The following is a 55,594-nucleotide window of genomic DNA, read 5'->3' as shown; positions in this document are numbered from 1 at the left end:
AGAGTCTCTATTACGTGCCAACTCTCCCGCAGTAATCGAATCGACGTCGCTCGCAGCGAAGGGGGAGTCGCCTCAAGGCTAGACACCTACGACGATGCCAGTAGTTCAAACGGCAGCGTTCCGAAGGCTTGGCCGTTGATTTGGAGCGTTACGTGATGTGTCCCAGGATACAGGGTGTACGTCGTCGCGTTGGCCCGCAACACGTGCCGCTTTCGAATCGTTTTTGATTCGCCCTTGGCCAATTCAATCTGCTTCAGCTTGTGCACTTTTGCGGCCAGCGTACCGTTGGCTTTCACGAAGTCGATCACGTAATCGATCATCAACGATTCGTCTCGATGGGCCGAAACGGTGAACGACAACTCGATCGCCTGGCCGGGGCGGATTTCCGAGCGAGCAAGTTCGTATCCGCCGACTTCGATTTTCGGGTCGGGGCGATACCCCAAGAACCGCAGTGCATCGGTGCTGCCTTGTTTGATCAGCGTCCGCAACGCGTGCTTGCTCATCCATCGCAGCTCCGGTTCGTCTTGCTTGCCGGCCTTTTTCCAACGAGCGAGTGTCTCCAGGACCAGCTCGGGATGTGACTTGGTCAGGTCATTGAGATGGTTTGCCACCGAACGAGTCACGTAGCGGGTCGGATCGGCATGCAGCCGGTCCAGTAACGGTAGCGGCACGGTCGCATCGATGGACAGCCGCTTGGACCAGGGCAACTTGGGGCGAGTCCCCTCACTGACCAACCGGCGAACATGGTAGTGCTTGTGCCCGGCCCACTTTTCGAGTTCCGCCAGTGTCTTTTCGGGGTGGGTGTCGATCAACGCCCGGATCGCATCCTCCATCGAAAACCGCTGCGTCAACGCCTTGAGTGTGCGGAGTGATCGATTGAGGTGCTTTTTCTCCAGCCCGTTGCGGACGACGAACTCCCCGAGCGGGGCGAAGATGAAGTCACCGAAATCATCGTCCGTTTTCTTGGGATCCAATGGTGGCGGCAACGCGTCGGTGATCTGTCGTGCGGCGACGGCGAAGTCCGGTGATAGATGTTTCTCCAGTTGCGCCGCGAGGTGAACGATGCGTTCTTTCAGCTCCAGCCGTGACAGGCCCTTCATCGAGTCACGGACAAAACGCTCGTGCTGGAAACCGGAGTCCGCTTCGGCGAACAGTCCCGCCAGATACTCGATGCGATCGCGGTTGAACAACTGGTCTTTGAGACTGAATCCGGCTGCGCGATTGTCTGTCACCATTTCAATTAGTCATCCAAAATTGCGCCCGTGGCGACAAACTGTTTGCGTTGGTCGGGGTCAAACTTGGCGCCCCGCAGATCGACAAGGTAGAAATCGAGCCCCGCGATGTCAGCCCCCCTCAAGTCCGACCCACACAGGTTGGCCTTGCGGATCGTTTCGGGGCTCTTGAAATACTGTTCGTCCAAGTCATCGGTATAGAAACCTGTTCGCGTACCGTGCGACGGATAAGGGCTGCCGACCATTCCGCAACGCGTGGACCCGAGGTGAAAACTGCAGCCCCGCAAGTCGGCATCTCGGAGATCACAGTCCTCCCAGTTGATTTCCGCCAATTTTGCGTTGACGAGAATCGCGTCGTGGAAATTGCAACCGGTCAACGTCGACGCGGTCATCGAGGCGTCTGACAAATCGCATTGCTGGAAACTGACGTTGGCCGCCGCTGCGGTGTCCAAATTCAGCGACACAAATCTCGCGCAGTAAAAGATGGCGTCGTCGATTTGCGTGTCGTGGAAATCCGCATTGAGGAACTGTGACTTGGAAAAGTCGCCTCTGCTGAGATTCGCGCCGTCGAACAGCGTCTGGTCGACCAAAACGCCGTTGGCTCGCACATCGGTCAGGTTGGCGTCGATGAAATCGCAACGTTGAAAACATCGGCCGGAAAGGATGGCGTGCGAGAGATCCGCGTTTCGAAAGCTGGTTGTCAAGATATGCAGCACGACAGGTCGTTCTTTGGTGGCTTCTCGCCACGTACGCCGCTCGTCGCTGCCATCGCCGAGACGTTGTCGCGCACCGCCATCCGCTCCACGGAACGGTTGGCTGAAATCAGCAGACTGCAAATCCGAATTTGAAAAGTCGACCGATCTGATGCACGCTGCGTTAAACCTGGCACGCCTCAGAGTCGCACCGCAAAAGGTGGCTTGGTACAGGTTTGTTGAACGCAGGTCGACCTCCGGCCAGATCGCATGGTCGAACCGTCCGCCGTGCAGACACATCTGTGTGCCAGAGGGTTTCCATGTGGGATCGCAAAGACACAGCAGCGTGGCGCACGTCGCGGCGGACGCGGATTGTCCGTCGCCAAAGACCTTCTTCAACCGAAGCGGAATTTGGTCACTGCCGTCGATCAGCGTTGCCACTGCTTTGAGTCGCTTCAACGGCCAACGGTAAGACAACAATGCTTGCACGTCCGCGACATCGGGAGACAGCAACCGCTCGACAAAACGCTCATTGGTGAAGGCGAACGCAACCTCCGGCCGGGAAAGGACGTCGGCAATCGATGCGGGGAGTACACATTCGATTGGCAGCGTTCCCAATGCTTCGGTCGAGTGCAACATCAGGATGTCCGCGAGTGCCTTGGAACGCTGCCCTTTGCCGATCCTGCGGTGCACTTCTTCAAGCACGATGGACCGGACGTCACGAGCGTTCGGGTCGGCAGCCATCACGTCAAGGACCAACCGCCAAACGGCAGGTGATCCCGAAGCGTAGCGAAGGTTCTCCCCCTCAAGCCGGCTCATCACGCTTCGGCATTGGTCCGGGTGTCTGGCGAGCAGATACTCGATGAAATCATCACGCGACCATCCACACAGACTCAGGACCAGGTCACAAGGAATCAGCTTGCTCGTGAACACCGCGACCGTTTCATGGCCCTCGTCAAACGGTTGCGATTCATCATCCAGCCGCAATCGGCCGGATGCGATTTCTTGTGGCATCGACACCGCGAGATGGTTCAACGCTTCTGCGTTCCCTTCGCCTTCCACGCGCACACGCACGTGCTTCCCACGGCCCAGAAGACCTTCGATTTGATCCACCAGGGGCGTGACGTCTCCGCAGATCGGCGAGACCACGCGTGGGGCAACGGGCGAGCGAACGGGTTGGATCATGACACCTCCAAAGAGCAGGTCATTGTCCGACTTTGATTCGCCCGCGGCAAGGATTTCTGCCGGTGAAATGCGGATTTCTCGGCATGCCCCTTCCATTCCCCTCCATGATTCGTCGCCCACGGGCACACCGCTTTGCTGAATGGTCTAAAGTAACGTCCCTAGCAGGGACAAACGTCTCCCTCCTCCCTTTCTTGTCTCACTTGTTTGGATTTTCCCGTGAACCATGACGACTCCATCGCCTCCAACGAATCATGCGACGTCCGCGATCAGTGTCAAAGCGATCGATCATGTGACGATCGTCGTGCATGATCTCTTGCGCAGCCGAGACTTTTACCGTGACCTGCTAGGGATGACCGAAGTCGAACGGCCGGACTTCGGATTTCCGGGCCACTGGCTCCAAGCCGGCGCGACGCAAGTCCACCTGATCGAGACGATGGAGGGAACCTCCGAGCCGGGCGGAGGATTAGATCCGGATCGAGTCGCATCGGGATTGACGCATCACTTTGCCTTCGAAGTCGATGACGCGATTCGCGCACATCGCATTCTTGAATCGGCCGGTGTGCGGATCCAAGGCGGTCCACGAAAACGCCCCGATGGCTGCATGCAACTTTGGTTCTACGATCCCGACGGGCATTGTGTCGAAGTCTTCGACCGAACCGGATCCGCCGCGTCTCACTAAGGCAACGAAGATGAACGACGAAACGCTTCCCCGATCGACGTCCCGCGAATTAACTTTCGATAACGGTCGGGCGATCGGCATCAGCAACCGCTGGGAAAACGGCCAGTATTGCTCAATCCTCACGCGGCGAGGCATCGTCGGCTGCGGGATCTATAACATGGCGACACCCACCGAATTCAATCAGGCGATCGCCATCGCCAAAGGCACCCCGAGCGATCCGCTGGTCGAACCGGAGGACCTGTTTGAGGCACCCATCGTGGACGCAACACCGCAAGCCAAAGCGCTGGGGATCGAAATCGGGATGACGGGTCGGCAGGCGGTCGAAATGATGCTTGCCGCAGGAAACGTATCGAACACCGAGAAGCCGCGCTAGCGATCGATCGCAGCTTTGGTTTCGACTGGGCTGGGCCGTCGCCGCCCTCTCCGAGGTCGGTGCGGGGCAAGGCTTCGCTTTTTCGCACGTGCCGAGTTCGGAGAACACGGCGACCATGCGGTCAACGATCGCGCAAGACCTGGTCGAACAGGCGATACGTCTGCTGTCTGATTTCGACCGGAAAGTCGTGATCACAATCAGGGTGCTCGGCATGTATCGCGTTTGACACCAGCCCTAGGCCCAACGGACCTTCGTCGCGACGTCCTCCCGGTCACTTTCCGGCCACTCGCCGGCGACGTGTCCCACGTAGAATAACCCCAACGCGCGGTCCGGGGGAGCGAGCCCGATGAAGTCGCGCATCTGATCGCTCATCGCGGCGACGTTGGTTGACCAAAAACCTCCCAATCCGTGTGCGGTGGCGGTCAGGTGCATGTTCTGCACCGCGCACGCGACTGCCATGATCTCGTCGAGTTCGGTGATCTTCTGGATCTCCTGACGCTTCATGCCGACCGCGATCACGGCTCCGGCGAGCGTCGGGTTGACGCGGAATTTATCGTACTTGGTCTGCTTGAACGATTCCGGCGTCGTGATCGCTTTGTAGGTTGCGGCAAGAAAGTCCGCCAATGCTTGCCGCGATGGCCCCTCAAAGACAGTGAATCGCCAGGGCTGAGTCATCCCGTGGGTGGGAGCCCAATTGGCGTTGGCCAAAATCTCTTCGATGATTCCACGGTCGATGCCGGAATCAGACATCTGCCCCGGTTTGACCGTGCGACGATTTCGAATCACTTGGGTGATGGCGGAGGGATCCATGGGAGCGCAAGCAAGGGGCGAGAGATGACAGGAATACGATCCATCGCATGTCTTACCATCCTCGCCCCTCGGTGTCAGCCGTGCTTGTCCCGGTCATGGACTGCCGTCGTTACCAGCGAATCGTAAACCGTGAACTTCCGCTGCCGATCGAGATGCCACGGCCGAATCCGTAGCCGCCCGAGCGGTGGGAGTAATCATCCGGACACCTGGACGGCGGCGGGGTGAAGATCGGCGGACGCGCAACCGTCGTGCGATGACCATGGTGGTACGGCCGTCGCAGCGAACGAAGGTCGTCTTGCAAGTGATGAATGTCGACCTCGATGTGATGCAGCAACCGACGAACGTGCCGCGTGTCCCCATGAATGTGGCCGTGCCCGTGGGCCGCATGACGTTCGACGCGTTCGAAGACGGATTGAAAATGGTGGAAGTCGTGATCGAGTTCGCGCAGGTCCGATTCCATGTGCGACAGGCTGCCGTGGTCGTGGGCCACATCGTGAAGGTGATCGGCCAACTTGCGAATCGCTCGCGCGTCCTCGACCAAGTGACGATACTCCGGCGTGTGTCGGTAGTGTCGCATCTCCTTCTCCAGCAAGCGCGCCTTGTCTTCGATGTCGTTGGCCAGGTCGTCAATGTGCCGATACGTGTCGGCCAGGGCGGGGGAAGCGATGAAGGCGGTGAGCATGCCAAGGGTGGCGAAGGTTTTGGTCAGAAGAGGCATTCGTGGTCTCCGTGAATCGTGATCAGAGTCGGCGGACCGCTTGTCCGCCCGAACACCTTGGGAGGCAGTCGCTGTGCCAAACCCCGCCGCACGGCCAAGCTCATCGCCCACCAAAACGTGATCGGCAGCGTGTTTCACGGAGTTTTACAGAGATGCTGGCAATTTCAGCTCGCCGTCGGCGGGGATGCAAAGCGCACTCATTTTGATTACAGCCCGTCGCTCGCGAGGTGTGTTCGATTCGATGGCGCGTTGCGGGGCTGATTGGTGCTGAAGCTGGAGCGACCGGGTGAGGAATTGGCAAGACGATGGGGGCAAAACGATTTAGGGGAGATGGGGGGCAGAATGATGGGGGGCAGAATGTTGATGGGGGAAAGTTGATGGGGGGGCGGTGGTTCAGGGGAATGGATTGGAAGCTGACTGAGCGAGCATTCAACGTCTGACGGCATCATCATTCTGCCCCGAATCATTCTGCCTCCCTCTTGCCTCCTCCATTTTCATTGTTTTGCCCCCATCGTTTTGCCCCTTCTACCAGCCTCTAAACCTGCTTCAAGAAATTCAGCCCGAACCGGCCGTAATCCTGGCCGTCAACATCCCCGTCCCCATCGGAATCCATCGACGGGTCGAAGTTGGGATCGGTCGAGGTGCGCAAGAAGCTCAAGGCGAACCGTCCATAGTCCTGCCCATCCACGTCACGGTCTCCGTCGGTGTCACCGTAGAACCGAAAGAAGCTGTCGACGGGACTTTGCCCGAACGAGTACGCCGCAGTCATCTCGTCGCCGCTCGCAGGCGGATGCACGAATTCGGGACGAACGACGAGTTGATAATTCCCGTCGGCCAGTGAATTCCCATAGACCCCCGAACCGCCGCGTGGGACGGTCGAAGCACCGGCGAAGGTGAGCGTGGCAACCGTCACGCCTTGATCGGTGTCGTCGACCGCAGACACCTCGATCGTCCCGACACTTTGGTTGTGATCCAGATTCAACAATTCGAACGCATCGTCGAGCGCTGTATGGTCCAGCAGGGTGTTGAACCGGATCGTCAACGACGTGATCTGTGATCGATGGTTCGCCCCATCGTTGACAACGATCTCCCGTACACCGGGCATCACCTTGATCGATCCGTCGACCGGATCGTCGGCGTCGTTGGTCGGTGCCGGAGCGAGCGTCAATTCTTCGACGCTCGCGTTGGTCGCGTTCGTCGACGTCCGGCTGATCGCGTCGACAAAGTTGGCTCGCAAGTTGATCGGCGAAGCTCCGTAGGGGGCATCGCTGTTGACGGTCATGTCGAATTCCAACAGCGATCCGATCGTGCCGAGCGGCAGCACGACCGTGCTGCCGGCGGTCGACATGGTGACGCGAATGATTCCTTCCTGCTGTGTGTTGACCGCGGGATCGCTGAATCCGGCATCCTGCAACAGATCGCCCAAGCGGAAATTTGTGACGTCGAACTTGTCGGGATCGAATTCCACGACCAGGTCGACGCTGCTGAGCGTGATGCCGTCGCTTTCGGTCACTTGCAACATCACCGGGGCGCTGACCGTCGTCGTCGGCGACGCCTGCAGGTCGGTGGGCAGATAGATCAGTGGGTCGGGGCCGCTGGGCGGCGCCGGTGTGACGCCGCTGGGAATCGGCGGAACTTGATCGACGGGGATGCCAATGATGACGCGTTGCAGCAAGGTCACATCGCCACCGGTCAGGTCACCACTGTGGTCGAGGTCGGCGATGACGCGTGGATCGGCCAGTTTGTAATCTGCGAAACCGGTGGCGGGGCCGACGATCACACGCTGAAGATGCGTGACGTCGCCACCGGTGTAAGAATGGCTTGCGTTGCCGTCGCCGGGGTAGGCGGCGACATGCAACCCGTCGTCATCGCGGGTCGGACGCAGGGCCGGCAGCGGGGCAGCGTCACGGACCTGGGCCGCACGGATGTCCAAGAGATGTTTGCCGGTGTAAGGCGCCGAGGCGGGGACGGAGGCGGTGAAACGGCCGAGTTCGAACACACCGTCGACCGCGGAAAATTCTTGGGGGCTGCTGACGGTCACACGTGCCAGGCCTGGAGCGACCAGGTTGAACGCCGCGGCCGCACCGGCGATCTCCGTGTTGAATCCGCTGATCGTCAACAGCGTCGGATCAAAGGCCAGTTCAAAGTCGACGCTGGTGACGTCGTGTCCGGTGCTCAACATCACCGGGATTCCGGCGTCGCCGTTGCCGGGAAGATGAACGTCTTGGCCGGCACCGCGGGCAAAGTCGGCGACGCCGACCGTCACGTCATCGGCCGCCGGCGTGGCGATTTCAAAGGTGCGGGTAAAGTCATCGCCCGCCGTGCCGTCTTCGTTCCCGTCCAGCAGGTCGCCTTGATCGTCGTTGAATCCGTCGGCGGCACTACGCAACGTGATCGTGTACTGATCCGGCACCAGCGGACCGCCGGTGCGGAGGAAGGTCACGCTTCGCCCGGCATCGCCGATCACCAAGGATCCCCGGACGGCACCCGAAGTGGCTCCTTGCAAGACCATATCCGCCACGCCAAGACTCTGGGCGAAACCGTCATAAAGGTTCAAGTCACTGTCATCAACCGAATGGTTGAAGTGTGCGATAAAGCCGTTGTGAGTCGCCATGAATCGGGTGACGACGAAAGTAGGCGTCGGTTGGAAATTGCCGAAATCGATCCCGCCGACGATCTCCTGGTCGCCCACGTGAACCAGATGCGATTGGTCAGCGGCGGTACTGGTAAACGTAAACTGGTCCACCACACCACCGCTGATCACGATTCGCGAAATCGGGGCGTTCGGATCCAGCGTGACGAAGTTGGCGGGGTCGGCGCTGGTGGTCACCAGCTGGCTGGTGACCAGGCCAAGAACGGCACCGTCAATTCCGTACGCCGTCGCCGTCGCCGCGGTGGCTCCGGTATGCACAAAGAAGAACCGTGCCGAATCGATCAGCCGATCAAACGTCACACTCGCTTCTTCCGCGGTGACTTCGTACGCAAAGAGTCCCGACGCGGTGAGTTCCGCTGCTCCCGGATTCAAAACGGTGCCACCGGTGAATTCGGCGCCGGCGAAGTGAAAGTCGGAAACGCCGGGCGGCGTGACGCCGGCTTCGGGGCCGACCCCGTCGAACTCGACGGTTGTCGCAACGGCAGCGGCGACGGGAAAGGTTTGCTGGTACCCGGTCGGGACGACTTCCCGGACGACGTGGCTGCCTTCGATCAGGTCGATGATCCGGTAGCGGCCGGTCTCGTCGACCTCCGTGGTATTCGGGTCATCGGCGGCCGAGATCGAAAACGGCTCGCCGGGGTCATACTGGCCGTCGTTGTCCATGTCGACATACATCCGGACGCCACCGAGCCCGGGCTCACCGGCATCGCGCTGCCCGTTGTTGTTCAGATCGCTAAACTTGGTCCCGGTGATTTCACCGAACCCGGCACGAGGTGCGGGCAACGCCGGCAAGTAGACCGCCAGCGGGCGAGAGACATCGTCGACTTGGTGCAGGATCTTGGCATCAATTTGCTCCGGCGTCGTCGTGCCCCAGTAGTTGTAACGCAAGTCGACTTCGCCGTTCGGATCCCCGACGATCACGATGCCGGTGTTGTTGGAGGCTAGATTGCTGAAGTCATTGATACGAATGTTCGTCCGAGCCGAGCTGTCGATTTGGATCGGAGTGTACAATTCGTTTCGATCAAATGTGATCGATCCCGCCGGATCAACCTCAATCTGATCCCAGGCGATCAGCGACTTTTCGGCGTAGAAACTCCCGCGAACGAAGATCCGCACCCTGTCTGAAACGTTCCCTGTATTCACACGAGTGAAATCGGTGTTGACGACATCCAGTGAACCGGTTGCACCGACCGAAATGCCCGAGGTCTGTACGCCATATCCATCTTCGATCACCAGCGACGCGGCGTTATCGAATCGCAGCGTTCCGTCGACATTGAATTGCTGATTCTCCTTCAGCAGCGTTCGCACCCCTTCGTTGATCGAAAGCAGGGCGTCTTCACGAATCGTGAATCCGCTCGGAAAAATATACCGAAGATCCGCAGGCGTCGTGGTGCCGATTTGATTCAGATTCAGCGATTCTCCCGTCGGCAATGATCCGCCCAGAATCTCGATGTCTTCGAAACGCAGATTGTCCGACAACCGCGACGCGTCTTGTAGGTGTTGGTAGGGCACCGAGATCGGTTGAGTGAATTCGTTGCGAAGCACCCACGGAGTCGCCCCGTCGCCGATGACGCTGCCTTCGGCCAAGTTGATCCCATCCCAATCGAACGTTGAGTCCGTCGCTTTGAACGCACCGCCGGCGGCGACATTGATGCGGATGTCGTCCCGCTGGTCTCCCGTGCTGATGCGTGCGAAATCGGTGTTGATGACCTCCAGCGTGCCTGTGCCGCTGACGGAGATTCCGGCGGCGTTGCTGCCATAGCCGTCTTCGATGACCAGTGTCGTGGCATTATTAAACGTCAGCGTTCCGTCGACAGAAAACTGCTGGTTCTCCCGAATCAGCACGAAAACGTCCTGATTGACCGAGAGCGATGCATTTTGCTCAACCTCGAAACCGGAGGGGAAAACGTAACGCAGATCGACGGACGTCGACGTTCCGATTTGATTCAGATTCAGCGTCTCGCCGCTCGGCAAGGAACCACCCAGAATCTCGATGTCTTCGAAACGCAGATTGTCCGACAACCGCGACGCGTCTTGCAGGTGTTGGTAGGGCACCGAGATCGGTTGAGTGAATTCGTTGCGAAGCACCCACGGAGTCGCCCCGTCGCCGATGACGCTGCCTTCGGCCAAGTTGATCGCATCCCAATCGAACGTCGAGTCCGTCGCTTTGAACGCACCGCCGGCGGCGACATTGATGCGGATGTCGTCCCGCTGGTCTCCTGTGCTGATGCGTGCGAAATCAGTGTTGATGACCTCCAGCGTGCCTGTGCCGCTGACGGAGATTCCGGCGGCGTTGCTGCCATAGCCGTCTTCGGCCACCAGTTCCGCGGCATTGTTAAACGTCAGCGTTCCGTCGACAGAAAACTGCTGGTTCTCCCGAATCAGCACGGAAACGTCCTGATTGATCGAGAGCGATGCATTTTGCTCAACCTCGAATCCGGAGGGGAAAACGTAGCGCAGGTTGACAGCTGTTGCCGTGCCGATCTGGTTCAGGTTCAGCGTCTCGCCGCTCGGCAAGGAACCACCCAGAATCTCGATGTCTTCGAAACGAAGATTGTCCGACAACCGCGACGCGTCTTGCAGGTGTTGATAGGGCACCGAGATCGGTTGAGTGAATTCGTTGCGAAGCACCCACGGAGTCGCCCCGTCGCTGATGACGCTATTTTCGGCCAAGTTGATCGCATCCCAATCGAACGTCGAGTCCGTGGCTTTGAACGCACCGCCGGCGGCGACATTGATGCGGATGTCGTCCCGCTGGTCTCCCGTGCTGACGCGTGCGAAATCGGTGTTGATGACCTCCAGCGTGCCTGTTCCGCTGACGGAAATTCCGGCGGCGTTGCTGCCATAGCCGTCTTCGGCCACCAGTTCCGCGGCATTGTTAAACGTCAGCGTTCCGTCGACAGAAAACTGCTGGTTCTCCCGAATCAGCACGGAAACGTCCTGATTGATCAAGAGCAATGCATTTTGCTCAACCTCGAAACCGGAGGGGAAAACGTAACGCAGGTTGACGGACGTCGCGGTGCCGATTTGATTCAAGTTCAGCGTCTCCCCGCTCGGCAAGGAACCACCCAGAATCTCGATGTCTTCGAAACGCAGATTGTCCGACAACCGCGACGCGTCTTGCAGGTGTTGATAGGGCACCGAGATCGGTTGAGTGAATTCGTTGCGAAGCACCCACGGAGTCGCCCCGTCGCTGATGACGCTATTTTCGGCCAAGTTGATCGCATCCCAATCGAACGTCGAGTCCGTGGCTTTGAACGCACCGCCGGCGGCGACATTGATGCGGATGTCGTCCCGCTGGTCTCCCGTGCTGATGCGTTCGAAATCGGTGTTGATGACCTCCAGCGTGCCTGTGCCGCTGACGGAGATTCCGGCTGCGTTGCTGCCATAGCCGTCTTCGATCACCAGCGGCGATGCATTGTTGAACTCCAGCGTCCCATCGATGGAAAACTGTTGATTCTCCCGAAGCAACACCGACACGTCTTGATTGACCGACAGGGTCGCGTTTGCTTGAACTTCGAATCCCTCCGGGAACACGTAACGCAAATCCACGGTCGTCGCCGTGCCGATCGCGCTCAGGTCTAGCGTCTCGCCACTCGGCAATGAACCGGCAAGGATCTCAATGTCTTCGAAACGCAGGTTGTCCGCTAATCGCGACGCATCTTGAAGGTGTTGGTAGGGGACGCTGATCGTCTGATTAAATTCGTTGCCGTGGACCCAATCCGTCGTGGCATCGGCAATTTGGCTGCCGTCATCGAGCGTGATTGCGTCCCAGTCGAATCGGGAATCCGTGGACTTGAATGTCCCACCGGCAACGACCGCAATCCGTGTTCGATCCGCAGCATTGCTACTTAAGGTTCGCGTGAAGTCGGTGTCGACGATCTCCAGTGTTCCCGATCCGTTGACGACGATCCCCGAGTTTTGCCCCCCGCTTCCGTCGGTGATTTCGACGCCGGCGGAGTGGTTGAAGGTCAGCATCCCGTCGACGTAGATGTTGACGTTTTCAGGAATCATTACCGGAACGTTCGCGCCGATTTCGAATTTCACGCCGGGTGCGATCACGGTGTCCGCAGTGAATTCCACCGGGTCCGCCGGGTCGGTGAGCGTCATGTCCGTCGTGATCAGGCCCGAAAACGCTGCCAAAACGCGACGCTCCTCCAACACCTCAAACCGCGGTCGCTTGGTCATTCGCTCAAGTCGACGGCGAAGCGAAGTACGATGGCGTCGTGTTGCGAATCCGTTGCGGCGTTTCATGGCGTGCTTCTCGAATCGTAAAGAGGGGCAAAAAGGGGGCGGCGAGATCGGTCGGTGGCGTCTCGGGGCAAAGAGTCCATCGCAACGGCCAGCACTTTGTGACAGGGAATTCAGAGAAACTTTCGAAAAAAAGAAAACTTTCATTTTCGCCCTCCAGGCTCACCAGTGAGGCGCCGACCTGCACCTGTTGCGGTACGACGGACCTTCCGGCCATCGACCCCGGGACGGAACGCGACGCTGATGGAAAGGACGTCGTCGAGCACCTTCGCTGACTGCGTCGTGCACTGTCGGCCAGACCACTCGTATTGCGCCGCAGCCCAGTTTTTTGATTGGGCGACTTTCCGCACGCATCGGTTCGCCGCCGACCAAACTGCGGCGAAACACTAGTCTTCGTCGCGGGCGTCAAACGGATGCCAGTAGCGAACCGCATCGAACTGCGAATGCCCCGCCCCGTGATTGCCCACTGCGACCGTACAGGGAGTCAGGTCGTAGTCCAGCGTGATCGGGTCGCTGATCTTTACACCGTTCCAGAACAACTGGACAGAGCGGCGGTCGACGGCCAAGCCGAGACGGTTGACGCAGCGAATCGTGTCCGCCGCAACAGTTGTTAACAACCGATCCTCGACCTGCGGCGTGAATTGAAACAGACTTTTGCCGAATCGAATCTGACCGTCGCTGCGGACCACAACTTGGATACCGCGGCGAAGCGAGACGTTGGTCAAGTTTACCATCCAGCTTGTCTGTTCGGTGACGGCGCGGCCGGTGACGTCCAACAACCCGCGACGCATGCCGATCACGTTCCAGGCTTTCGAGCCACCTTCGGATTTGATGTTCAGCTGCCCGTCGGCATGCCAGCGGACGGGATCGGGTTCTCGCGATCGGAACGCATTGTCATAGTCTTTGATCGCCGTCGGCGTCTCGTTGGAAACGCCATCAAAGGCGGCGTCAAAGGACGCCAGCGGTTCGTCCATCGTGGAGACCGCATCGGCCGGTCGGTCAAACCCCGGTGGCAGTTCTCCAGCAGGGACCACGCGTCCACGGTGGATGCGACCGTCAAACCCATTTCCCGTCGCATCGATTGCGTGCTCAGGCGAGGGATCATCGAAGTGGTACAGCAGAATCGTCTGCGCATCGTTTTCGTGTCGACGGGGCGGCAGAAAATCGTCGCGGTACCGCACCGTTCTCGAGAACCGGACTTCGTCAAACAGGCCGCGTAGATGCCGGGAGACACCGGTCGCGTTCGTCGGGTCCGCGGCGATGATGAAGTCTTTTTCCCCTGCGGCAAACGGCTCGGTCGCAGTCTTTCGATACTGGAGCTTTCCATCGACGAACAAGGCAAGTGTCGGGTGATCATAGGTGAACGCCACGTGCGTCCAACGATCCGTCGCCGCCACCGCGTCGGCGATCACGTCACCGCATCCGGCGGCCCCACATTGAAAGAAGCCACGCTCCATCAACAACAGATTGATCCCGCGTCCATCGTTCTGGGAGATGACGCCCGGCCGGTGATCGGACGGGTTGGTCGTGAACGATGGTAGCCTCAACCAGGTTTCAATCGTGATCGGGTGTGTCCCGTCGTACCGGAACGTTGGAATCCGGACATGCGAGGAGACTCCGTCGCAGAACAGGACATGGTTTTCGCCGCCCTCGGGGCCGGAGGGTGATCGCGGAACTTCGGTGACGAAGCGACTTTGGGATTTCGCGATCTGCCACATCTTCACCAAGCCGCGATCGCCACAGGTCACCAATCGGCCGTCGCGATTGAGCAGCGCGATGGTTCCCAATTGGCCGAGGTGCGTCGTTGTCTCGCCGATTCGCTGACCCGATGCGGCGTTCCATAATTGCACCCGCCCGGTTTGATCTTTGGAGATGACCGTCTGATGATCGCGAAACCATTTCACATCGACCAACGGGTTACGATGCCACCAAACGCTCATCAGACTGCCATCGATCATGTTCCAGCAGCGAATCGATCCATCGGCGGCGGCCGACAGCAATGCATTTCCGTCGTGTGAAAATGCGAGCTTCATGACGATGTTGCAATGTCCTTTCAGGTTGAACCTGGCTTTTCCACGGGCGCGATTCCAGACCTGGACCGTTCGGTCGCCGGCGGCCGCAACCAAGGATCCGTCGTTGGACAATGCGGTGCAGTGGATTCGTCCATCGGGGTATTCCAGCACACGGTCAGTGCGTCCCGTCACCGTGTCCCAAACGTGCACCTTCGCGTTCCATCCGCCGCTGATCAATTGATCGCCTTGCGGAGAAAAATGCACACCGGTCATGGCAATTTTGCCGGCACCGGCTTGGGCACGGTGGCTCGATCGCTGCTGTCCGGATTCGACATCCACGACCAAAACCTCGGCATCCCATCCGCAAACGGCCAGCGACCGGCCATCGGGTGCAAACGCGAGGTCGATGATCCGTTTGGGGGCGACGGAGATTCGGCGTTTCAGGTTGCCGGTTGCCGCATCGACGATCGCGACCGAACCGTCGTAGCTGCCGCTGGCGATGATCGTTTCGTCTGGCGAAACCGCGACGGCTCGGACACGGTCCTCATGTACGGCCGCGGTCCAGCGGTGCGCGAGCGTCCAATCGTCGACGGCGTCGATGCCGGGTTGATGTTTGTCGACCCAACGGGCGTGGTGGATGCGTCCGTCATGAGCGTTGCCCGAACGGTCGAACAAAACGTCTCCGGCTTGTTCATTGAAGTCGTACAGGGCCAGCGTGCTTGAATCGTTTTGCAATGCGAGTGGCGGCTGAAAGTCAGCGTCGTACCGTGCGGCGCTGGACAGCCGCAGCTGGTGGATCAACCCGGAAAAGAAGGCTTCGGGTTCATTGACCGCGTTATTTCCCGCCCCCAGGAACAAGTGCTGAACCGACGGGCGGTGTTCGTATTGGACCCGAACGCGATGCTTGGCATGTCCGTCCACAAACAAACACACCTCGCGACCGTTGTAAACGCCTGCCAGGTGAACCGTGCGCCCAAACTCGCTCCGCGCCGTTTTGGCTCGTCCCCATCCTTGCAGGTCACGGAAATTGAAGCTCCAATTGGCCCGCTGTGAGACGATAGCGAATCCCGACGATTGTGTATTGGAAACCACGTGACCGTCGTCCACATTCCCAATCGGCGTGACGACCGCTTCAACGGTGATCGGAAACGAACCGTCGTAGCGAAACGATGGGATCGACACGTAGCTGTCAACACCGTTGAACTGCAATGCCGTTTCGGCAGTGACATCGGGAGACGCGCTGGCTGAATCAGCGGGGGAGTCCAAACTCGATTTGGCAATGCCTGGTGTCGTCGGATCTGCCGCGGGATTCAGATCGATCAGCGAAACGCGCATCACATGCTCGGTCCCGCGAGCGACGTCGAAGGTGTTGGACGTGACGGAGACGCCATCGATTTGCACGGCGAGTTTTGCACGGCCTTGGAACTCGACCGTTTCGATCGTAAAGGCTCGGTCCAGTGGTACCTGTGTGCCACCGATCTCGATCGCCAGTTGGTGTGGCCCCGGCGCCAGTCGTCGGGGTGTTGCAAGTTCTTGCAGCCTGATTCGATTGCCGTCAACGATGACGCCGAGATCGCGTTGGGCGATTTCAAATCGCACTGACCCGTGGTCGGTCCGGATGATCAACACCACGGTCATCGCGATCAGCAATACGAGCGAAAGGCCGGTGGCGATCAGGCGGGGCCATGAAGGAACGAATCGCTGCGCAAGAGATTGCTGCGCTGAAGTCGCCTGGACGTGCGGCGTCCGTTCCGGTTGAAGCCAATCGGCGAGCGCCTCCGCCACTTCATCCATCGACGCATACCGATCTTCGGCCCGTTTGGCCATCATTTTCAAACAGATGGCTTCCAATTCCAGATCGAGATCTGGAAGCGTGTCACTCGGTGGATCCGGATCATCACGCAGCACGCCACTCATGATCGTGCCCAGCGAGCCTCGAAACGGCAGTCGGCCGGTCAGCAAGTGATAGAGCACCACGCCCAGGCTGTAGATGTCGGTCTCCGCGTGGATTTCGTCGGGGTCCGCTTTGACTTGCTCCGGGGACATGTACGCCGGCGTCCCGATCAGCACCCCGTCGCGCGTCAACCGCGTCTGCTCCGGTTCACTGGACAGCCTGGCCAAGCCGAAATCCATCACGATCGGCTCGCCGAGCGAGCTGATCATGATGTTGGCAAGTTTTAAATCCCGATGGATGATGCCGCGCCGGTGGGCATAGTCGATCGCCTTGGCGATCTTGATGACCAGGCCGGCGGCCCGGCGTGGATCGAGCCGGCCGCGTGATCGCAGGTGGGATTCCAGCGTTTCTCCGTCGACGTACTGCATCGCGATGTAATCGATCCGGTCAACCTGTCCGATCTCGTAGATCGAGCACAGATTGGGGTGCTCGGCAAGCTTTGACGCGGCCCGGGCTTCGGCCAAAAAGCGGGTCCTGCACTCGACATCGCGGGGCGAATCGGCCGCGAAAAGCGGCACTTTCAATGCCACACGGCGATCGTACAGTGAGGTGTCTTCGGCCAAGTAGACCGCTCCCATTCCGCCGTCGGCGATCCGCCGGATGATGCGGTATCGCGCAAACCGATCCGGCAACTTCGGGCACCTCGTCCGCGTCGGCGGCAATTCTCCCGAAAGGGCGGACTGGCTGGTGTCGCCGTTTTCGATCACCCGTGTGTCGTGCGCACCGTACGGGAAAAACGGCTCAAGCTCGGACTGCAGGTTCGGAAATCTGGACTGAAATTCCTTTGAATCCAACGCCGCTCCGGAAGCAGCACGTGCCTCGATCTCTGCGATGGCAAGATCCAGCGGTACGTCCTTCAGCTTCGAAACATCGGGGTACTGGCGCAGATAATCTTCGACGAGAACCTCCTTGCCATGGCCCCACTGACGTTCAATATCGATCAAGATCATCTCCCGCAGCAGCGATTCGGCCAGCGGGCTGGTGAACGTTTCCAGACGCGTGGAAAACTCGGCGAGTGTGTTCGGGGACCAGTGCTCCTCGAATTCCAACAGGAACGCATCAAAGCGTGACCGCTCCTGATGCGACAGACCGGCAGCGGGATCGGTTTTAAGATTCATTCGACCATCAAATCAAACTGAGCATCCAGAAATCCGGGCGTTCTCGGTTTTCCCCGTCGCGGAACTCGCCAAGAATTTTGCCGCCACAACGCGACTCCGACAGCGAAAGCCTTGGCGGCTTCCGCTACGACCAGTGCCCGAACATTCTTGTCAATGTCCTATCGATGCAATCGCGATGGCGTTCCGTTGGAGACACAAGAAATGACCGATTTCTCAAATCTCATGCTTCGGTCTCGCCGATCTGGGACTCCAGTTTCTCGCGGATTCGAAACAGCACCCGGTCGACGGTTCGTTTGGAGAGTCCCAAGTCTCTGGCGATGTCCGCTTTCGCTTCGCCGCGAAGAATGCGTTCTAAGATCTCACCGTACTTTTCCTGTTCCAGCCATCGGGTCAAATCCTCCACGATCTCCGACAGCACGATCGCCTCGACCGGCCCCGGTTCGCGGGACATCGCGGCGACCAGCCAGGTCGCGCTGGCTTCGCGCGCCGGGGCACGCTGCTCGGCCGAATGGCGTCGCCCCTGTGTTTGTGCTTTGCGAACCGTGATGGTGACCAACAATCGCCAAATGTCTTCCGGATCGCGAATGTCGAACTCCCCCTGTTCGACACGGCGAAAAAACGTGAACAGGGCGCTTTGGACAATGTCCTCGTGGTCGACCCTGCGGCGCACCTGGGCGCTCAGCAGATTTCCAGCGACGGCCATCAGCCGGGACGAATACTGGCGCACCAAAACGCTCACCGCTTCCGAGTCGCCGCGTCGACAGCGGATCAGAAGATCATCAAACGATTCGTTGGAATACAAGATCGCCCCCAAGGAGAAACCGTCCGGTGCAGGTGCGTCCCGAGTCTAATCTTCCGGGGCGTTCGTTTTCCAGCCTTGCGAGGGGATCACCCATCATTTTTTAGCACTTCGCCCCGCGGATTCGCACGCCAGCTCACTCACGCTCCCAGCCGAGGCACTGTAGAACCCGTTGTCCGCAACTGTTCCGCGTGAGCGCAGCGAACACCCCCAGAATCCTCTCAGCCGAAACGGCTGAGGGGAACAATTGGGGACAATGGTTCTACACTTCCCGCGTAGGCACAGCGAACACGTCCAGAAACCCTCCCAGCCGAGGCGGCTGAGACATTGTAGAACCGTTGTCCGCAACTGTTCCGCGTGAGCGCAGCGAACACCCCCAGCATCCTCTCAGCCGGGACGGCTGAGGGGAACAATTGAGACAATGGTTCTACACTTCCCGCGTAAGCACAGCGAACACGTCCAGAAACCCTCCCAGCCGAGGCGGCTGAGACATTGTAGAACCGTTGTCCTCAACTGTTCCGCGTGAGCGCAGCGAACACCCCCGGCATCCTCTCAGCCGGAACGGCTGAGGGGAACAATTGGGGACAATGGTTCTACACTTCCCGCGTAAGCACAGCGAACACGTCCAGAAACCCTCCCAGCCGGAACGGCTGAGACATTGTAGAACCGTTGTCCGCAACTGTTCCGCGTGAGCGCAGCGAACACCCCCAGCATCCTCTCAGCCGGAACGGCTGAGGGGAACAATTGGGGACAATGGTTCTACACTGGCACTGCGTTTGCTATCACTTGAGCCTGACCGCCCCGTACGTCATCCGTCGCGCCTTTGAAAAACCCTTTGATAACCTCATGAACTTGAAATCAATCCGAACGGTCACGACGCTGGCCACCGACTTGGACGGAACACTGATCCCGGTCCGGCAGACGCCCGAGCAGCATGCCGCGGTCAAACATCTGGGCAGCTTGGTCGTCGAACACTCGCTGCAATTGATCTTTGTCACGGGGCGTTCATTTGAGCTGACGTTCGACGCGATGACTCAATTCGACTTGCCGCACCCGGCGTCGATCCTGTGCGATGTCGGGTCGACGATGTGGCATCGCAGCGACGACGGTTCTTACCAACAAGACCTCGATTACCAGCAGGCGTTGTTGGATCGCATGGGGGGCTGGACGAATGCCGGAATCCAGACCGCACTGTGCGAACGCGTCGAGTGGCTGACGCCACAAAGCCCGAAGCAGCAAACGCCTTTAAAGTGCAGTTTCGACTTTCCCCACGACGCGGTGGTGGCGGTTCGCGAGCAGGTCGCCGCATGGATCACTGAATTCGATTGCCCGCTCGCCTACACGATCAGCCGCGATCCGGACACCGGTGAAGGCTTGATGGACATCTTGCCGGTCGATGTGAACAAGGGCAGTGCGATCCAATGGTGGGCGTCGCGTCGTTCCATCGACCCCGCTTCGATCGTGTTTGCCGGAGATTCCGGCAACGACACCGCAGCGATGACCCGCGGTTTTCGAGCCGTCCTGGTGGGCAACGCCGACGAACAATTGCGCGCCGAAACACGCGACGCGATGGCCGGTCAACAAATGCTGTACTTGGCCGACGGCCATGGCCCCGAAGGAGTTCGTGATGGGCTGATGTACCACCTGGAGCGTGAGGAACGGCAATCGTGAACACAACTCATGAGCGAGCAGAACGATCGAGGCGCTGACGTAGCGACGCTCGCCAGAGCGTCAATAACGACGTTCTGGCGAAGGTAGCTACGTTTACCGGACCAGAGGCATCCGTGGTCTTTCGAAGCGGTACTATCCTGCTAGATCCGCTTGAGCCACAACAATTCATACGGCTGCAAGACAACCGGCGCGGCGGTTCCGTATTCGACTTCGTTCAGCAGGTTCTTGAAAAAACGTCCCAGCCCGGCGGTCCGCAATCGATTGGCGTCCAGGGATTGCGGATGCTCGGTGAAGTTGGCGACAACGATCACGTTGGACGCTTCGTTGGAGCGGACGTAACCGAGCAGATGCGGGTTACCGGTCGGGAACAGGGTCATTTCTTGACCGGCAAAGGCGAGGGAGCGTTTTCGGATCGCGATCATCGACTGCAGCGATCGGAAAATGCGACGACGAATCGAATCGCGTCCGGATTCGTCATCCAACTCTTCCAGGTACTCCCACTTCATCCGCGGCCGGTGAATCCAACGTGAATCCCCCGCCTTGGCCGGATCGGTGGTGAAGGAGTAATCATTCAGCATGCCCCACTCTTCGCCCATGTACAGCAAGGGGATGCCGCCGATGCTAAGCGTGATGCCGTGCAGCAGCATCATCCGCCGGATGGCCAATTCCTTGCCCTCTTCGTCTTCCTGTTCGATTGCCCGTTCCAGGCCGGCCAGCGACGCCATCGTCCCGGAGATCCGCATGTCACCGGTTTCGTGGTTGTGTTGGAAGGGCACGCCCCTGGCAAAGGAACCTTCGAATTGGCCGGAATAGAATTCGTTCAGGAAATTCCGATGGTCAAACGCATTGATGCCGATCGACGCCGCGTCACCGTCATCAAACGTCCAACCGATGTCGTCGTGACAGCGCAAGTAGTTGACCCAAGAGGTGCCCTCGGGCAATTTAAAGCGACGCGCCAACGTCCGCACCAACAGATCCGTCCGCCGGGTCGCCAACGATTCCCACAACAGCGCCATCAAGGTCGGATTGTAGGAAACCTGGCACTCGTCCTTGTCGATGTACTTGACGACTTCATCGGGGTGCACGATCGCTTCGGACTTGAACACCAGCGCGGGGGCGGCGATCCGGACCAGACGGTTGAACGCTCGGATCACCGAGTGGGCTTGGGGCAAGTTTTCGCAGCACGTCCCCATCTGTTTCCAGATAAACGCGACCGCGTCTAGACGCAGAAAATCGACGCCCAGATTGGCGATGAACAGCATCTCGTCCAGCATCGCCCGAAACACGGCCGGGTTGCTGTAGTTCAGGTCCCATTGAAAACTGTTGAACGTGGTCCAGACCCAGCGTCCCATGCCGTCGTGCCAGGTGAAATTTCCGCGGCGGACGGTGGGAAAGATCTCGCGCAAGTTGCGTTCATACTGTTCGGGCACCTCGCGATCGGCGAACGTGTAATAGAACTCCTGGTACTCGCGTTGACCGGCTTGGGCCCGTTGTGCCCATTCGTGATCGTCGGAGGTGTGATTGAACACAAAATCCAACACCAAGCTGATTCCCGCTTCGCGGAGGTCGTCGGCCAACAGCTTCAGGTCCTCGACCGTCCCCAGGCTGGGCGCGATCGTGCGGTAGTTGCTGATCGCGTAGCCGCCGTCGTTGTTGCCGGGGCGGACCGCGAACAACGGCATCAGGTGCAAGTACGTCAGCCCCAGGTCCTTGAAGTAACCGACGTGTTCTCGAAGCCGGCTCAGGTTGTCGCTGAACAGGTCGACGTACAGTGCACCGCCGACGATTTTTTGGGATTGGAACCAATTCGGCTCGATCAACCGATGCCGATCAACTTCACACAGTTCATCGCTGCGTTGGGCAAAGGCCAACGCGGCGGTCAACAGCACCTGTTCGAGGTGATAGAAGAAATCGTAACGTCCGCTGTACAGCTCGTGGAGTTGTTTGAACAACGGCCGCCAGTGTTCACGCAACCGCGATTGGAAGATCTTTTGACGTTCCTCGGAAGTCGAAAACCGTTCCCAAACCTCCTCCAAACGCGGATTCAGCCGCTCCAGCGATAAATCCGCCTGGAAGGAAAGTTCATCGAGCTCCGCTTGGCTTTCCCTTCCGTAGTCAATCAATCCAATCATTGGGAATTACGATCTTGTCCAAAAAGTTGTAGTACTCGATGCCTTCAAGAATGCCGCCCGCGTGTGGCGTGTTTGCGAAATAGATCCGCGGACGATCTTTCAACCGGTCTAGCTCTCGGCTGTAATTGCCGACGACGACGCCCAGGGTCCGCCCCAGCAACATGCCGGCGTCGTTGCCCGAGTCACCGGCGACCAGAACGTGGTCCGGCTGGAAGCCCCATTTCCACAGCACATGCCGCATCGACAGGTCGCTGCCGCCGCGGACGGGGATTACATCCAAAAACATCCCCAGGGACAACATCACCTTAGCCCTCAGTCCGGCTTCTCGCAGCTTCTTTTTGACCTTTGTGACCGTGATTTTGGCCGGGTCCATATCAAAACTGACTTTGAACGCGGATTGTCGGTCCTCCGACTGGGGCGTCAACCCTTCGACATTTCCCAAACAGGCGAGAATCCCCTCGCGGTCCCAGGCGTAGCCGATCGATTTCTGCCACGTCCGGTCGGGCGTCATCGCTTCGCCGTAATGCAGTTGGGTACCGGCATCGGTGTCGATCAGATCCGGCTGCGGCAACCCCAGCGACTCAATCAACTCCAGGGCGCTGTCGAGGCGGCGTCCGGTCGCGATGCCGAATCCGATGTGATCGTTGTCGCGGATCAGGTCCGCGAAACGCGCCAGTGCCTCGTCGTCGCCGGTCAGCGTGTTGTCCAAGTCGGTGATGATCATCCGGTCGAATTCCGGCAACCGGCGAACCGGCCGGTTGATCGTCGTGGGGGCCGTGGCCCGCTCCAAAATTTCATTAACGTCGCGCAAGTACCGCGAGGCGTGATTGCTCCACGCATAGTGCTTCCGCGTCCCGGCGATCCCGGCCTGAGAGAACTGCTGCCAGACGTCCGGTTCGGTCAGAACACGCAGCAGGGCGCGTTCGATGGCGGCCGGATCGAGCGGGTCGACCAGCAAACCGTTTTCGCAATTGGAGATGATGTCGCGGGGGCCGCCGTCGTTGGTCGCGACGATCGGCAACCCGGTCGCGCCGGCTTCCAACAAGGTCAACCCGAATGGTTCGGTCAGCGCCGGGTTGATAAACACGCCTTTGGACCGCGCCGCCATCCGGTACAGATCGGGAACGTCCGAGGGGCGGTGGGTTTTCGGGTACGCGACCTTGCCGTACAGATCGTATTTGTCGATCAGGTGCAGGATGTTGGTGATGATCGTTTGCTGTGACTTGGGCAGCTCGCGCAAGTCGTCGCGCGTGCCCAGGATCAAGACCAGGTTGGCGACCTGCTGCAGCTCCTCGCTTTCGCCGTAGACCTTGACCAGCATTTCCAAATTCTTTCGCTCGTCCGGCCGGGCCATCGTCAAAATCGCCGGCTTGTCAGGGTCGCGCAGAAACGGCAGCAACGCGTCCTCGATCTCGGCCTTGTGGTTCGGATCGGCCAGCGGGGTGAACGCCGACAGATCGACGCCGGGCGGGATCACCTCCATGCGGTCGGGCACGTAGTGATCGTACAGCTCGTACTGCTGTTCGACTTCCTGGTTGGTACTGGTGACGACCATTGCGGCCGTTTCGAGCGCCGTCTCTTCGGCCTCGATCCGAGGCGTGAACTTGTACTTCTTTTCCAATGTTTCAGGGTTGGACTTGCCGACCGACAATCGCTGACGCTTGACCCGGCCGAGCGAGTGCCCGGTGAAGATGTAGGGCACGTGCAGCAGTCGCGCCAGGTGCGCCCCCGCGGCGCCCGCATCGGCGTAATGACCGTGGATCAGATCCGGGATGCCGTTACGCTTAAAGTGCGCCAGCGTCTGGTCGATGAACATCTCGATGTACGGCCACAGCGACTCCTTCTTCAGGTAGCGTTTGGGACCGAAAGGAATCCGGACGATCTTGGCGCACTCGCCGATCGATTCTTCCAGGACCGAGTAATCATCGGAGACTTTGGGGTCGATGATCTGGCGGGTCAGAAGTTGCACCTGACGAACATTCTCCCGTGCGCCCAACTCGCGAGCCAGCTCCAATACGTACTTGACCTGGCCGCCGGTGTCGGCGTCGGCCCCCAGCTCGGGGTCGGTGCCGCGGATCAGCCCGTGCAGGCTGATCAGGCAAATGCTCAAGTCTTCGGCCGCCGGCAGGTTCACGCTCTCGCTCGGCGGCGCCAGGACTTGCGGAATCGTGTCATTGGGATGGTGGTGTTCTTCAGATTCGATGATCGAGCTCATTGATTCTTGGATCCATTTCGTGGGCAAGGGTAGACACCCCGCCTGTGGAAGGTGCAGGTACTGGCCCCCATCAGTGGCAAGTGATATGCCAATAAGAATCTTTGCGGGCCAGCGCGCCCTTAGGGGGTGATAAGGTGCTTCAGAAAGGGGCGCCCCTAGCTGGCCATCGCGGGCTCTCGATCGCCCGCCGCCATCGAGGCGGAGAATGCAAACCCGTTTTCACGGCGTTTGACTGGGCTGCACTGCAACCCTTGAGATTCGAACACGCGTCGCGAATGCTCTGCTGCTTCCTTTCCCGCGGTTCGAATTCGCCAACTGTGTGTTCCGGTCGTTGTCACGACAATTTCTGGACTGTTGATTGTGATCCTGTTCAATGAGAGGCAATGGTGGTGGTTAATCGGCCGGCGACTCGCGAGTTGCAAGCAACAACGGCCTGGGGCCCTTTCCCCCAGGCTGGTCGGAAATCGATCAGCGCGGTCAGCGAGCGACCAGCGTGGGTGACGCGCGATGTCGAAAAGAGGCACGTCAAACGGGACGCCGGCGGCGTCGACGCCGGAATAAAAGGGCTGCAAATACCATTCCAGGCCCAGCCCCAGCGGACCGGCCGCGGCGTGGCGACGCTCGCCAGAGCGTGGAAAACGTCCGGGATCCACCTTCTGGCGAAGGTAGCGACATCGAATCGGTGTTACAGAAAAACGGCACTGACCATCTTGGACGTCAGTCCGGCATCGCCGGTGATCGTCGCGAACGCGACGTCGGCGGCATCGCGGCCGGTCGCGATGCGAACCAGGCCATCAACCGCCGCGAGTTTGGTGGGGTCGAAAAAGTACCACTGATCGCCCAGATAGGCTTCCATGAAACCGTGGAAATCCGGCGGCTGAAGCTGAGCGGCGTAACCGGAGACGTAGCGTGCCGGCACACCGATGCCCCGGCACAACGCGATCGCCAGGTGTGCATAATCACGACAGACTCCGGTCCGCTGCAAGACGACATCGGCAGCGGTTGACGTGACGCCCGTGCTGCCGGGGGTGTAATCGAGATGCTCGTTGACCCAATCACAAATCGCTTGGACGCGCAACAGACCGGGTTGCATCTGACCGAATTCTTCGAACGCAAAACGCCCCAGCAAATCGCTTTCGCAGTAACGGCTGGGATTGAGATACGGCAGGACTTCCATGGGCAGATTACCGACGTGGTTCTGCGGAACGTTTCCCGGGTCGGTCGGCTGGGCAATGGCATCCACTTCCGCTTCGTAGTGAAGGGTCAATTGACATGGTTGCACCGAAACACGCTGCATCGTGTTCCCTTCCAAGCCGACCTCCAGAGTTTCAACGGGGACCTGCGGATCGATCGTCAACTGCTCGTTACGAACTTGTTGGCGGTCGGTTTGCGCCGCGGCGATCTTGAACAGCATGTTGGTCGGTTGGCGGACGTCGTACTGCAGTTCGCTTTCAACTTTGATGGTCGGCATGGTGTTACAGCGATTGGGTTTGATCTTGGAGGGTTTGATCGGTTGTCGTCAAAGGGTTGGTTGTTCCCAATAAGGGATCCGCCCACTGCATCGGAAGCCCGGCGACCACGCTTTGCAATCCTTGTACCCAGCGATCGCTGGTTTCGGCAAGGTCCGAAGTTGATAAACGCTGGTAGACGGCTTGCCGGCTGTGGGTGGAAATGACCGCCACGTCGATCGGGTAACCGACGTCGGTGACGCTGGCGCGGGTCGCGTCGAACGCCAAAAACGCCAGTGCCAGTGCGTCTCGCAAGGGCGTCTCGAACGTCAGCAAGCGGTCCAGAATCGGTTTGCCATAATAGGTCCGGCCGATCATGAAGTAGGGCGAATCGATCGCACACTCGACCCAGTTCCCTTCCGGGTAAACGTAAAACAACTGCGGTCGTTGGTCGGCCGGCAAACAACCACCGATGATCGCATGCAGGTTAAAGCTGTGGCCGGTGGTGGCGAGCGAGGGGCCATCCTCCTCTTTGACACGCCGCAGTTGTTGACCGAACAGATTCGCAAACTGGTACAGCCGATCCTGGGTTTCGCCGCTGCCGCGCAGCGATTCTTCGACATAGACCAGGGTCTTGTCACGGACCGATCGCAGCCCGCTGGTCATGGTGAACAGGGCGCTGTTGCCGTGTTGAAATGCGGCCAATTTCTGTTTATTGACCTGTTCGCTGCCACGAACGATACGTGTGTCGGCAAGGGCAATGATCCCCTCGCGGACTTGAATGCCGATGCAAAATGTCAATGTTCTCTCGGAGCGTCGATGGAGGAAGTGATAGGGCAATTTGGCCCTCCTTGTGCAACCTCCCTCCCCGTGCAACCGTTGTGCCGAACCGTGATCCCTGTCGGCGGTGCGACAGGCGGTACCACGTCGCCACACCGAGTGGCAGGACAGCCGGTGGTGTAACATGGACGGGGGCGGGGATCTTGCCGCTCTTTCTGACACGACGACCCAGCACTTTGGAGTTGGAACCGATGAACCCTTCTCTTGACCGCCGGCGATTTGCGATTGCTAACGGGGCCTGCATTGGTGCTTGGCTGCTGGGCACGGAAAACGAAGCTGACGCGGAGCAGCGCAGCCTGGTCGAAAAACGTTTGGTGCGGCTGGGAATCAACGCACTGGCGCGGGCCCCCGAGATGAATTACTTTGCCGACGGACACCGCGGCGCGGCGATGATCTCGGCCCACCTGATGTGCGTGGACAACGGACTGGACGACGCGGCGGCCGCGCGAATCGTCGAGCTGTTTGACCTGAATTGGGCGCCGACGAAACTGTGCCAACCCTTTCCGGAAAACGATCCGGTCCCCGACGCGGTCGAGCAGGTCGGCAAGGCGCTGGCCCAAGGCGGCGGGGTGTTGCGCGAAGTCGGCCACGACGCCATTTTTGCGATGCACGCGATCAAGGCCTTCCGAATGATGCCCGAGACCGCCACGCCCGAGCGGGTCGAGGGGATTTGCAACCTGATCAAAGCGTTCAAACCCTGGCGCGACGTCAAACCGGACGACGACGTGGATCCGCCACCCTTTGTCGATTCCGTTGCCGCATCCCGATTCATTCTCCAAGAAGCCGGCGACGCGATCGATCGCTTCGTCGGCTACGGCCAGGGTTTCGCCGGCCACATGTTGACCTTCGGGCAATCGCTGGTCGAACTCGCCGCGATGGGCGACGTGGAATGGGCCGAGAGTTGTCGCACCGCATTTCGAAAGTACGTCACCGTCACCCGCCGGGGACCGCAACCGGGCGATCGCAAGATCAAGGACCACGCGTTTAGCAAGCTGCGGCCCAAGGACGCCCAGTACTGGAAAAATCGCGGCGACAAAACGTTGGGCATCGGGCACGTGTTCAAGTACCCCTATGGCTACTACGACCTGCTGGCGCGCGCCGATGACCCCGAACTGGCCCGCCAGCTGGACACCAAAGCGTACCACCTGTTTTGAGGCGGCCGACGGAAGACGAATCGAGTCGGCGATTTTTCGCGTGTGGGGTTAGCAGAACTCGGGCCAATGAGGACACTAGCTGGATCACCGACCAAACGTAGCTACCTTCGCCAGAAGGTGGTTTCCCAGGGATCACCACGCTCTGGCGAGCGTAGCTACGCCCATTGCCGTGCCGCCGTCTCCCCATTCGCCCCATCGAGTGTCTCATGTCAATCCAGTGGTTTCCCGGGCACATGCACAAAGCTCGGCTTGAGATCCAGGCCACACTTCCCAAGGTGGATGTGGTGATCGAGATCCTTGACGCCAGGATTCCGTATTCCAGTGAGAACCCGATGCTGGCGGAATTGCGCGGCGACAAACCGTGCTTGAAGGTGTTGGCCAAGAGTGATTTGGCCGACGAGGCGATGACCCCGGTGTGGCTCGCCCACTTTGATAAAACGGTCGGCGTTCGCGCTTCGGCGGTCACGACCGAAGACGTGCCCTCGATCCGGCGGCTGAAATCCATTGCCACGTCCATGGTGCCGCACCGACGCGGACGGACTGTCACAGCGATGATCGTCGGGATCCCCAACGTCGGCAAATCGACGATCATCAACTATCTAGCCGGTCGAAAGATCGCCAAGACCGGCAACACGCCGGCGGTGACCAAGCAACAACAACGCGTCAACATCGGTGATGGCGTCACATTGCTGGACACCCCCGGTGTGCTGTGGCCCAACGTGCTGAACGTCAATAGCGGGTACCGACTGGCGCTGCTGGGATCGATCAAAGAAACGGCGATGGAGTACGCCGACATCGGGTTCTTCGCCGCCCGGTACATGCTGGCCGAATACCCGGACAAGCTGATCGACCGCTATGGGTTGGACACGACGCCGACGACGGAATTGGAGGCGATCGAAGCGATCGGCCGCAAACGCGGCTGCCTGGGCAAAAGCAATCGGGTCGACATCGATCGCGCGTCACGGATCTTGGTGACCGAATTGCGATCGGGCGGCTTCGGCCCGCTGACTTTGGAAACGCCCCAAACCATGCAGCGAGAAAAAAGGCAAACCGAAGCCTTGGCCGCCGAGAAAGCGGAAAAGGACGCCGCCAAGGACGCCAAACGCAAAAAGCGGTTTCGCGACCGCGAGCGGGCCAAACGCAAAGCACGCGAACGACGCTGATCGGGTGGTCGCGACCAATCCCGTTGCCCGACCAGCTGCCGAGGGCATCCCCTCAGCCGTCTCGCACAACCGGCGGGGAATCATTCGTTTGATGCGATTCTAAACGTCCCCGCATTAATCGTGGTCTACGATCCCCACAATGGCTAGTGCTTCGCCGACGCTTGGTGTCGGGGTTGCGCTGCGAAAAGACGTCCGCAACCAATGGCACACCAACAAGGATGCCCCGGCCCCCTGTTTGCGAATCGTCAGTGGCACAGGCGAACGACTTGGGGATCACGATGCATCACAACCACCTGAATTTCGCGCGCGGTCGGAACGCGTTCGCCCGCGGGACGCGTTTTCGCCCCGGCTGGGCGATGCACACGTTGGTGCTGGCCTGGGGCGCGCTGGTCGCCGGAGGAATGGGCCTGGTCTGGCAATACCAACACGACGCCGGCACGCTGCACGCCGCCCCGCAACACTGGCCCGCCGATTCATCACTACGTCCTTCACCGGATCGATGGACGTTGGTCCTGTTCGCCCATCCGAAATGCCCCTGCACCCGGGCGACGGTCGGTGAGTTGGCGAGAATCATCCATCATGGCGGGGATCGGTTGCAGGCACACGTGCTGTTCGTGAAACCCCGATCCTGCGCGATGCAGCCCGACTGGGAACATACCACGCTGTGGGACGCGGCAAAGCGGATCCCGGGAGTCAGCGTTACCGCGGACGTCGGCGGTGACGAAGCGCATCGTTTCCGCGCCGCCACGTCGGGTCTGGTGTTGCTTTATGACCCGGCGGGCAACCTGAAGTTTCGCGGCGGAATCACCGCGTCGCGCGGACACAGCGGCGACAATCTGGGACGGACCACGGTTGCCCGTTTCTTGACCCACGGTTCTACCGACGTCGACCGCACCAAGGTCTACGGATGCGAACTCGGCATCGAACTTGAGGAGACCTAAATCGTGTGGATGTCCAATGCAACGACCGTCCTTGATGCCGACGACCAACCCCGCGCCGACGCACTCTTTCGAGCGCAGCAATCACTGATTCATCACCGCACCGACCGTTTATTCGCGGCGCTGATGGTGATTCAATGGTTGGCCGGAATCGCCGCGGCGCTGTGGATTTCCCCGCGCACCTGGTCGGGGGCGATCAGCCAACCCCATTTGCACGTCTGGGCGGCGATCTTGTTGGGCGGAGCGATCACGGCGTTGCCGGTGCTGTTGGCATGGAAGCGGCCCGGACATGGGTTGACGCGACACGTCATCGCCGTCGGCCAAATGCTCACCTCCGCACTGTTGATCCATTTAACCGGCGGCCGCATCGAAACACATTTCCACATCTTTGGTTCCCTGGCGTTCCTGGCTTGCTACCGCGACTGGCGTGTACTGTGCACCGCGACGATCGTCGTTGCGGCCGACCACGGGCTGCGCGGCTGGTTGTGGCCCGAATCGGTCTACGGCGTGATCGCCGGAGCCCCGCTGCGGTTGGTCGAACACTCCGGCTGGGTCGTTTTTGAAGACATCTTTTTAATCGTCACCATCCGGCAAAGCCTGGCCGACATGCGGCGCAACGCCGACCACCAGGCCGAGCTGGAATCGACCAATTCACGCATCGAGGCCGAAGTGACGCGGCGAACCGAAGAACTGCGTCAAGCGATGGATGAAACCGCACGCGCGAGCCGACAGTTGATCGACGCCAACAAGGCACTGGAAGAACAAAACAAGGAACTCGACCAGTTCACCTACGTCGCCAGCCATGACCTCCAAGAACCGGTGCGCAAACTGGTTTCTTTTAGCCGTTTGCTGGAACAAGACATCGACGGTGACCTGAACGAAGACGCAAAGCGCGACTTGCAATTCATCGTCGACGCCGCCAAACGGATGCGCACCCTGGTCCAAGCGCTGTTGGAATTGTCGCGCGTGGGAAGGTCGGCGATGAAACACGATCCGGTGGACTTGAATCGGTGCATCAACGAAGCGCTCGAAGCACTCGATTTGAAAATTCATGAAACGGGGGCGGTGATCACGCGAGACGAATTCCCCGTCGTCATCGGCGATCAAACCATGCTGACCCAGCTGTTTCAAAACTTGGTCAGCAATGCGCTCAAGTTCACCGAAGAAGCGACGCCGGAGATCCACCTGACCGCGACTGCAGAAGATGACCACTGGACGCTCGGCGTGCGTGACAACGGCATCGGCATGAAAAGCGAATACGCCGAACGGATTTTTCAGCCGTTTCAACGTCTGCACAACCGTGGCGAGTACGAAGGAACCGGGATCGGGCTGTCGATTTGCAAGAAAACCGTGCAACGACACTGCGGGGAAATCTGGGTCGAATCCGACATCGGACGGGGAGCCCATTTCCGATTCACCCTTCCCGTCGCCGAGATCGACACACCGGAAACCGATCGAGATGAAAGTGAACCCGGTGCCGAGTTGGAATTGGCGACGTGCTAGTGCTTCACCGAGCTTTGGATTTGGCTTGCGGACCGAGAGGACTCCTTGCGTCGTCCACTACCGTCTACCCCAGTGCTTATCAAGTGATGACGCCCCTTGATCAACAAACCACCTGACACCCGTTACCCCTGGAATTTACCTGCCATGGATCATCCGAACAAAAAGCGAAAACCGGCCGTGATTCTGTTGGTCGAAGACGACCCCGGCGATCAAGAGCTGACCCGCCGGGCGCTTAAACACGAGTCGATCAATGTCGACCTGAGGATCGCGTGCGACGGTGAGCAAGCGATGGACTACTTGAGACGCGAAGGCGCGTTCGTCGATCCGGAGTCCTCGCCCACCCCGGACCTGATTCTGTTGGACTTGAACATGCCCAAGCGGAACGGCCGCGAAGTGTTGGGCGACCTGCAAGCCGATGAGTCTTTGTCGCGAATTCCCGTGGTCGTGTTGACGACCAGCCAGCAAGAAGCGGACATCCTGCGTTCCTATGACCTGGGATGCAATTCGTACATTCAAAAACCGGTCGACATCGATCAGTTTACCGAATCGGTTCGGCGACTGGGCACCTATTGGTTCAGCGTCGTCACCTTGCCGACCGCCAGCGTCGCCGTCTGATCGCCCGGTCACGGCCATCCACAGAGATCCACAGCGAGTGCAGTGAACGCCATGAGTTCCAAGACCGAGTCTCCCACCGTCATCGTTCTGGTCGAAGACGATGACGTCGACGCTCTGCTTTTCGAGCGGACCCTTGATGATTGCGACGGCAGCTATGAGGTGCAAGTCCATTGCACGCTGGAATCAGCGATGCAGTGGATCGACCAACACCACTGTGACGTCGTGTTGCTCGACTACTCCTTGCCCGATTCGTTTGGGCTGGATGGTTTGCGTCGGTTGCAAGCTCGTTTTGAAGGTCTGCCGGTCGTGATGCTGACCGGGCTGGACGACCCACAAGCCGCCGTTGCCGCCCACGACCACGGCGCGACCGCTTACGTGGTCAAGGGCATTCTCTCGTCAAACGAACTCGATCAGACACTCCGGCGAGCGGCCACGGGACGTCCATTCAAGTGCGGCAGCATTCGGCAACCAGTCTAGCTTTTCTCCGCCCCTGGTAGAGACGGCGTTTGGGTCGCAAGCAAGCGCCAGAGAGGGCCGGCGGATTGCGAAAGTCTAGACGAATTCCGCTTTGATCAAGATTCTTGTGCTTGAACCATCCAAAGGTGCTTTTCCAGCGGTCCCGTGATCGCGATGCAAAGGTCCTCGCTGACCGGGTCGATGTCGCCGAGCTTGTCGATCGCACCGCGGAGGCCGTCGATCGTCGTTTTCAGTGCGTCGGCGACCAAGCTGATCGTGTCGTCGACCTGCTGGAAATCTCGCGGATAATCCGCCAGATCGCTGTTCGAGGCGACGGTGCCGGAACGTCCATCGGCGGGCAAACCCAGTGCCGCGATCCGTTCGGCGACTTCGTCGCTGCCGTCGCGAACGGTTGCGATGATTTCATCGAGCTGCAGGTGGATCGAACGAAAGTTTTTGCCGATCACGTTCCAGTGTGCTTGCTTCAATATCAATGCCAAGTCGACCAGGTTGACCAACGAATTTTGCAGCAGTTCAACGGTTTGTTGTTGCGGTTGGTCGTCAAGAACTTGCCGCTTCAGGGGAGTCGTAAGAGTCGTCATTCAAGGTTCCTTTGTCGTTGGAGGTTTTAGATCAAATCGAAGCTGTCGGCCCGAGTTACGCGAGCAACCAATAGACTAGGGCGAAGGCGAGAGCGGCCAACAGCAGAAGCGCCAGGTACGAAAGCGCGACCAGGGCGAAGGGGCTGCCGGGCGCCTTCTGGCTGAGCGGGGTTTCGTGATTGGAAGAATCCGGTGGTGCTTGGGGTTTGGACGTCGTTGTCTTGGTCGTCGTTGTCATGGGAAGGTCTGCAAAAGGGGCAACAAATCGACGCGTGTGCCAAGAACCGGCATCGCGTCAGCCCAGTGGGCAACAGGAAGTGTCGCAGCAATCGTGCCAAACGATCTCTGCGATGCTTTACCTGCCGGGAGAGGGTACGGAGGAGGCAAATCGATTCACCGATCGGCCCCTCAGGCACCAAGCTGGTCAAAAAGCGAACAGCAGGTGGCCGCCAACGACAAAAGAGGGCGGCTAGACAGGAAGACTTGCCTGCCATCAACCGGCTTGCGCACCTGTTCCCGTTCCGAAACGGCCTGCGCGAGGAGGGTAAGAAGATTTTGGGGGTAAGAAGATGATGAATTGCACCCTGCACTGAGTCTCGCTAATTTTCCTACCTCCAAAATCTTCCTACCTCTCCACCTGACACGTCGAAGGGGAATTGGATCGGATCCCGGGAACGAGGCGAGTGCCCCTTACACTCAATCCGCCGCCGGTGTGACCACCGGGCGCAGGTTGTTGAGCGTCATACGCAGTTCGCTTCCGGTCTCGTTGAACAGAACCTCGTCCATGAAGGTTCGAATCAGAACCAGCCCTCGACCTGCTTCCTCGTTGATCGATTCATCGGCCGATGCCGGCCATTTGGCGTCGACATCAAACCCTGACCCGCTGTCGCCGACGACCAATTGGGCGCGGCTGCGATTGAAGTCCGCGGCGACGTGGATTGTCCGATCGGCATAGGGCTGCTCGCCGCGCCGCTCTTCGACAATCGGCGACGTCTTGCCTTCATGCAACAAATTGCGCGTCTCGGTTAACTTCTCCGCCGGTATCTCGAGGTTGCCGTGCAGCATCGCGTTGAGCAGCGCCTCTTCCAGCGCGATCCCGATGTGCATCCGTTGAGTGGCCGAACAGAGTTGCATCGCGATCATCCCCTGCTGGATCCGATCGACGACCGGGGAAATCAACGTGGGGTCATTGCCTAAGACGAATCGATAACGCGTGTTGGTGGTCAGTTGCACGACCCGTTCGTCGTAGTGGTCCGCGTCGCGAACCGCCAACACTTGTTCAACGGTCTCCAACAGACTCTCGGCAAGTTGTTGTTTAGGGACAAAGCTGGCCGCACCATGCCGCAGCGCTTGAAGCGCGATTTTGGAATCATCCGTTCCGGTCACCAAAATGACCGGGACTTCGGGAAACGATTCCGCCATGTGCGAAACCAGTTGCATGCCGTCCATTTCCGGCATGTTCAAATCCGTGACGACGACATCGGGCAAGGCGTAGGTGACCATATCGACCGCCTCGACGCCGTTCTTGGCTTGGGAGACCAACCAGTCCACGTCGGCACTCAGCAGTCCCTTCATCAATAGCCGATCAACATCCGAGTCGTCCACCACTAATATGATCGGCATTGAATCACCCGCATTTTTGCGTGCCCGAGAAGTAGTCAGTAACGCCTGAAATTAGCATCTCGGACCGCGCAATTCCAGTTTTGCCCCCTGTTTCACCCGCCGAACCTCAAACTTCTTGACGAGCACCTGCGTTGCGCGGTGATTCCACCGCGCTGCCGAGCGTCGATTGCGGTGATCAAGAAATCGGAAGGGATGCAAGTGCAAAAACCTATCCAACCGCTGGGCAATCCCTGTCCAAGTCCGACCGCGTGGGCCTGCGAATTCAGGCACACGCAACCGCATCCCTCGGTCTCGCACGCGCCTCAAATTCGGCGGATTCTGCGGTTTCAAGATTGCTGATGGATTTTCAATCGATTGGCACGCCGCATGCAAGTACTAAATCTTTCGTAGCCCGCCGGCATCGGCATCCCCGCGTCGTCGCGGCAGAGATGACGACCGTGACAGCCGATCGCACCGGCCGGACGGATCCTCCCATCACCCGTCAATGGAATCTGACATGATTCAGCTTACCCGCCACCACCGTTGCTCGCGACGAAGTGCCGTCGGCTTGATCGCTGCGACGTTGTCTCTATCGCTCGCGTCGCCCCCCGTTTCTAGCAAGGCCCTGGAAACCAGCCCGGCCCAGGAAACCTCGCGACCGCAACCCAAGCCGGCCGAGGTTCAGACGCAAGCGAGCCGCGTTTATGTGTTCGTCGATAAAATCGGTTTGGGGCATCAGCACGGCGTCGAAGCCAAGCTGTCCTCCGGCACATTGGTGTTGGGCGCCCACCAGAACGCGGGCACCCTGGTGTTTGACATGAAATCATTCAGCGCCGACACGCCCGCGGCGCGAAAGTACGTCGGGCTCAGTGGCACGACGGATGCCTCAACCCGCGGGGCGGTGAACACGAACATGCGTGGCTCGGCGGTCTTGGACGTCGCCCGCTACCCGACCGCAACGTTCGAGGTGCTGTCGGCAATGCCCACCGGCGCGTCCAGCCCGCGAGGTCTGCCGACGTACCAGCTGCGCGGCAACTTTACCCTTCACGGCGTGACGCGACCGCTGGTGTTTCTGGCCGACGTCCAGCAGCGCAGCGGTTGGTTGCATGTGCGAGGCAGTTTTACGATCAAGCAATCGTCCTTCGGGATCCAGCCGTACTCGAAAGCCTTTGGTGCGATTGGTGTGACCGACCAGTTGAAGGTTTTTGGCGATTTGTATGTCGCGCCGACCGACAAGATCGCCATGATGGAGATTCCGTCAAGCGAGTGATTCGTCAACCGTTGGTGTCTAGCCTTCAGGCGATTCCCCTTTTCACCAATCGCCGATTGATCCCTTCCCCCTTCACTTTCCGACAAGAAACTCGATGATCGCCGTTGACTCCGTCAAGAAGGACTCGATCCGCAGCCACTACCAGCTGGGGACGTTGTTTTACCGATTGCTGTGGGGGCCACACATTCACCACGGCCTGTGGTCGGACAACGAAACCGCCAACGAAACGTCCGCCTATCAGGCGCAGTGCCAGTTGACCGACACGCTGGCCGATCTGGCCGAGGTAACGTCGGCGGACCGGGTGGTGGATATCGGATGCGGGATGGGCGGATCGGCGATTCGATTGGCAAGGCTACGCGGCTGTGACGTGACCGGCGTCACCCTCAGTTCGGTCCAGCGGCATTGGGCGGCGTTTTCCTCGCGCATCAAGCGACTCGCCGGCCGCACGCGCTTTTTGGCCGACGACGCGGAAGGCGTTGTCTTTCAGAGAAACAGTTTTGACGTCGTGTGGTCGGTCGAATGCACCGAACACCTGTTCGACAAACCACAGTTTATCGATCGCGCGGCGCGGTGGTTGCGGCCCGGTGGACGGATGGCGATCTGTGTTTGGTTCGAAGGCGAAGACACGTCGCGGTCGGGGCATCGACGCCAATGCGAAGAGGTCTGCGAGCGGTTCGTATGTCCGTCCCTGGCGACCCGCGCCGACTACGTCAATTGGATGATCCATAGCGGGCTACAGATACGACACAACGTCGATTGGACCGACCGCGTGGCGCGGACGTGGGAAATCTGCAAACGACGTGTCCGGCGGAGCGGTGTCCGTCATCTGGCGCGTGTGCTGGATCGCGAGCAGGTGGATTTTATTGACGGATTCGATGCATTGCTTGGCGCCTATCAAAGCGGTGCGATGCAGTACGGTGCGATCGTCGCTGAAAAACCGTCCGTGGCGGACGCGGCTTGAATCGCGCGCCTTTCCATTCCCTCTCAAAGCATGGTGATCTCGCATGGATGCAACCTCGACAGGGCACGCCGGCGCAGGCGGCCGATCGAATTCAACGTCATGGTGCCGGCCCGAATTGATCGGGCGCGCGATCGGAATCTTGTACGGATTCGGGAATCAGGTTTTGTTCCTGGTCACCGTCTGGTATCTGTTCTGGTTTTTACGCGACGGTTCGCTCACCCCATCCCACGGTCACTGGATCGTCCGCGACAGCGCGTTGGCGCTGCTGTTCGCCGCGGGGCATAGCGTGATGTTGGTCCCGGCCACACGACGCTATCTGACGCGATGGATTCCGACCGCGTTTTACGACAGCACGTTTTGCGTGGTCACCTGCGTCAGCCTGTTGACGCTTTTCATCGGCTGGCGATCCAGTGAAACGGTGTTGTGGCAGTTGGACGGTTGGAAAGCGGAACTGATCCGAGGCGGTTTTTATTTTTGTTGGGTGGCATTGATTTATTCGCTGGCGCTGACCGGGCTGGGGTACCAAAACGGTTGGACTCCGTTTTATCACTGGCTGCGCCGCGAGGATCCGCCGCGCCGCGAATTCAAACCGCGAGGGGCTTATAAGCTGATTCGCCACCCCGTCTACCTCAGCTTTCTGGGGCTGGTCTGGTTCACGCCCCGCATGACCCTGGATCACGCCGCGTTGACCGCGATCTGGACAGGCTACATTTTTTATGGCAGCTTCCTGAAGGACCGGCGGTTGAGTCGCTTCATCGGGCAACCGTACCGAGACTACCAGGCTCAAGTCCCCGGGTTTCCGCTGATTCCCGGTGGACCACTGGGGCGGTGCGGCGGCGGTCGCAACGACCACCCCGATGCCGTGTCGAAGGCTCCGGCGGACGCGCCGACGTCGCCGGTCAATCGTAAGGCGGCTTGACGTGATGCTCCGATCGGCAAATTCTGGCTTAGCGGAATCGAAGCGTCGCAAACGCTTTTTGATGATCGTGGTCTATCTGTTGATGACGCTGCCGTTGGTTGCCTGGGGCGCCCAGCGCGCCCTGCAACAAAGTGCCAATTCGCCGCTGGATTGGGTCAGTCAGGACTTTGCACCGCGACACGATTTCGATCAGTTTTGTCGCGTGTTCGGGACCGCCGACACGGTCATCCTCAGTTGGCCGGGGTGCACGCTGGACGATCCGCGATTGGACCGATTGACCGCGGCGCTGCGAACCGCACCGGCCTTTACCGAAAACGATCGGCCGTTGTTTCAAAACGTCACTTCCGGCCGTGAGCAGATCGGTGCTTTGACCCGGCCGCCGATTTCGCTCTCGCGGGCCGAGGCCGTCGGACGTCTGACGGGATCCTTGATCGGGCCGGACGGCCAAACCACCTGCGTCGTGATCGGATTCACCGAACAAGCCTTGCGTCAGCGTTCGAGTCTGGTCCCGTTGATCCAAGCCGCTGCGACACGGCACTGCGGTGTGCCACGCGACTCACAGCGTCTAGCCGGTCCGATCATGGACGGCTACCAAGTCGACGTGGCCACTCGATCCACGATGAACTTTCTGGCCCCCCTTTCCGCCGCGCTCGTGCTGGTCTTGTGTTACCTGTGTCTCGGTTCGGCCGGCGGCGCGCTGTTGGTGTTTCTACTGTCGCTTTTTTGCCAAGCAGTGACGTTGGCGATCGTGCACTTCGACGGCGGCACGATGACAGCACTGATGGCGGTGCTTGCACCGTTGATCCAGGTGCTCGCGATCGCCGGCGGGATCCACTTTGTCAACTATTACTTCGACGCCCGGGCGAGTCTGGGGGATCACGGCGGCGCGCTCACTCGGGCGTTCCACCTGGCCTGGTTGCCGTGTCTGTTGTCGGCCGCGACCACCGCGATCGGACTCGCTTCACTGGGCGTCAGCGGATTGGTGGCGGTGCGAGAGTTTGGCTTGTACGCGGCGGTCGGCGTGGTGTTGACCGCCGCCATCTTGCTGACGCTGATTCCCGGTTTCGGCCAGTGGTTTCCGCTCGCCCCGCCGCGCGGCATCGATGCCGGTCGATCGAGCATGTTTTGGGATGTTCTCGCCACGTGGATCAAACGATCCGCCGGTTGGATCAGCGGCGCCGCGCTGGTGCTGATGCTGGTCTTGGGCATCGGCGTGTCGCGTTTAAATGCTTCGGTCCGGATCGAAACCTTGTTTGCCAGCGACAGCCGACTGATCCAGGACTACAACTGGTTGGAAGACCATGTGGGAAAGCTTGTCCCGATTGAAGTCGTGGTCACATTGCCGCCGGAATCGGCGTCAACGCTGGAACCGATCACGTTGCTGCGCCGGATCGACGAAAAATTGCGGGCGATCGATCAAGTCGGGGCCGTCGTTTCGGTGTTGACATACCTGCCGCCGCCCCCCCCGGGGCAGGATCCGATCCGAGGCCGGGGGCAACGGGAACTGGCGCGGTCGCTCGGTGAGCGATCCAATCACGTTGCGGTGGAGCCCGACGGAACGGAGCGTTGGCGCGTGACGGGGTTGGTCAGCGCGCTCGGAGCAAACGACTACGTGCAAATCATGCAGTCGGTGGAAGACGCGGTGACGGTTGGAGGCGGTGTTGCAGTTCAAGTTTCCGGGCTGATGCCGTTGGTGCATGAGATTCAGCAACGATTGCTCGGCGACCTGTTTCGCAGTTTTTTGACCGCGTTCGGATTGATCGCCCTGGTGATGACCATCGTGCAAGCTGGCGTATTACCTGGATTGTTGGCGATGATCCCCAATGTCTTTCCGGCATTGACCCTGTTCGGCATCCTCGGTTGGATCGGCCGGCCGTTGGACATCGGCACCATCATGACGGCCAGTGTCGCGATGGGGATCGGGGTCGACGACACGTTACACTTTCTGACCTTTTATCAGCGGGCTCTGCAATCGGGAGCGACACGAGCCGATGCGGTGCGCTCGGCATACCACCATTGCGGCCGCGCGATGATTCAAACAACGACCATTTGCGGCTGTGGCTTAGGCCTGTTCGCCCTCAGCGACTTCGTCCCGACGCAGGGATTCGCCTGGATGAGCGTGCTGCTGCTGTCGGCCGCGCTGGTCGGCGATTTGATCATCTTGCCCGCCATTTTGATCGGTCCATTGGGGAGGGCGACGGAGATTGCCCCTGTGAACCGACCGGCAGGTCCAGTACAACGGATTGCGGTGATGATGCTGCGTCGATCGCTTGAATTCTGATGGCCGATCAAGTGAAACGGAACCGAATGAGGGACATGAGTGATGATCATTGACGGCCTCGGCACGGCGACGCCGGCTCATGGAATCACCCAGAGTTCGGCTGCGGAAATCGCGCAAACACTGTGCTGCGACAATCCAAAACAATCGCAGTTGCTGTCGATTTTGTATCAGCGGTCGGGGGTGCGCTATCGCCACAGCGTTGCATTGGAATCGTCGGAGCCCCGACCCGTTTCTGAACCCTCGCGCCGAGAAGCCTTCCAGGCGGCGGGCGATCGTGTTCCGGCAGCGGCCGACGTGGCGGTGGAGACACAACCGGTGCGGCAAACGTTTTTCCCGCCCGCATCGAGCCCCGAGGATTGTGGCCCGTCGACCGCACAGCGGATGGAGCTTTACGAGCGTCACGCAGGACGATTGGGGGCACAATCGGTCGCGAAAGCACTTGATCAGTCCTCCTGCAGCGCCGGGGACATCGATCACCTGATCACGATTTCCTGCACCGGGTTCTATGCGCCCGGGTTGGACGTCTCCATCATCAAACGATGCGGGCTCTCCCCATCGGTCGGCCGTACCCACATCGGATTCATGGGATGCCACGGTGCCTTGAACGGTCTGCGGGTGGCGCAGTCGCTGGCGCAATCGAATCCTCGGTTGCGGATCCTGATGTGTGCCGTCGAGCTCTGCACGTTGCATCAACAATACGGCTGGCATCCCGAACGTGTCGTTTCCAACGCGCTGTTCGCCGATGGTGCGGCGGCGTTGGTCGCCCGCACGTCATCTTCACCACCTTGTGGCCCGAAGGTGATGGCGACCGGATCCACGATCTTGCCCGACAGCGAAGATCTGATGCGTTGGCGGATCGGAGACCACGGTTTTGAAATGACACTGTCGCCGCGCGTGCCGACGATGATCCGCCGATCGTTGCAACCGTGGTTGCGGGATTGGCTCGGGACGCATCAGCTGGCGATCGATGACATTCGCGGCTGGGCGATTCATCCTGGCGGCCCCAAGATCTTGCAGGCCTGTGGCGACGCGTTGCAGTTTCGGCAAGATGAACTCGCTGCCTCGCGTGGCATTTTGGCCGAATACGGCAACATGTCCTCGCCGACGGTGCTGTTTATCCTGCAACGGTTGTTGCAAGCCCCCGCCCGCCTCCCCTGTGTGATGCTCGGATTCGGCCCCGGCCTTTCGATCGAAGCGGCGTTGGTCGCGTAACGGACACCGAACGAGCTGCGGTGATTGCATCCGTCATTGGAGCGGTACACCTGGCCGGCACGCGAAAGCCGCAACGGATCGTGCCGGCGGTCGATGCAACCGACGCGGTATCGGTTTTCAGTGGATGTAGCTCAATCGGATAACCAACGATGGGGGCGACGATCGTGCAATGCTCCCAATCCGACACGTCCGACTTATCGGTCCTCTGCGTCCTATTGGTCCCATCGCGCGAGGGCACGGCTGTAACGTTTCGTCAGCGATTTCGACTTCAGCGCCGTGCCCAAAAGTCAACCACCGCGTTTGGTGTTCGGAAAGTCTACCGAGTCGCCCTCATCCGCCATCGCACCGGTCCCAGGAACTGTGGAACGATGGCTCGGTGGACCAAGCCGGTCCCGGTAGCGGTCCAATCCGACGGAGCATCCTCGGGCACAAAGAATCGCCGGTAGCCGTACCAACGCGAATCGGGGCTACCGCAGATCTCGTATTCCTGGTGCGCCGCCAGCCCGCCCAATTCGACCGCGAGCCAGTGCCCCGACTCCTGGATGTTGTAAAGCTCCACCGTCGTCGATCCGACCCGGCCGTGATAAGCGCCTCGCAATTCACCACGGCCCGTCCCCAGTCGGTAGAAGCCCGCCTGGGCGCACGTTTCCCAGCTGAGCGGATAGTCGTCGGCCGGAGGACATTCGCCGCGAATATAAAAGTACAACAACGCCTGGTACTCAGGATCTTCGCTTCCACCCTCGTGAGTGACGCCTCCCGCACGGCGGTAGGTCGTGCCACCTTCGATCCTGACAAGATGAACATACGGCATTTCATCACCTCTTGAATCGATGTGATCGAGCCAGCGGTTAAGTGCATCGCCAAAATGAATTGACGGGATCGACTGTGGAGACCAACAGAGGTGCAAAACCTATACCAGAACATCATCGGCACCGGCTTCTTGGCAAGATGCAGCTGCTTTTGCTCAGGTAGCCGCTTTCGAGTGGGCATTCCTGCACTTGCGTTGGCGGAAAGGACGCCGACGAAAGGGAATTCGCGTCTGTTCCGGCAGGCGTGCGGTGTGCCAATACGTCAGGCAAGTGTGCCAAAGAGCAGAACGGCGACCGTGGTAGCGTGCGAACGAACGTGGGCTCGGCAACGCGGTACGGGCAATCGCCCTCCGGTTTGTACTTGTTGCCGACTCGTCCACTGGAGTGGACGCCATCCTGTTAGACGGCGGAGTAGGGGATCGCAAACGCGTTGGCGACGGCTTCGTTGGTGATCTGGCTCTGGTGAACGTTGACCGCCTCGCGCAAGGGACCGGCAGCGTCGATCGCCGCTTGCCCGCCCATTTCGGCCAGCCGGATCACCCAAGGCATGGTCGCGTTGCAAAGTGCGAAGGTGCTGGTGCGGCCGACCGCGCCGGGCATGTTGGCGACACAGTAGTGCACGACATCATCGATGATGTACGTCGGATTGCTGTGTGTGGTCGGATGGCTGGTTTCGATGCATCCGCCTTGATCCACCGCGACGTCGATCACCACGCTGCCCGGCTTCATCAGTTTCAAGTCTTCTTTGCGCACCAGTTGCGGAGCTTTTGCGCCGGGAATCAAAACGGAACCGATGACCAAATCCGCTCGCTGGATTTGTTCCAAGATGGTGTGACGATCACTGTACAGCGTGTTGACGTTGGCGGGCATGATGTCGTCCAGGTAACGCAGGCGGTCCAAGTCGACGTCCAAGATCGCCACGTCGGCTTGAAAACCCGCAGCAATCTTGGCCGCGTTGGAACCGACGATCCCGCCGCCCAGGATCGTGATGTGCGCCGGGGGGACACCGGGGACGCCGCCGAGCAAGATTCCGCGGCCCATCTGAGGACGCTCCAAGTACTTGGCGCCCTGCTGGATACTCATCCGCCCTGCCACTTCACTCATCGGAGTCAACAACGGCAAGCGGCCTTTGGCGTCACGCAGCGTTTCATACGCAAAGCACGTCGCGCCGGAGTCGACCATCGCATCGGTCAGGTCCCGGCTGGCGGCAAGGTGAAAATAGGTGAACAGCAATTGTCCCGGACGAATCAGCTCGTATTCCTCCGGCTGCGGTTCCTTGACCTTCACGATCAAGTCGGCTTGACCGAAGACATCCGCACCGGTGGCGGCCAATTCCGCGCCGGCGCGAAGGTATTCATGGTCGGGCAAACCCGATCCGAGCCCCGCCGAGGACTCAACGATCACTCGATGCCCGCGGCCGACCAACTCCTCCACGCCGACGGGCAACATCGAAACGCGGTATTCATCTGATTTCACTTCCTTGGGAACGCCAATGATCATCGATCGAGTCTCGGGGGGGATGGTTCGCAATGTCCGCCGCAACAAGCAGGTTTCTTCATCAAGGTAGCAAAACTTGCGGACAGCTTGTGGATTGAAGCAACGGCCCGAAATCTAAATGTCCTTGCCAGACGCAAAGCGCAAGCGAGGGGCGGTGAGTGGCCCCTTGCTCACGGTGTGGCCCCTCGCTCACGCGTCGGGCTAGGCTTTGAAGCGTTGTATGTAGTATCGTAATTCGCCAAGAATTTCGGCTTTTCCCGAGTGGATTGTTGCGAGTCGAAAGCCTTGGCGGCTTCCGCTACGACTTGGGGGACAAAGCCTAGCATCGGCGGCCCTGAATCGGACTAACTTTGAGGCAGCCTCGCACCTCAATCCACCGCTTGCCAGCGGACCAGGACGGCCAGGTGCGGCAGTGCCTCTCCGGAGGTGATGCTGGAGGTCGGGTTGGTGACGGCGACGCTGCCGGCCAGGGTCCAGTTGTTCGCGGCCGTGGCGATGGAGGTCGCCAGTTGGGCGGTTTCAAGCTCCACGCGGTCGATCGATTGCCCCGTTCCGAACGTCGCCGCGACGACTTCTTCGGGGCCCGAGGCGAGCTGGATGCCCAGGTGGATCCGCCCGCTCTTGCCTTCGGCATCGACCTCCGGCTTGATCCTGCCGAACAACCCCAGCAGCGGCGAATACGTCTCCGGCCGGTACGCGGTCTGATTGCCGGTCATGACGTCGATCGTTCCGTTGGAACCCACCACCGGGGTCAGCGAAACCACATAGCTTCGACGCAATCCGGAGGAAACGGTGGCGACACGGTGGTTGTCGCAGCGGAGTGACAATCGGGCGGCGGAGGAATCCTCGGCCAGTTTTTCGAGCGCTGGTTGGTCCTTGGTCAGATCGGATACCGACTGGTCCGACGCCACCTCGATGACCCTCACGTCGACTTGAATCGTCGGGCTGGTATTGTTGCCGACGCGTAACAATTCCAACAATTCGGAGACGCGTGTGTGCACCGCTTGGGTGTGCGTGACGATCATCATCGACGCGACGATGGACAGCTTGCCGCCGTCGCCATCAAGTTCCAGCCATCGCGTGTCCTCGTCGGAAAGGTGATCGAGCACCAGGTGTTCCAGTGCTTCGCGGGTCATCCGACTGGGCAAACGATGCGGGCTGACGCCGCCTCCGCCACCCATAAAGCCTCCCATGCCGCCGCCCCCCATCCCGCCGCCCGCCAACTGCGGTAGGATATTTTCTGGGATTCGAAACATTCCGCCTCCCATTTCCGCCCCCATCCCATCGGCACCACCAAACCCCATCCCGCCGCCGCCAACGGTCGTTTCGGATTGCTGCGCGTCGCCTTGGAGCATGCTGGGCGCATCCAAGAGGTCGGCGATGTTGTAGACCTTGGTGACAAAGTCCGGCGCCGGTTGATCGACGTTGCCCTGGGCCTCAGCCGACCGGGGACCCAGCGTCAGGCAAGCCAGCACAACGACGGCGATCATCGTGCCGCCCGGCCAAAAATTTCGGTCGTTGCTGCGGTGAAGTATCGGATTGTTCATGATGGAGTCCTTTGGAGTTTGCGATCCACTGTTGAAGGATGGGTTGAATGGTTGCAAAGTGAACACGAGCCGAAACGAGCGCCGCGGTGAGATCGCGGCGGGTGGCGGCTTGGGCCAGAAAGGCTTTCGCCTGCGGCGTGTTTCGCGATAGCAGCGCCAGATAGGCGGGTTGTTGAAACCGTCCGCGGAGCACCATCGACGCGAGCACGTGGTCGAGTTGATTGCCGGGCACCGAGGCCAAGACGAAGGCGGCGGCCGTCCGCATCGGGACGTCACGTCCCCGCATCCGCAGGATCAGTGACTGAATGTGCGACGGATGCAATTCCCGAGCGGCCGCGCCGACTGAGGACCTCCAGATCGGGTCGTGAGCCAGATTCAACAACACGTCCGCAGCATCCGGTTCCGGCGCAACGGCCAGGTTTCGACAAAGCTGCGTCCGTTCGGCATCGGTCAACGCCAACGACAGCAGCTCGGTCGTTTGCTGCAGCGACGCGCCGGCGGCCAAACGATCGAAGGCCAGCGTGCGGAGGGACGGCTGGGCGAGCCAATGACGTAGAACGATGCGTTGCGACTGGGCCGCCGCGGCGCACACCAATTCGAACGCTTTTTCGCGTCGTTGTGGATCCACCAATTGCGGCACCAATGCGATCACCGCTCGTTGCGATCGGGCGTCTTGATGGGCCAGGAAGTCGCGTGATTGATGCCACGCGTCACTGTGGACTTCGCCGGCCTGGTCGATGAACGTCGCAAACTGGGGTAATTGTTGGGCCGCTTGCCGGTCCTGCCGTTCCGTGTCGTTGTCAGGGACCGATCGTTTCGGGGGGATGGCAGGTTCGGGACGATCGTTAGCGGCAACTCGCCCAGGCTCGGCCGCATTGGTCTGCTCGCTCACAACTGCGGGCACCGAGTCGATCGAGGCATCTGCATCCTGTGACGAAGCAACCCTCTCGTTTGCCGGAGGGTCGACCGCGGCGAGGCGAGGGCTGGTCGTCGTCGACTTGATCGCCATCCACCGCAGCGTTCCACCCAGGATCACAAACAGCCCCAGCGCCGCCAATGACAACGTCAAACGTCGTCGCACGACGACACGCCGCGTCGCCAACGTTGCCCACTGTTGCTCGCTCTCACGCAACAACGGATCGGTGGAATCGGATCGCCGAGCGTTGGTTGCCGGATCGCTGCGTCGGATCAGTCGGTCGAATTCATCTGGGTTCATCGTTATCATTCCCGCTGGTCGTCAACGAAGTCCCCTAACAGCTGGCGAAGTCGCTTTCGCGCGGCGTGCAGATTGGCGTGGACCGTTTGCGGCGTGATGTCCAGCAACTGCCCGACTTCTCGCGCCGTCATGTTTTGCCAGACCATCAAACCGAACACCTCCCGTTGTCGATCCGGCAGCGAGCGTACGGCCGTCGCCACGACCGAACGAATTTCTGCGTCGAGCACTTGTTGTGTCGGCCCACGCTGCGGTGCGACCAGAGTTTCGCTCTGTCGATCGCCGGGGGCATCGGGTCGTGGTTGAAGATTCTCGGCATCGCGTCGCTGCGCGGCGATTGCATCGCGAACACAATGGATGACGATTCGGGTCAGCCAAGTGTCGACTTGCGATTGGCCGCGGAATTTGCGCCATGATTTGGAAGCCTTCAGCAATGCGTTCTGGACCGCTTCGGCCGCAACCTCGTCGTCCCCGGACAACCGTCGGGCGACGGCGACCAGTTTTGGCAAGCCGACCGAGACCGCTCGGGCAAACTCCGATTCGGTCAGCGATTTTTCCATCGATGCCCGCCGCGTGGGGGTGCGTTGACAGACCCGTGAATCGTCAAACAGACTGTCAAACGCGGCATCCATCATGAAAACTCGGTGGTTAGCGACAACCCCTTAGACCGGTCGCGACGGAGCAACCTCAAACAGAAAATCGGAGGAAAATCGATTTTATCGGATCGGACGTGCCAAGGCCGCAGCAAAGCAGAGAGAAAACCCGCCGATGGCAACCGCCGATTTGGGCACGCCGCCGTGGTTTCGGCCGTTGCGGAAATGGGGTAAGAAGATTTCGGAGGTAAGAAAATGGTGAAATGCATGAGCCGATCGGGTTAGCAAATCTTCCTGCCTCCAAAATCTTCCTACCTCGCTTCCCAGCCAACGCGTTGGATGAAACAACGCAATACAAGCTTGAAGCGCAAGCGAGAGAGTGTCACTTCCGCAGTGCCACATCAATTGTTTTGGGCGGCGCGCCGCCACATCAGTGCGACCAGCCAAAACGCGAAGAGCACGGTCGGCGAGTCGTAGTCGGACGTCAGAATCTCGATCTTGCCGCGACGGGTCAACGGATGATCGGGCCGCATCGTGGCCATGGTTTCCTCGCCTTGTCGTAGCGCAAAGCACCGACTGAATCCCGAATCAGCGACCAGTAGCAGCGGACCTCCAGGTGCATCGATGTCAAAGGTTCGCGTGAAGGCCGATCGTTTTTGTGCCGCGGCGACTTCGCTTCCGTCGTATTTCAAAGTCCACTGTCCACTGAAAATCCCGTTCTTTTCGACCGCGAACGCGGTGCCGTCGACGACCAGCGCCCCTTGCTCACTGGTCGCTCGCAATTCGGTTTTTCCAGCGAGCGTTCCTCCAGACAGGTTGTAGTTCCACGAACAGATGCCTTGGGGCAGGCATTGAACCGTCGTGCTCGTCTGATTTTGAATCGTGCTGGACATGGGAATGACTCCGACAGAGACGGCGGGCTAAAAGGGGGGCGATCGAGTCGTCACGGACCGACTACTTGTACTGGGGCCAATCCAGATGAAAAGCGGGCGCGCCGGAGCACTGTATCCGGCGATTGGCTGTTCAGGGATTCACTTTTCAGGGATTCACTTTTCAGGGATTCACTTTTCAGGGATTCCCCACGCACCGCGATCGGCGAGGCTGCAACACACGCGGACGCCGCTAGAATGATCTGGACTCAAATCCTCGCCTTAATTTTCGCAAAAAGGGTTGCTCCCATGGCGTCTGCCGGCTCTGCCGAATCCTCGTCGACCAATAAACGCATCATCGTTGTGCTCGTCGTGCTTTTTTCGCTCGCGGTGTTGCTGTGTGGCGGTCCGCTGACGTGGTGGTTCGCACGGCGTTCCAACGCGGCCGCCGAAGTCGCCGAGCGCCGTGAGGAAATTCTGGCGCGAGGATTGCCGATCGATGATGTCTCGATGGAGGCGTTTCGCGCTCGCACCATGGGGCAGGAAAAATCCGACCGCTGGATGCGGGTGCTGGAAGAAATCGATTCAAAGGCATTCGTCGAATCATGCCGTGGCGTCCCGGTGGTCGGTGTGACCGAAGGTGACGCCGATTACGTTCATGGCGAACCCTATCGGTACAACGACCCCTATCGGTACAACGACCAGGTACGCCAGTTTCTTGACCAATGGTCCGCCCTACGCGCCGAGATTCACGAAATCACCGAGGGAACGGGCCCGATCTGGACACGGGTCGAAATGGATTCCTTCAATACCCTTTTGCCCTACGTCCAATCGACACGCAGCGTGGCCCGATTGCTGCAACTGGAGTTCGAAGATGCGCTCCGGCGCGATGACCGCAAGCAGGCGTTGGAGAGTGTTCGGGCCAGCGTCGGTGTCGCCCGTGCCCTCGAGAAAGAACCACTGATCATCGCGCAGTTGGTCGTGGTCGCCGTCCATGGGATGTCGCTGAAGCAATTGAAGATGGCCATCGAGCTGGATCTTTTTGATGAAAAACAATTAAAAGCGATCTTCGAGCAATTGCGTGCCTTGGACGATTTCGGATCGCGATACCGGCTGGCGATCGCGGGCGAGCGAGCGATGTCGCAACCGGTGTTCGACGATCTGCAGCGCATCGGCGATGATCTGCGGGTGCCGACTGGTGGGTTCAGCCGGCGGCCCATCGACGCGCTCGCATCACTCGACGTGATGGCCCAGGCGGAATCCATCGCCACGGAGGAGCTGGCCGAGTTTTTCACGCAGACGACGGCACTCGATTCGCAGTTCAGCCAACAGCTCGCCCAGGCCGGCTGGCTCAGGCGATTGGAAACCGTGTTGACCAGTCTGACCGTCCCGGCGCTGGGCGCCGTCGGCAAAGCCTTTGCACGCTCGGCCATGGAGAACCGAATCGCAAAGATCGGCGTCGGCTTGCGGCTGTACGAAAAACGCAACGGTGACTGGCCGGGCGACTTGGACGAGTTGACCTCCGCGGATTTGGGCATCGATTTCGGCCCCATCGATCCCGTCGGTGGCAGCCCGTTCGGATACCGCGTGGTCGACGGCCGCGCCGAAGTCTGGGGTTTTGACCCGCAACTGCCCACCGATGTCACGCCCCCGGAGCCGATCGACGTGTCGTTATTGTCTGAGCATGAGCAGCACTTGAACTACTGGTGGTGGACGTTGCCAGCGGCGGAGTGAATCGCCGGTCCGTAGCGACCTTCGCCAGAAGGTGGATCCCGGGGGGGCCACGCTCTGGCGAGCGTAGCTACGACAAGCTGGATCCCCGGGGTTTTCCGCGCTCGCACCGAGGGTCGCGACGACAAGGTCACCGCAAGTATTTCATGTTGATCCCATAAATGCGGATCGCGTTGTCTCGCATGCCTTTCTTGACCGCCGCGTCGCCTTTCGTCGCGAGAAACTCCTGGACGATCCTGACCACGTCATCGACGCTGCCGAAGTGCGTGCTGACGCCCCAATTGGTCGCAAAAATCACGCGGTCTTCGCCGAATGCGGCAAAGCAGGGTTCCAGCACCGGAAGATACGTCTGCAGGTCCGTTGGGGCTGTCTCGACGAAGGGTTTGGTGCCGGCAAAATTGAGGATGCTGGAGATTTTCATGTAGACGTTGTCGAACTTTGCGCAACGTTGGACGGCTTGTTTCCACGGGTCGCTGACGTCGCCGTCAATCAGTTTCGCGCGAAAGCAATGGTTGATCACGATCTTCAGCCGCGGAAAGGCCTGGGCCAATTCGGCGACATCATCCGTATGGGCCGGTTCGATCAACAGGTCGACGACCATGCCCTCGCTTTCGAGCATTGCAAGGTGCTTTCGCGCGGTTTCGTTTTGAAGGTAGCCGGCGAGTTCATCCATCCGAAATCGATACCCATTCAAGTATCCCGATTGCTTGTAGCGCCGATGGTGCGTTTGAAAATCGTCGGATGACAAATCCCCGCGCGCGATGTAACCACAAACCAGGTCCGACTTGGCCTGATCAAGCAACCAGTCGTTGAATTGGGGCTGGTCCTGATCGACGGCCTCGACTGCCAACGTCGACTGGATGCCCAGCCGATCGGCCAGTTCGCGATAGTCTTCGGGGACGAGGACCTGACCGAGCGTATTCTTCGGCTCGCGTTTGACCGTCCGGCTCTCCAGTTCGATCTGCTCGTGGCCCTTGAAGTGTGTGTGCGGGTCGATGATCCAAGGCTGCTGGGCCGAAGCGGTGACGGACATCAACGCCAGGAAAACGAGCGCGGCGGCGTGCAGTGAAACTTTCATGGGGTTGCTTTGGCTGGATGGGAGGTGTCGTTCACACACGCCTCTTAATGTACTCACGTTCGCCCGCTCGTGTGGGCAGCGTCCGGCATCCGGCATTCCCGCGGATCTCACACTGCTCCTTATCCGTGGGTACGCCTTGCCAGCCGTGGGGCGAATTTCACCAAACGGTAGATCTGCGGCGTTTCCACGCTCGCATCGAGCGTTGCGACGTGGATGAACGGCGAGACAGCTAGCCTGCCGATCGGCGATCGATCACAATGGTCGCCATGCACGAAACCTTTCAAATCAATCCGGATGCCTCCGAACAGGGACTTTGTGAACAAATCTCCGCCGCATGCGAGCGGATGGAAGAGATCTATGCCGACGGATTCTATTCCAAGTTGACGGTGTACCGGCACTGGTCCAAGCACAACCCGGAATTATCCGGCAAGATCGCTCGACCGAGAGCCTATCGATGGTACTTGCGACGCGAGCTCTTAAAACTGGCTCGGCGCGGGGCCGAAATCACGATCACGCGGTCACGCCCGCGGGTGGACCTGAGTTCTCCGCAACTGTTGGAGATGATCGACGAAACCGATTTCGATTTGACTCGCAAAAAAGTGTTCTTGTTCGGCCCCGAACGCAGTGAGCTTTCGATCAAGCGGCTGGAACACTACACGGGGACAAACGCCGAAGATTTTCAGCGTTACGTGCTGTTGACCAATTACAACATGCACATCGCGGCCTTCATCCGACAGTTTCCTGATGCCGAGCGATCCAACCGTGACGACGTTCAAATGCCGACGCTGCATCATCGCGAAGACGACAACCGAGGCATCAGTATCGTCAACATTGGCGTCGGACCGTCCAACGCCAAGAATCTGACCGATCACCTGGCCGTGCTCCGTCCCGACGCGATGATGATGGTGGGGCATTGTGCCGGTGTTCGAAACCACCAGGAGATCGGGGACTTTGTGTTGGCATCGGGGTACATGCGGGCCGACCACTTGCTGGACGAATCCTTGCCCCCGTCGGTCCCGATCACGCCAAGTTTTCTACTCAATCGCGCGCTGGCCAGCGCGCTCGACGCGGCCGAATTGCCATACCGGATCGGCGCGGTGTACACGACGGCCGATCGCAATTGGGAGCTTTCCTTGCGGACGGCGCTGGAACACTTGCGGGTCAGCCGCAGCATCGCCGTCGACATGGAATCGGCGACCGTTGCGGCAAACGGATTCCGCTATCGCATCCCCAACGCCACGTTGCTTTGCGTCAGCGACAAACCGCTGCACGGACAGCCGAAGCTGCCCGGAGCGGCCAAGACATTCTATGACGAAACCAAGAAACAGCACTTGTCCGTGGCGACCGCCGCCATCACCAAGATCAAGCAAGAGTACCCCGATGGGTTGCCCAACAGCGATATCCGCGCGCCCGATGAATCTCTGTTGGAAGGGGCCGATGGGAACGCCGGTGCGGGTTGGTGAGCTTGTCTACGATTGCGGGCCGACCGCTGGGGTTTCCGGCAACGCGTCGTGAATCGCTCGGATTCGTGTAAGATCCAATGACGCGCCCGATTCGGGGGACGGATTCTCGTGCAACGACCAGACCTCGGTGAACGATGCCGACTCGCCCGGCCGCAATGTTTCGGTCGGACCGATCGGTTCCAGTTCGACCGTGTGACCGGTGGCAGGGGTCCAGGTCGAAATTGTCAGTCCGGCCAGTTCACAGTAGTTTCGATCTGGGTAGGTCGGAAACTGTTTGATGAATAGCAATCCGGTTGGCTGCTGATGTGCCAGCCAACCGGCATAGCTGTCCATCCCCAGCTTCGGTGACGACGGTGGTCCGATGATCTCCAAAAAGCCGTCACGAATCCGGATGTTTTCGTCTTGGGGCGCCATGCGAAGCCCACCGCCGTCGTAACGGACGTATCGATTCGGAAAACGGGGAAACCCTTCCAGAGGGATCAACACGATGCCTGCTTGGTTTGCGAACGTGCGACTCCAGTGACAGTGCTGGACCGTTCGGTCGCAAACGTTGATGATTGTTTGAACGCAAACCAGACGCGAAGAATTTCGGTCAAGGGTGAATTCACGCTTCAACGTGACCCCCGTTTGCTTTCCCGGCTTGCTGACCATCACCAGCGACAACGGTCCCGTTCGTTCCGTCGTCCACTCGCCGAAAAATGACCCGGTCCGTTTCGCGGCAATCTTCTCTGGACCGATATCGAACCGGCCGGCCGAAGGAGCGGTGCCGCCGATTTCGGATTCCTCGCCGGTCAATTCATACCGAGAAACGAACAGTGCGTTTTGACCACGCAGCGCATACTCCAACACGCGACCTCCGACTTGAGGACAAAACACCACTCGCGTCGAATCATTCTCCAGCAGCGGGCAATCTTGATAGATTCCGAAGTCGACCGTCTGCGGCGTTGGGGGTTCCGCTTGGATCGGAGATACAATGGACAAAACGATCGGGATTAACCCGAACGAGCAGATCATTTTCTGACGCAAAGAGTGAATCATCGTCGGTGATGCAGGAAAAGGGTTGGGGCGGATAGAATGACAGGCTGGAAGCCTATCCCACGTCGGTGACAATGACAGGCTGGAAGCCTATCCCACGTTTTATGTTCTACCATCGTATTGTACGCCCGATGCTGTTTCGCATGGATCCGGAATGGGCACACGACCAGGCGATCGCTTGGGGAGACCACGCATCGCGTGTTCCCGGATTGATGCGTTTGTCATCAAGGTTGCATCGTGTGTCCGATCCCAGGCTGAACATCGAGGTGGCAGGCATCCGCTTCACCAATCCACTGGGATTGGCCGCGGGCTACGACAAGTCCGGACGCGCGATCCGAATGATGGCGTCGTTGGGTTTCTCTCACGTCGAAATCGGCTCGGTTTCCGCGTTGCCGTCGACCGGAAACCCGGCCCCACGGCTTTGGCGTCTGCCAGCGGACGAAGCGATCTGTGTGCACTACGGGTTGCCCAATGACGGTGCCACCGAGGTTGCGAATCACCTGGCGCGACAGCCGATCAAGGTGCCGCTGGGGATCAATCTGGTCAACACCAATCACGGCGTCGGTGCGCCTGCCGCCAGCGCCGACGAGATCCTGGAGGACTACGTGACTTCGGCGCGGACGCTGAAGGGTCACGCGTCGTACTTCATGTTGAACTTAAGTTGCCCGAACACACAGGATGGACGAGCGTTCTTTGACCAGCCGGGGCATCTGCGAGAGCTTCTGGACCGGTTGGCGTCGATTCCGATCGACGTGCCATGCTTCTTGAAATTATCGCCCGACTGGGACGACGCCGCGATCGATCGGATGTTGGAAACCGTTGATCCGTTCGAATCGGTGCGAGGGTTCATGTTCAACCTGTCACCGAGCCGCAGGACCGGGCTGTCGACACCGCGTGAAGTTTGGAAAGATTGGCCCGGCGCGATTTCGGGACCGCCGACGGTCGATTGGATGGACCTGAGGATCGCGAATCTGTACCGACGCATGGATCGACAACGCTATCAAATCATCGCGGCCGGTGGAGTCCGCAGTGCCGAGGACGCCTGCCGCAAACTGCGCTCAGGGGCGTCGCTGGTCCAATTGTTGACGGCCTTGATCTACCAAGGCCCCGGTGTCGTCCGGCGGATCAATCGCGGATTGTTGAAAATGTTGAAGCGGGATGGCATCTCGCATTTGCAGGACATCGTCGGTGTGGATGCCGTGTAGGGCATGCTGTGCATTCCATCCGTCACGCACCGCCTGAAGTTTATTGCCGACCAATCCCCTTGCGATCAACACAATGTTGGCAGACAAAGGTTGGTAGACTCATTTCGTTGCAAGACGATATTGATGATTCTCGCTCCCCTCTCCCCCGGAAAACCTGGCGAGCTTCAGCGAGTCAGGTTTTCCGGGGGAGAGGAGCCGGGGGTGGCCTGATGAAAATTGAGTGGCGTCTGATACTGGCGAACAGACAATGATTGCAAATTGCAAAATGAACACTGCAAAATGCAAAATGATTTGAGCGACGATTCCCGGCAAATTTCAAATTTGCAATGAACAATTTGCAATTTGCAATCGAGGGATCCAGCAGAATCGTTGAACGTCCCCGAACCTACCCAACCTTCCAAGTTCCGTTGATTTTCATCAGGCCAGGCCGGGGGTGAGGGGACGCATCGTCATGAATCAGCAATACATTTCACGGTTCCCTGGGAGGGATACTTTGAAAACTGCACGACCACGTTGCCGGGGAGTTCGCGATCGGTATCCGGTCACTTCAGTCGCAGCCACCGCAGCCCATTGAACATTTCGACGTGGTGCGGCTTGACCCGCAGCAACCAGCGTCCACTGCGGAAGACGACGGTCGAGCGGGTGCGGCTGACCGGTTCGTCAAACGTGTTCGTCCTGGTCGTCGTGTACGGGGTCCATTCGGCACGGTTGTTGGCCCTGCAAACTTCCACCTGAATTCCCTTGCCGACTCGAAACGACTGCATCGCGTTTTCCTCCCTGGTTGGATGATCCGTCGAGCATCCACCAAGTCTGCGACACGGTTGGTCAAACGCTATGATGTTCGGCAGGACATCGCTTCCGAATCGTCACCGCAGTCCTCGATACCGCTTTTGCTTGGGCTGTATGCGGTGTGCGACTGGAAGTGGCTTGCAAACCATCAATGATGAACGTTAACTCACCATGAACCACAACTCGACGACAACCGGTTTCCGTCTTTGGCTGCCGGTCCTTCTGACGCTTTTCTGTGTTGCACGTGCCGGGATCGCCCAGCAGTATCGGCCGCCTCGATGCGAGATCGTGCCGTTGGCCAACCATG

At 59.6% G+C, this 55,594-nt stretch carries 41 protein-coding genes (1 of these 41 only partly in view); 18 read left to right on the top strand and 23 right to left on the bottom strand.

The window, feature by feature from the left end:
* Nucleotides 1-86: 86 nt before the first annotated feature.
* Entirely contained in the window at nt 87-1,235 is a 1,149-nt protein-coding gene (locus tag H1B37_RS14290; RefSeq protein WP_182867336.1) for a YhaZ family DNA alkylation repair protein, read from the bottom strand.
* Between the two features lie 5 nt (nt 1,236-1,240).
* Nucleotides 1,241-3,109, bottom strand: coding sequence for a pentapeptide repeat-containing protein (locus H1B37_RS14285; RefSeq protein ID WP_182867335.1), 1,869 nt, complete (start codon nt 3,107-3,109; stop codon nt 1,241-1,243).
* 223 nt (nt 3,110-3,332) lie between these two features.
* On the opposite strand from H1B37_RS14285, the gene H1B37_RS14280 reads away from it, so the two are divergent.
* Nucleotides 3,333-3,788 carry a VOC family protein gene (locus tag H1B37_RS14280; RefSeq protein ID WP_182867334.1) on the top strand — a complete coding sequence of 152 codons (456 nt, stop codon included), beginning with the start codon at nt 3,333-3,335 and terminating at the stop codon, nt 3,786-3,788.
* A 10-nt stretch (nt 3,789-3,798) separates the two neighbouring features.
* Nucleotides 3,799-4,161: a DUF1805 domain-containing protein gene (locus H1B37_RS14275; RefSeq protein WP_182867333.1), complete on the top strand. Its 363-nt coding sequence runs from the start codon at nt 3,799-3,801 to the stop codon at nt 4,159-4,161.
* A gap of 234 nt (nt 4,162-4,395) precedes the next feature.
* Here the strand turns inward: H1B37_RS14275 and H1B37_RS14270 are convergent, their stop codons facing one another.
* The 5 genes from H1B37_RS14270 to H1B37_RS14250 all read right to left on the bottom strand — a co-directional run bounded on the left by H1B37_RS14270 (nt 4,396) and on the right by H1B37_RS14250 (nt 18,479).
* The gene (locus tag H1B37_RS14270; protein ID WP_182867332.1) at nt 4,396-4,971 is read right to left on the bottom strand and encodes a nitroreductase family protein; all 576 of its coding nucleotides are present in this window, start codon (nt 4,969-4,971) and stop codon (nt 4,396-4,398) included.
* Nucleotides 4,972-5,080: 109 nt separating this feature from the next.
* The gene (locus H1B37_RS14265) at nt 5,081-5,689 is read right to left on the bottom strand and encodes a hypothetical protein (RefSeq protein WP_182867331.1); all 609 of its coding nucleotides are present in this window, start codon (nt 5,687-5,689) and stop codon (nt 5,081-5,083) included.
* Between the two features lie 535 nt (nt 5,690-6,224).
* Complete coding sequence (locus H1B37_RS14260) at nt 6,225-12,530, bottom strand: cohesin domain-containing protein (protein ID WP_182867330.1); 6,306 nt, start codon at nt 12,528-12,530, stop codon at nt 6,225-6,227.
* 449 nt (nt 12,531-12,979) lie between these two features.
* Nucleotides 12,980-17,677 (bottom strand): protein kinase domain-containing protein, encoded by a 4,698-nt coding sequence (locus H1B37_RS14255; RefSeq protein WP_182867329.1) that lies wholly within the window; start codon nt 17,675-17,677, stop codon nt 12,980-12,982.
* 220 nt (nt 17,678-17,897) lie between these two features.
* The gene (locus H1B37_RS14250; protein ID WP_182867328.1) at nt 17,898-18,479 is read right to left on the bottom strand and encodes an RNA polymerase sigma factor; all 582 of its coding nucleotides are present in this window, start codon (nt 18,477-18,479) and stop codon (nt 17,898-17,900) included.
* 843 nt (nt 18,480-19,322) lie between these two features.
* Between H1B37_RS14250 and H1B37_RS14245 the strand changes: the two genes are divergently transcribed.
* Complete coding sequence (locus tag H1B37_RS14245) at nt 19,323-20,147, top strand: HAD-IIB family hydrolase (protein WP_182867327.1); 825 nt, start codon at nt 19,323-19,325, stop codon at nt 20,145-20,147.
* Nucleotides 20,148-20,287: 140 nt separating this feature from the next.
* On the opposite strand, the gene H1B37_RS14240 is transcribed toward H1B37_RS14245, so the two are convergent.
* From H1B37_RS14240 to H1B37_RS14225, 4 genes are all read right to left on the bottom strand, one after another.
* Nucleotides 20,288-22,279 (bottom strand): alpha-amylase family glycosyl hydrolase, encoded by a 1,992-nt coding sequence (locus H1B37_RS14240; RefSeq protein WP_182867326.1) that lies wholly within the window; start codon nt 22,277-22,279, stop codon nt 20,288-20,290.
* Nucleotides 22,263-24,494, bottom strand: coding sequence for an HAD-IIB family hydrolase (locus tag H1B37_RS14235; protein WP_220498199.1), 2,232 nt, complete (start codon nt 24,492-24,494; stop codon nt 22,263-22,265). Before H1B37_RS14235 ends, H1B37_RS14240 begins: the two co-directional genes overlap by 17 nt.
* 685 nt (nt 24,495-25,179) lie before the next feature.
* Nucleotides 25,180-25,965, bottom strand: a complete 786-nt coding sequence (locus H1B37_RS14230) for a transglutaminase-like domain-containing protein (protein ID WP_182867325.1) — start codon at nt 25,963-25,965, stop codon at nt 25,180-25,182.
* Nucleotides 25,966-25,969: 4 nt separating this feature from the next.
* Nucleotides 25,970-26,743: an Ntn hydrolase family protein gene (locus H1B37_RS14225; protein WP_182867324.1), complete on the bottom strand. Its 774-nt coding sequence runs from the start codon at nt 26,741-26,743 to the stop codon at nt 25,970-25,972.
* Nucleotides 26,744-26,973: 230 nt separating this feature from the next.
* On the opposite strand from H1B37_RS14225, the gene H1B37_RS14220 reads away from it, so the two are divergent.
* From H1B37_RS14220 to H1B37_RS14195, 6 genes are all read left to right on the top strand, one after another.
* The gene (locus H1B37_RS14220) at nt 26,974-27,936 is read left to right on the top strand and encodes a hypothetical protein (RefSeq protein WP_182867323.1); all 963 of its coding nucleotides are present in this window, start codon (nt 26,974-26,976) and stop codon (nt 27,934-27,936) included.
* 206 nt (nt 27,937-28,142) lie between these two features.
* Entirely contained in the window at nt 28,143-29,099 is a 957-nt protein-coding gene (gene ylqF, locus H1B37_RS14215; RefSeq protein WP_182867322.1) for a ribosome biogenesis GTPase YlqF, read from the top strand.
* 248 nt (nt 29,100-29,347) lie between these two features.
* Nucleotides 29,348-30,040 (top strand): RedB protein, encoded by a 693-nt coding sequence (locus H1B37_RS14210; protein ID WP_182867321.1) that lies wholly within the window; start codon nt 29,348-29,350, stop codon nt 30,038-30,040.
* Nucleotides 30,041-30,049: 9 nt separating this feature from the next.
* Entirely contained in the window at nt 30,050-31,540 is a 1,491-nt protein-coding gene (locus tag H1B37_RS14205; RefSeq protein ID WP_182867320.1) for a sensor histidine kinase, read from the top strand.
* A gap of 144 nt (nt 31,541-31,684) precedes the next feature.
* Entirely contained in the window at nt 31,685-32,155 is a 471-nt protein-coding gene (locus H1B37_RS14200; RefSeq protein WP_182867319.1) for a response regulator, read from the top strand.
* A 51-nt stretch (nt 32,156-32,206) separates the two neighbouring features.
* Complete coding sequence (locus H1B37_RS14195) at nt 32,207-32,632, top strand: response regulator (protein ID WP_182867318.1); 426 nt, start codon at nt 32,207-32,209, stop codon at nt 32,630-32,632.
* Nucleotides 32,633-32,727: 95 nt separating this feature from the next.
* Here the strand turns inward: H1B37_RS14195 and dps are convergent, their stop codons facing one another.
* From dps to H1B37_RS14180, 3 genes are all read right to left on the bottom strand, one after another.
* Complete coding sequence (gene dps / locus H1B37_RS14190) at nt 32,728-33,213, bottom strand: DNA starvation/stationary phase protection protein Dps (RefSeq protein WP_182867317.1); 486 nt, start codon at nt 33,211-33,213, stop codon at nt 32,728-32,730.
* Between the two features lie 55 nt (nt 33,214-33,268).
* Nucleotides 33,269-33,451: a hypothetical protein gene (locus tag H1B37_RS14185; protein WP_182867316.1), complete on the bottom strand. Its 183-nt coding sequence runs from the start codon at nt 33,449-33,451 to the stop codon at nt 33,269-33,271.
* 458 nt (nt 33,452-33,909) lie between these two features.
* A complete protein-coding gene (locus H1B37_RS14180) occupies nt 33,910-34,836 on the bottom strand; it encodes an ATP-binding response regulator (protein ID WP_182867315.1) in 927 nt (308 codons plus the stop codon).
* Nucleotides 34,837-35,332: 496 nt separating this feature from the next.
* On the opposite strand from H1B37_RS14180, the gene H1B37_RS14175 reads away from it, so the two are divergent.
* The 5 genes from H1B37_RS14175 (at nt 35,333) to H1B37_RS14155 (ending at nt 41,458) form a co-directional block, all read left to right on the top strand.
* Entirely contained in the window at nt 35,333-36,085 is a 753-nt protein-coding gene (locus tag H1B37_RS14175; RefSeq protein ID WP_182867314.1) for a YceI family protein, read from the top strand.
* 94 nt (nt 36,086-36,179) lie between these two features.
* Nucleotides 36,180-37,046, top strand: coding sequence for a methyltransferase domain-containing protein (locus H1B37_RS14170; protein WP_182867313.1), 867 nt, complete (start codon nt 36,180-36,182; stop codon nt 37,044-37,046).
* 43 nt (nt 37,047-37,089) lie between these two features.
* Entirely contained in the window at nt 37,090-37,965 is an 876-nt protein-coding gene (locus tag H1B37_RS14165) for a methyltransferase family protein (RefSeq protein WP_182867312.1), read from the top strand.
* Between the two features lie 61 nt (nt 37,966-38,026).
* Nucleotides 38,027-40,246, top strand: coding sequence for an efflux RND transporter permease subunit (locus tag H1B37_RS14160; protein WP_182867311.1), 2,220 nt, complete (start codon nt 38,027-38,029; stop codon nt 40,244-40,246).
* Between the two features lie 42 nt (nt 40,247-40,288).
* Nucleotides 40,289-41,458: a type III polyketide synthase gene (locus H1B37_RS14155; protein WP_182867310.1), complete on the top strand. Its 1,170-nt coding sequence runs from the start codon at nt 40,289-40,291 to the stop codon at nt 41,456-41,458.
* A 316-nt stretch (nt 41,459-41,774) separates the two neighbouring features.
* On the opposite strand, the gene H1B37_RS14150 is transcribed toward H1B37_RS14155, so the two are convergent.
* From H1B37_RS14150 to H1B37_RS14125, 6 genes are all read right to left on the bottom strand, one after another.
* A complete protein-coding gene (locus H1B37_RS14150; protein WP_182867309.1) occupies nt 41,775-42,269 on the bottom strand; it encodes a hypothetical protein in 495 nt (164 codons plus the stop codon).
* 397 nt (nt 42,270-42,666) lie between these two features.
* On the bottom strand, nt 42,667-43,767 hold the full coding sequence (gene ald, locus H1B37_RS14145) for an alanine dehydrogenase (RefSeq protein WP_182867308.1): 1,101 nt from the start codon (nt 43,765-43,767) through the stop codon (nt 42,667-42,669).
* A gap of 365 nt (nt 43,768-44,132) precedes the next feature.
* Nucleotides 44,133-45,254 carry a hypothetical protein gene (locus tag H1B37_RS33830; protein ID WP_286177746.1) on the bottom strand — a complete coding sequence of 374 codons (1,122 nt, stop codon included), beginning with the start codon at nt 45,252-45,254 and terminating at the stop codon, nt 44,133-44,135.
* Nucleotides 45,202-46,527: a hypothetical protein gene (locus H1B37_RS14135; RefSeq protein ID WP_182867307.1), complete on the bottom strand. Its 1,326-nt coding sequence runs from the start codon at nt 46,525-46,527 to the stop codon at nt 45,202-45,204. Before H1B37_RS14135 ends, H1B37_RS33830 begins: the two co-directional genes overlap by 53 nt.
* A 5-nt stretch (nt 46,528-46,532) precedes the next feature.
* A complete protein-coding gene (locus H1B37_RS14130) occupies nt 46,533-47,159 on the bottom strand; it encodes an RNA polymerase sigma factor (protein WP_182867306.1) in 627 nt (208 codons plus the stop codon).
* Nucleotides 47,160-47,518: 359 nt separating this feature from the next.
* Nucleotides 47,519-48,010, bottom strand: a complete 492-nt coding sequence (locus H1B37_RS14125; RefSeq protein ID WP_182867305.1) for a hypothetical protein — start codon at nt 48,008-48,010, stop codon at nt 47,519-47,521.
* A 285-nt stretch (nt 48,011-48,295) separates the two neighbouring features.
* On the opposite strand from H1B37_RS14125, the gene H1B37_RS14120 reads away from it, so the two are divergent.
* Complete coding sequence (locus H1B37_RS14120; protein ID WP_182867304.1) at nt 48,296-49,720, top strand: hypothetical protein; 1,425 nt, start codon at nt 48,296-48,298, stop codon at nt 49,718-49,720.
* Between the two features lie 127 nt (nt 49,721-49,847).
* Here H1B37_RS14120 and H1B37_RS14115 read toward each other — a convergent pair whose 3' ends face one another.
* On the bottom strand, nt 49,848-50,795 hold the full coding sequence (locus tag H1B37_RS14115) for an amidohydrolase family protein (protein ID WP_182867303.1): 948 nt from the start codon (nt 50,793-50,795) through the stop codon (nt 49,848-49,850).
* A 266-nt stretch (nt 50,796-51,061) separates the two neighbouring features.
* Between H1B37_RS14115 and H1B37_RS14110 the strand changes: the two genes are divergently transcribed.
* The gene (locus tag H1B37_RS14110; RefSeq protein ID WP_182867302.1) at nt 51,062-52,258 is read left to right on the top strand and encodes a phosphorylase family protein; all 1,197 of its coding nucleotides are present in this window, start codon (nt 51,062-51,064) and stop codon (nt 52,256-52,258) included.
* Nucleotides 52,259-52,264: 6 nt separating this feature from the next.
* Here the strand turns inward: H1B37_RS14110 and H1B37_RS14105 are convergent, their stop codons facing one another.
* Nucleotides 52,265-53,239 carry a hypothetical protein gene (locus H1B37_RS14105; protein ID WP_182867301.1) on the bottom strand — a complete coding sequence of 325 codons (975 nt, stop codon included), beginning with the start codon at nt 53,237-53,239 and terminating at the stop codon, nt 52,265-52,267.
* Between the two features lie 128 nt (nt 53,240-53,367).
* Between H1B37_RS14105 and H1B37_RS14100 the strand changes: the two genes are divergently transcribed.
* Nucleotides 53,368-54,498 (top strand): quinone-dependent dihydroorotate dehydrogenase, encoded by a 1,131-nt coding sequence (locus H1B37_RS14100; protein ID WP_353620840.1) that lies wholly within the window; start codon nt 53,368-53,370, stop codon nt 54,496-54,498.
* A 542-nt stretch (nt 54,499-55,040) separates the two neighbouring features.
* Here H1B37_RS14100 and H1B37_RS14095 read toward each other — a convergent pair.
* Nucleotides 55,041-55,262 (bottom strand): hypothetical protein, encoded by a 222-nt coding sequence (locus H1B37_RS14095; RefSeq protein ID WP_182867299.1) that lies wholly within the window; start codon nt 55,260-55,262, stop codon nt 55,041-55,043.
* Between the two features lie 196 nt (nt 55,263-55,458).
* On the opposite strand from H1B37_RS14095, the gene H1B37_RS14090 reads away from it, so the two are divergent.
* Nucleotides 55,459-55,594: the beginning of a DUF6807 domain-containing protein gene (locus tag H1B37_RS14090; RefSeq protein WP_182867298.1), read on the top strand. The gene runs 917 nt beyond the window's last position; 136 of the gene's 1,053 nt are visible here — the first part of the coding sequence; the start codon lies at nt 55,459-55,461; its stop codon lies off the right edge, out of view.

The organism is Stieleria mannarensis (assembly GCF_014154935.1).
GTDB lineage: Bacteria > Planctomycetota > Planctomycetia > Pirellulales > Pirellulaceae > Stieleria > Stieleria mannarensis.
The sequence above is the reverse complement of the archived record's forward strand: the minus strand, read 5'-3'. Positions and strand labels throughout refer to the sequence as shown.

Bases quoted from the DNA above. Each gene is read 5' to 3' on its own strand.
- H1B37_RS14195 (WP_182867318.1), top strand. From the start codon at position 32,207: ATGAGTTCCAAGACCGAGTCTCCCACCGTCATCGTTCTGGTCGAAGAC.
- H1B37_RS14200 (WP_182867319.1), top strand. From the start codon at position 31,685: ATGGATCATCCGAACAAAAAGCGAAAACCGGCCGTGATTCTGTTGGTC.
- H1B37_RS14165 (WP_182867312.1), top strand. From the start codon at position 37,090: ATGGATGCAACCTCGACAGGGCACGCCGGCGCAGGCGGCCGATCGAAT.
- H1B37_RS14125 (WP_182867305.1), bottom strand. From the start codon at position 48,010: ATGTCCAGCACGATTCAAAATCAGACGAGCACGACGGTTCAATGCCTG.
- H1B37_RS14280 (WP_182867334.1), top strand. From the start codon at position 3,333: ATGACGACTCCATCGCCTCCAACGAATCATGCGACGTCCGCGATCAGT.
- H1B37_RS33830 (WP_286177746.1), bottom strand. From the start codon at position 45,254: ATGATCGCCGTCGTTGTGCTGGCTTGCCTGACGCTGGGTCCCCGGTCG.
- H1B37_RS14180 (WP_182867315.1), bottom strand. From the start codon at position 34,836: ATGCCGATCATATTAGTGGTGGACGACTCGGATGTTGATCGGCTATTG.
- H1B37_RS14155 (WP_182867310.1), top strand. From the start codon at position 40,289: ATGATCATTGACGGCCTCGGCACGGCGACGCCGGCTCATGGAATCACC.
- H1B37_RS14260 (WP_182867330.1), bottom strand. From the start codon at position 12,530: ATGACCAAGCGACCGCGGTTTGAGGTGTTGGAGGAGCGTCGCGTTTTG.
- H1B37_RS14240 (WP_182867326.1), bottom strand. From the start codon at position 22,279: ATGATTGGATTGATTGACTACGGAAGGGAAAGCCAAGCGGAGCTCGAT.
- H1B37_RS14135 (WP_182867307.1), bottom strand. From the start codon at position 46,527: ATGAACCCAGATGAATTCGACCGACTGATCCGACGCAGCGATCCGGCA.
- dps (WP_182867317.1), bottom strand. From the start codon at position 33,213: ATGACGACTCTTACGACTCCCCTGAAGCGGCAAGTTCTTGACGACCAA.
- H1B37_RS14100 (WP_353620840.1), top strand. From the start codon at position 53,368: ATGACAGGCTGGAAGCCTATCCCACGTTTTATGTTCTACCATCGTATT.
- H1B37_RS14245 (WP_182867327.1), top strand. From the start codon at position 19,323: ATGAACTTGAAATCAATCCGAACGGTCACGACGCTGGCCACCGACTTG.
- H1B37_RS14220 (WP_182867323.1), top strand. From the start codon at position 26,974: ATGAACCCTTCTCTTGACCGCCGGCGATTTGCGATTGCTAACGGGGCC.
- H1B37_RS14285 (WP_182867335.1), bottom strand. From the start codon at position 3,109: ATGATCCAACCCGTTCGCTCGCCCGTTGCCCCACGCGTGGTCTCGCCG.
- H1B37_RS14290 (WP_182867336.1), bottom strand. From the start codon at position 1,235: ATGGTGACAGACAATCGCGCAGCCGGATTCAGTCTCAAAGACCAGTTG.
- H1B37_RS14110 (WP_182867302.1), top strand. From the start codon at position 51,062: ATGCACGAAACCTTTCAAATCAATCCGGATGCCTCCGAACAGGGACTT.
- ylqF (WP_182867322.1), top strand. From the start codon at position 28,143: ATGTCAATCCAGTGGTTTCCCGGGCACATGCACAAAGCTCGGCTTGAG.
- H1B37_RS14095 (WP_182867299.1), bottom strand. From the start codon at position 55,262: ATGCAGTCGTTTCGAGTCGGCAAGGGAATTCAGGTGGAAGTTTGCAGG.
- H1B37_RS14230 (WP_182867325.1), bottom strand. From the start codon at position 25,965: ATGCCGACCATCAAAGTTGAAAGCGAACTGCAGTACGACGTCCGCCAA.
- H1B37_RS14185 (WP_182867316.1), bottom strand. From the start codon at position 33,451: ATGACAACGACGACCAAGACAACGACGTCCAAACCCCAAGCACCACCG.
- H1B37_RS14175 (WP_182867314.1), top strand. From the start codon at position 35,333: ATGATTCAGCTTACCCGCCACCACCGTTGCTCGCGACGAAGTGCCGTC.
- ald (WP_182867308.1), bottom strand. From the start codon at position 43,767: ATGATCATTGGCGTTCCCAAGGAAGTGAAATCAGATGAATACCGCGTT.
- H1B37_RS14270 (WP_182867332.1), bottom strand. From the start codon at position 4,971: ATGGATCCCTCCGCCATCACCCAAGTGATTCGAAATCGTCGCACGGTC.
- H1B37_RS14170 (WP_182867313.1), top strand. From the start codon at position 36,180: ATGATCGCCGTTGACTCCGTCAAGAAGGACTCGATCCGCAGCCACTAC.
- H1B37_RS14160 (WP_182867311.1), top strand. From the start codon at position 38,027: ATGATCGTGGTCTATCTGTTGATGACGCTGCCGTTGGTTGCCTGGGGC.
- H1B37_RS14150 (WP_182867309.1), bottom strand. From the start codon at position 42,269: ATGCCGTATGTTCATCTTGTCAGGATCGAAGGTGGCACGACCTACCGC.
- H1B37_RS14120 (WP_182867304.1), top strand. From the start codon at position 48,296: ATGGCGTCTGCCGGCTCTGCCGAATCCTCGTCGACCAATAAACGCATC.
- H1B37_RS14255 (WP_182867329.1), bottom strand. From the start codon at position 17,677: ATGAATCTTAAAACCGATCCCGCTGCCGGTCTGTCGCATCAGGAGCGG.
- H1B37_RS14235 (WP_220498199.1), bottom strand. From the start codon at position 24,494: ATGAGCTCGATCATCGAATCTGAAGAACACCACCATCCCAATGACACG.
- H1B37_RS14265 (WP_182867331.1), bottom strand. From the start codon at position 5,689: ATGCCTCTTCTGACCAAAACCTTCGCCACCCTTGGCATGCTCACCGCC.
- H1B37_RS14130 (WP_182867306.1), bottom strand. From the start codon at position 47,159: ATGATGGATGCCGCGTTTGACAGTCTGTTTGACGATTCACGGGTCTGT.
- H1B37_RS14275 (WP_182867333.1), top strand. From the start codon at position 3,799: ATGAACGACGAAACGCTTCCCCGATCGACGTCCCGCGAATTAACTTTC.
- H1B37_RS14205 (WP_182867320.1), top strand. From the start codon at position 30,050: ATGTCCAATGCAACGACCGTCCTTGATGCCGACGACCAACCCCGCGCC.
- H1B37_RS14115 (WP_182867303.1), bottom strand. From the start codon at position 50,795: ATGAAAGTTTCACTGCACGCCGCCGCGCTCGTTTTCCTGGCGTTGATG.